The sequence below is a fragment of the Sphingomonas sp. 179-A 2A2 NHS genome, assembly GCF_045371305.1.
Lineage (GTDB): Bacteria > Pseudomonadota > Alphaproteobacteria > Sphingomonadales > Sphingomonadaceae > Sphingomonas.
Genome location: NZ_JBIQDE010000002.1, coordinates 501,070 through 557,798, shown reverse-complemented (window position 1 = coordinate 557,798; position 56,729 = coordinate 501,070). Strand labels below are relative to the sequence as shown.

Annotated in this window: 50 protein-coding genes (2 of these 50 only partly in view); 27 read left to right on the top strand and 23 right to left on the bottom strand. The window is 67.6% G+C overall.

Annotation, left to right across the window (positions count from 1 at the left end; translation table 11 throughout):
- Window positions 1-369, top strand: the 3' portion of a protein-coding gene (locus ACH0AE_RS05945) for a VWA domain-containing protein (RefSeq protein WP_294442419.1). 810 nt of this gene lie to the left of the window's left edge; only the last 369 of its 1,179 coding nucleotides appear in the window; its start codon lies off the left edge, out of view; its stop codon occupies window positions 367-369.
- Window positions 370-484: 115 nt separating this feature from the next.
- Here ACH0AE_RS05945 and ACH0AE_RS05940 read toward each other — a convergent pair whose 3' ends face one another.
- From ACH0AE_RS05940 to ACH0AE_RS05925, 4 genes are read right to left on the bottom strand one after another with little or no spacing between them, the layout of a single operon-like run.
- Entirely contained in the window at window positions 485-1,195 is a 711-nt protein-coding gene (locus tag ACH0AE_RS05940; RefSeq protein ID WP_294442418.1) for a ribonuclease T2 family protein, read from the bottom strand.
- The gene (locus tag ACH0AE_RS05935; protein ID WP_294442417.1) at window positions 1,192-1,632 is read right to left on the bottom strand and encodes a hypothetical protein; all 441 of its coding nucleotides are present in this window, start codon (window positions 1,630-1,632) and stop codon (window positions 1,192-1,194) included. Before ACH0AE_RS05935 ends, ACH0AE_RS05940 begins: the two co-directional genes overlap by 4 nt.
- Window positions 1,633-1,642: 10 nt before the next feature.
- Complete coding sequence (gene nadC / locus ACH0AE_RS05930) at window positions 1,643-2,461, bottom strand: carboxylating nicotinate-nucleotide diphosphorylase (protein WP_294442429.1); 819 nt, start codon at window positions 2,459-2,461, stop codon at window positions 1,643-1,645.
- Window positions 2,462-2,481: 20 nt separating this feature from the next.
- Window positions 2,482-2,979 (bottom strand): SH3 domain-containing protein, encoded by a 498-nt coding sequence (locus ACH0AE_RS05925; RefSeq protein WP_406875537.1) that lies wholly within the window; start codon window positions 2,977-2,979, stop codon window positions 2,482-2,484.
- A 111-nt stretch (window positions 2,980-3,090) separates the two neighbouring features.
- Between ACH0AE_RS05925 and ACH0AE_RS05920 the strand changes: the two genes are divergently transcribed.
- The gene (locus ACH0AE_RS05920; protein ID WP_294442415.1) at window positions 3,091-4,089 is read left to right on the top strand and encodes a D-glycerate dehydrogenase; all 999 of its coding nucleotides are present in this window, start codon (window positions 3,091-3,093) and stop codon (window positions 4,087-4,089) included.
- A 33-nt stretch (window positions 4,090-4,122) separates the two neighbouring features.
- Here the strand turns inward: ACH0AE_RS05920 and ACH0AE_RS05915 are convergent, their stop codons facing one another.
- Window positions 4,123-5,526, bottom strand: coding sequence for a nitronate monooxygenase family protein (locus tag ACH0AE_RS05915; protein WP_294442428.1), 1,404 nt, complete (start codon window positions 5,524-5,526; stop codon window positions 4,123-4,125).
- Window positions 5,527-5,624: 98 nt separating this feature from the next.
- Window positions 5,625-6,770 carry a glycosyltransferase gene (locus ACH0AE_RS05910; protein WP_294442414.1) on the bottom strand — a complete coding sequence of 382 codons (1,146 nt, stop codon included), beginning with the start codon at window positions 6,768-6,770 and terminating at the stop codon, window positions 5,625-5,627.
- A gap of 243 nt (window positions 6,771-7,013) precedes the next feature.
- Between ACH0AE_RS05910 and ACH0AE_RS05905 the strand changes: the two genes are divergently transcribed.
- Together ACH0AE_RS05905 and map are read left to right on the top strand one after the other, a co-directional pair.
- A complete protein-coding gene (locus ACH0AE_RS05905) occupies window positions 7,014-7,223 on the top strand; it encodes a ParD-like family protein (RefSeq protein ID WP_406875536.1) in 210 nt (69 codons plus the stop codon).
- 1 nt (window position 7,224) lies between these two features.
- Entirely contained in the window at window positions 7,225-8,001 is a 777-nt protein-coding gene (map, locus tag ACH0AE_RS05900) for a type I methionyl aminopeptidase (RefSeq protein WP_294442412.1), read from the top strand.
- A gap of 115 nt (window positions 8,002-8,116) precedes the next feature.
- Here the strand turns inward: map and ACH0AE_RS05895 are convergent, their stop codons facing one another.
- Window positions 8,117-8,614: a MerR family DNA-binding protein gene (locus ACH0AE_RS05895; RefSeq protein WP_294442411.1), complete on the bottom strand. Its 498-nt coding sequence runs from the start codon at window positions 8,612-8,614 to the stop codon at window positions 8,117-8,119.
- 52 nt (window positions 8,615-8,666) lie between these two features.
- Between ACH0AE_RS05895 and ACH0AE_RS05890 the strand changes: the two genes are divergently transcribed.
- On the top strand, window positions 8,667-9,491 hold the full coding sequence (locus tag ACH0AE_RS05890; RefSeq protein ID WP_294442410.1) for a glutaredoxin family protein: 825 nt from the start codon (window positions 8,667-8,669) through the stop codon (window positions 9,489-9,491).
- 44 nt (window positions 9,492-9,535) lie between these two features.
- Here ACH0AE_RS05890 and ACH0AE_RS05885 read toward each other — a convergent pair whose 3' ends face one another.
- From ACH0AE_RS05885 to ACH0AE_RS05875, 3 genes are read right to left on the bottom strand one after another with little or no spacing between them, the layout of a single operon-like run.
- On the bottom strand, window positions 9,536-10,666 hold the full coding sequence (locus ACH0AE_RS05885; protein ID WP_294442409.1) for a glycosidase: 1,131 nt from the start codon (window positions 10,664-10,666) through the stop codon (window positions 9,536-9,538).
- Window positions 10,663-11,442, bottom strand: coding sequence for an SDR family oxidoreductase (locus ACH0AE_RS05880; RefSeq protein ID WP_294442408.1), 780 nt, complete (start codon window positions 11,440-11,442; stop codon window positions 10,663-10,665). The genes ACH0AE_RS05885 and ACH0AE_RS05880 overlap by 4 nt, the downstream gene beginning before the upstream one ends.
- Before the next feature lie 35 nt (window positions 11,443-11,477).
- Window positions 11,478-12,353: an alpha/beta fold hydrolase gene (locus ACH0AE_RS05875; RefSeq protein ID WP_406875535.1), complete on the bottom strand. Its 876-nt coding sequence runs from the start codon at window positions 12,351-12,353 to the stop codon at window positions 11,478-11,480.
- Window positions 12,354-12,390: 37 nt separating this feature from the next.
- On the opposite strand from ACH0AE_RS05875, the gene ACH0AE_RS05870 reads away from it, so the two are divergent.
- From ACH0AE_RS05870 to ACH0AE_RS05835, 8 genes are all read left to right on the top strand, one after another.
- The gene (locus ACH0AE_RS05870) at window positions 12,391-13,761 is read left to right on the top strand and encodes a protein adenylyltransferase SelO (RefSeq protein WP_294442406.1); all 1,371 of its coding nucleotides are present in this window, start codon (window positions 12,391-12,393) and stop codon (window positions 13,759-13,761) included.
- A 103-nt stretch (window positions 13,762-13,864) separates the two neighbouring features.
- Window positions 13,865-15,274, top strand: a complete 1,410-nt coding sequence (gene astD, locus ACH0AE_RS05865) for a succinylglutamate-semialdehyde dehydrogenase (RefSeq protein ID WP_294442405.1) — start codon at window positions 13,865-13,867, stop codon at window positions 15,272-15,274.
- Between the two features lie 38 nt (window positions 15,275-15,312).
- A complete protein-coding gene (locus ACH0AE_RS05860) occupies window positions 15,313-15,945 on the top strand; it encodes a hypothetical protein (RefSeq protein ID WP_294442404.1) in 633 nt (210 codons plus the stop codon).
- A gap of 91 nt (window positions 15,946-16,036) precedes the next feature.
- Entirely contained in the window at window positions 16,037-16,828 is a 792-nt protein-coding gene (gene cobA, locus ACH0AE_RS05855; RefSeq protein ID WP_294442403.1) for a uroporphyrinogen-III C-methyltransferase, read from the top strand.
- Complete coding sequence (locus ACH0AE_RS05850) at window positions 16,825-17,121, top strand: DUF2849 domain-containing protein (protein ID WP_294442402.1); 297 nt, start codon at window positions 16,825-16,827, stop codon at window positions 17,119-17,121. The genes cobA and ACH0AE_RS05850 overlap by 4 nt, the downstream gene beginning before the upstream one ends.
- 69 nt (window positions 17,122-17,190) lie before the next feature.
- A complete protein-coding gene (locus ACH0AE_RS05845; protein WP_294442401.1) occupies window positions 17,191-18,822 on the top strand; it encodes a nitrite/sulfite reductase in 1,632 nt (543 codons plus the stop codon).
- Window positions 18,815-19,246: a DUF934 domain-containing protein gene (locus ACH0AE_RS05840; protein WP_294442400.1), complete on the top strand. Its 432-nt coding sequence runs from the start codon at window positions 18,815-18,817 to the stop codon at window positions 19,244-19,246. Before ACH0AE_RS05845 ends, ACH0AE_RS05840 begins: the two co-directional genes overlap by 8 nt.
- Window positions 19,239-19,997, top strand: coding sequence for a phosphoadenylyl-sulfate reductase (locus tag ACH0AE_RS05835; RefSeq protein WP_294442399.1), 759 nt, complete (start codon window positions 19,239-19,241; stop codon window positions 19,995-19,997). Before ACH0AE_RS05840 ends, ACH0AE_RS05835 begins: the two co-directional genes overlap by 8 nt.
- A gap of 97 nt (window positions 19,998-20,094) precedes the next feature.
- Here ACH0AE_RS05835 and ACH0AE_RS05830 read toward each other — a convergent pair whose 3' ends face one another.
- Window positions 20,095-21,585: a replicative DNA helicase gene (locus ACH0AE_RS05830; RefSeq protein WP_294442398.1), complete on the bottom strand. Its 1,491-nt coding sequence runs from the start codon at window positions 21,583-21,585 to the stop codon at window positions 20,095-20,097.
- A gap of 100 nt (window positions 21,586-21,685) precedes the next feature.
- Here ACH0AE_RS05830 and ACH0AE_RS05825 point away from each other — a divergent pair, with 100 nt between their 5' ends.
- Genes ACH0AE_RS05825 through cdd form a run of 3 tightly spaced genes read left to right on the top strand, consistent with a single transcriptional unit; the run spans window position 21,686 to window position 23,309 of the window.
- Entirely contained in the window at window positions 21,686-22,168 is a 483-nt protein-coding gene (locus ACH0AE_RS05825; protein WP_294442397.1) for a UPF0262 family protein, read from the top strand.
- Between the two features lie 5 nt (window positions 22,169-22,173).
- A complete protein-coding gene (locus tag ACH0AE_RS05820; protein ID WP_294442396.1) occupies window positions 22,174-22,845 on the top strand; it encodes a GH25 family lysozyme in 672 nt (223 codons plus the stop codon).
- Entirely contained in the window at window positions 22,842-23,309 is a 468-nt protein-coding gene (gene cdd, locus ACH0AE_RS05815; RefSeq protein ID WP_406875534.1) for a cytidine deaminase, read from the top strand. The genes ACH0AE_RS05820 and cdd overlap by 4 nt, the downstream gene beginning before the upstream one ends.
- A 52-nt stretch (window positions 23,310-23,361) precedes the next feature.
- On the opposite strand, the gene ACH0AE_RS05810 is transcribed toward cdd, so the two are convergent.
- On the bottom strand, window positions 23,362-24,141 hold the full coding sequence (locus tag ACH0AE_RS05810) for an SDR family oxidoreductase (RefSeq protein ID WP_294442395.1): 780 nt from the start codon (window positions 24,139-24,141) through the stop codon (window positions 23,362-23,364).
- A 125-nt stretch (window positions 24,142-24,266) separates the two neighbouring features.
- Here ACH0AE_RS05810 and ACH0AE_RS05805 point away from each other — a divergent pair, with 125 nt between their 5' ends.
- Complete coding sequence (locus ACH0AE_RS05805) at window positions 24,267-25,013, top strand: LuxR C-terminal-related transcriptional regulator (protein ID WP_294442394.1); 747 nt, start codon at window positions 24,267-24,269, stop codon at window positions 25,011-25,013.
- Between the two features lie 77 nt (window positions 25,014-25,090).
- The gene (locus ACH0AE_RS05800; RefSeq protein ID WP_294442393.1) at window positions 25,091-26,239 is read left to right on the top strand and encodes an acyl-CoA dehydrogenase family protein; all 1,149 of its coding nucleotides are present in this window, start codon (window positions 25,091-25,093) and stop codon (window positions 26,237-26,239) included.
- 101 nt (window positions 26,240-26,340) lie between these two features.
- Here the strand turns inward: ACH0AE_RS05800 and ACH0AE_RS05795 are convergent, their stop codons facing one another.
- From ACH0AE_RS05795 to ACH0AE_RS05785, 3 genes are all read right to left on the bottom strand, one after another.
- Window positions 26,341-27,813, bottom strand: a complete 1,473-nt coding sequence (locus ACH0AE_RS05795; RefSeq protein ID WP_294442392.1) for an NAD(P)/FAD-dependent oxidoreductase — start codon at window positions 27,811-27,813, stop codon at window positions 26,341-26,343.
- 128 nt (window positions 27,814-27,941) lie between these two features.
- A complete protein-coding gene (locus ACH0AE_RS05790; RefSeq protein WP_294442426.1) occupies window positions 27,942-32,156 on the bottom strand; it encodes a translocation/assembly module TamB domain-containing protein in 4,215 nt (1,404 codons plus the stop codon).
- Between the two features lie 5 nt (window positions 32,157-32,161).
- A complete protein-coding gene (locus ACH0AE_RS05785) occupies window positions 32,162-34,351 on the bottom strand; it encodes an autotransporter assembly complex family protein (RefSeq protein WP_294442391.1) in 2,190 nt (729 codons plus the stop codon).
- A 402-nt stretch (window positions 34,352-34,753) separates the two neighbouring features.
- Between ACH0AE_RS05785 and ACH0AE_RS05780 the strand changes: the two genes are divergently transcribed.
- The 6 genes from ACH0AE_RS05780 to ACH0AE_RS05755 all read left to right on the top strand — a co-directional run bounded on the left by ACH0AE_RS05780 (window position 34,754) and on the right by ACH0AE_RS05755 (window position 42,252).
- Window positions 34,754-35,977: an efflux RND transporter periplasmic adaptor subunit gene (locus tag ACH0AE_RS05780; protein WP_294442390.1), complete on the top strand. Its 1,224-nt coding sequence runs from the start codon at window positions 34,754-34,756 to the stop codon at window positions 35,975-35,977.
- A 58-nt stretch (window positions 35,978-36,035) separates the two neighbouring features.
- Window positions 36,036-39,212, top strand: a complete 3,177-nt coding sequence (locus tag ACH0AE_RS05775) for a multidrug efflux RND transporter permease subunit (RefSeq protein ID WP_406875549.1) — start codon at window positions 36,036-36,038, stop codon at window positions 39,210-39,212.
- On the top strand, window positions 39,212-40,681 hold the full coding sequence (locus ACH0AE_RS05770) for an efflux transporter outer membrane subunit (RefSeq protein ID WP_294442388.1): 1,470 nt from the start codon (window positions 39,212-39,214) through the stop codon (window positions 40,679-40,681). The genes ACH0AE_RS05775 and ACH0AE_RS05770 overlap by 1 nt, the downstream gene beginning before the upstream one ends.
- Window positions 40,678-40,845 (top strand): hypothetical protein, encoded by a 168-nt coding sequence (locus ACH0AE_RS05765; protein WP_294442387.1) that lies wholly within the window; start codon window positions 40,678-40,680, stop codon window positions 40,843-40,845. The genes ACH0AE_RS05770 and ACH0AE_RS05765 overlap by 4 nt, the downstream gene beginning before the upstream one ends.
- Window positions 40,842-41,381: a GNAT family N-acetyltransferase gene (locus tag ACH0AE_RS05760; protein WP_294442386.1), complete on the top strand. Its 540-nt coding sequence runs from the start codon at window positions 40,842-40,844 to the stop codon at window positions 41,379-41,381. Before ACH0AE_RS05765 ends, ACH0AE_RS05760 begins: the two co-directional genes overlap by 4 nt.
- 70 nt (window positions 41,382-41,451) lie before the next feature.
- Window positions 41,452-42,252: an alpha/beta fold hydrolase gene (locus ACH0AE_RS05755; RefSeq protein WP_294442385.1), complete on the top strand. Its 801-nt coding sequence runs from the start codon at window positions 41,452-41,454 to the stop codon at window positions 42,250-42,252.
- Window positions 42,253-42,270: 18 nt separating this feature from the next.
- Here the strand turns inward: ACH0AE_RS05755 and ACH0AE_RS05750 are convergent, their stop codons facing one another.
- The 7 genes from ACH0AE_RS05750 to ACH0AE_RS05720 all read right to left on the bottom strand — a co-directional run bounded on the left by ACH0AE_RS05750 (window position 42,271) and on the right by ACH0AE_RS05720 (window position 53,991).
- Window positions 42,271-44,487 (bottom strand): TonB-dependent receptor, encoded by a 2,217-nt coding sequence (locus ACH0AE_RS05750; RefSeq protein WP_294442384.1) that lies wholly within the window; start codon window positions 44,485-44,487, stop codon window positions 42,271-42,273.
- Between the two features lie 118 nt (window positions 44,488-44,605).
- Window positions 44,606-46,927, bottom strand: coding sequence for a malto-oligosyltrehalose synthase (gene treY / locus ACH0AE_RS05745; RefSeq protein ID WP_294442383.1), 2,322 nt, complete (start codon window positions 46,925-46,927; stop codon window positions 44,606-44,608).
- Entirely contained in the window at window positions 46,924-48,795 is a 1,872-nt protein-coding gene (gene malQ, locus ACH0AE_RS05740; protein ID WP_406875533.1) for a 4-alpha-glucanotransferase, read from the bottom strand. Before malQ ends, treY begins: the two co-directional genes overlap by 4 nt.
- Window positions 48,792-50,486 (bottom strand): malto-oligosyltrehalose trehalohydrolase, encoded by a 1,695-nt coding sequence (gene treZ / locus ACH0AE_RS05735; protein ID WP_406875532.1) that lies wholly within the window; start codon window positions 50,484-50,486, stop codon window positions 48,792-48,794. The genes malQ and treZ overlap by 4 nt, the downstream gene beginning before the upstream one ends.
- Window positions 50,474-52,552 (bottom strand): glycogen debranching protein GlgX, encoded by a 2,079-nt coding sequence (gene glgX / locus ACH0AE_RS05730; protein WP_406875531.1) that lies wholly within the window; start codon window positions 52,550-52,552, stop codon window positions 50,474-50,476. Before glgX ends, treZ begins: the two co-directional genes overlap by 13 nt.
- 36 nt (window positions 52,553-52,588) lie before the next feature.
- The gene (locus ACH0AE_RS05725; protein WP_294442379.1) at window positions 52,589-52,780 is read right to left on the bottom strand and encodes a DUF2934 domain-containing protein; all 192 of its coding nucleotides are present in this window, start codon (window positions 52,778-52,780) and stop codon (window positions 52,589-52,591) included.
- 29 nt (window positions 52,781-52,809) lie between these two features.
- Entirely contained in the window at window positions 52,810-53,991 is a 1,182-nt protein-coding gene (locus tag ACH0AE_RS05720) for a glycosyltransferase family 1 protein (RefSeq protein ID WP_294442378.1), read from the bottom strand.
- A gap of 247 nt (window positions 53,992-54,238) precedes the next feature.
- Between ACH0AE_RS05720 and ACH0AE_RS05715 the strand changes: the two genes are divergently transcribed.
- Genes ACH0AE_RS05715 through ACH0AE_RS05705 form a run of 3 tightly spaced genes read left to right on the top strand, consistent with a single transcriptional unit; the run spans window position 54,239 to window position 56,630 of the window.
- The gene (locus ACH0AE_RS05715) at window positions 54,239-55,108 is read left to right on the top strand and encodes a glycosyltransferase family 2 protein (RefSeq protein WP_294442377.1); all 870 of its coding nucleotides are present in this window, start codon (window positions 54,239-54,241) and stop codon (window positions 55,106-55,108) included.
- Window positions 55,105-56,196, top strand: a complete 1,092-nt coding sequence (locus tag ACH0AE_RS05710) for a glycosyltransferase family 1 protein (RefSeq protein WP_294442376.1) — start codon at window positions 55,105-55,107, stop codon at window positions 56,194-56,196. Before ACH0AE_RS05715 ends, ACH0AE_RS05710 begins: the two co-directional genes overlap by 4 nt.
- Window positions 56,193-56,630 carry an oligosaccharide flippase family protein gene (locus tag ACH0AE_RS05705; protein WP_294442375.1) on the top strand — a complete coding sequence of 146 codons (438 nt, stop codon included), beginning with the start codon at window positions 56,193-56,195 and terminating at the stop codon, window positions 56,628-56,630. Before ACH0AE_RS05710 ends, ACH0AE_RS05705 begins: the two co-directional genes overlap by 4 nt.
- On the opposite strand, the gene ACH0AE_RS05700 is transcribed toward ACH0AE_RS05705, so the two are convergent.
- On the bottom strand, window positions 56,585-56,729 hold the 3' portion of the coding sequence (locus ACH0AE_RS05700) for a hypothetical protein (RefSeq protein WP_294442374.1). Its footprint extends 1,301 nt past the window's final position; only the last 145 of its 1,446 coding nucleotides appear in the window; its start codon lies off the right edge, out of view — the gene reads right to left on this strand; the stop codon is at window positions 56,585-56,587. The genes ACH0AE_RS05705 and ACH0AE_RS05700 overlap by 46 nt on opposite strands.

Below are 56,729 nucleotides of genomic sequence, written 5' to 3'. Positions count from 1 at the left end.
TGCCCCTACGAAGGCGTGTGGAAGGACAACAAGCGTCGCTTCTCGGAACGCACGCCGATGTGGGACGTGCTGCACAAGTTCCCGCACGATTATAAGCTGGTGTTCGTCGGGGACGCCTCGATGAGCCCCTACGAGATCACCCATCCGGGCGGCTCGGTGGAACATTTCAACGAGGAGTCGGGCGCTGTCTGGATGAACCGCCTGACGACCACCTATCCCGCCGCCGTGTGGCTGAATCCGGTGCCACAAACGCAATGGGGTTATTCGCAGTCGGTGAAGGTGATCCGCGAACTGATGAATGACCGGATGTACCCACTGACGCTCGCTGGCCTCGACGACGCGATGCGCGAGCTGACTCGCAAGCGCTGAACCTGGCTGGCCGCCCCGCCGCTGGCCGTCGGTTCAAGAGTGGTCACCCCGGCCTTGAGCCGGGGTCCCGATCGTCCTCCCCGACCAAAGACGACGGGATCAGTTTCAATCTGCCTCAGCGCGGCCCGCGCCAGATCCGCACGCGCGCGTTCGGCTTCACGCCGCCCTGATGCGCCGGGCAGCGGGCGTATTGGAACCGCTTGTCCATGCAGATCCATACCTCGTCCAGCCAGCCCTGCCGATCGGTGGTGATGCGCATCATGTTCGCCCGCATACCGGGATTGACTCGCGCGATAGCGGTCGCAAGCCTGCCCGCCGATAGCGGCTGACGCGATAGCGCCACCATGTCGGGATAACGCAGCTTGCCGTAAAGCGCGGTGGCGCGGCGGAAATAGCTGTCGGGGGTTTCCCCCGGCATGCACGTCCCGTGCTTTGCCCATTCGTGCTGCAGCAGCTGCGCCGACGGGGTGGCGCAGATGTTCGCGCGGATCGTCTTCTCCGACAGGAGCGTCGTGGCCTTGCAATATTGCGGCCACTCCTTGCCGATCCCATCCGGCCACAGGCCATGAAGAACGAACCCAAAGCGGTTGGAGCCCCCACATTGGAAACGTGACCGCATGGCGGCGTCGGGCTTGCGGCAATATTGCGGGGACCAGCTGATCGCGAGCGTGTAATGGCCGATCGGCAACAGCCGCTGCGGCTCCTTCTCGCTCGGCAGGTCGGGCCGAACCTGAAGCGCGGTCGCATCCGGAATACCGCAGCTATACGCCTGCGCCGCCGCGACACCGGGCGTCAGCAACAGCACGCCGGCAAGGGCACGGATCATTCCACAGGCTCCTGTTCGATGTTGTCGGCCTCGCCGAACCACAAGCGCGCGTCGGGCCGGAAGAGGTACGTTGTCGCGACGATATAAAGGACGGCAGAACCGATACCGGTGATGCCGGCAGCGGCGGACGGCATTGCCCCGCTCGCCAGCGCCATGATGGCGAACAGCAGGACGATGGCAGAAAAGGCCGCCAGGACGACCGCCACCCATTTGACGATCAGGCTCGGTCGGCGCGCCGTGAAGTACCACACCGCAAGCCTCATCAAGAGGCCAGCGGTGGCGGTTGCAGGCAACAGCCACGAAACCTGCGCCAGCGTCGGATTGGCCGCGAACTGCGCCAGCGAACGGTTCCAAGTGAGCGCCGTGTTGAGCAGCCCCAATCCAACCGCCGCGAGGTAGAGTTGCTCGTAGCGGATAATCGATGCGGGACGATCCATGATCCGATCCTCAGGCAAGGGCGAAGTCGAGGCCGATGTCAGCCGCCGGTGCCGACTGCGTGAGACGCCCGACACTGATGAAGTCCACGCCGGTTTCCGCAATGCCGCGGATCGTGTCGAGGGTGACCCCGCCAGAAGCCTCGCAGGGCACCCGCCCGGCGATCAGCGCCACCGCTGCGCGGAGTTCCTCCAGTGACATGTTGTCGAGCAGCAGGCGCGTCGCCCCTGCCGCAAGCGCAGGCTCGATCTGGTCGACCCGATCAACCTCCACGATGATCTCCGGCACGCCAGCCGCGACCGCGCGTCGAACAGCCTCGCCGACGCTGCCGGCAACCGCGACGTGATTGTCCTTGATCATCGCCGCGTCCCACAGCCCCATGCGATGATTGCGCGCCCCGCCCATGCGGGTCGCATATTTCTCGAGCACGCGAAGCCCCGGGATCGTCTTGCGCGTATCCAGCAGGATCGCGCCGGTACCGGTGAGGCGATCGACATAGGTCGAGGTAAGCGTTGCTATGCCCGAGAGGTGCTGGACGGTGTTCAACGCGGATCGTTCTGCGGTCAACAACGCCCGTGCGCGACCTTCGATGTGCATCAACTGCACGTTGCGCTCCGCTCGCGCGCCGTCTTCGAGCAGCATTTCGATGGTGGCTTCCGGATCGAGCCGGCGGAAAAATGCAGCGGCGATCTCTAGCCCGGCGACCGTGATAGCATCGCGTGTGTTCATCACCGCCGTGAAGCGAGCGTCGGCCGGGATCACCGCATCGGAAGTAACATCGATGCCTGGGCCCAGATCCTCCGCCAATGTCGCGGCGACGAAGGCGTCCATGTCGAAACTCTCGATCGCGCTCACGGCAGCGTCTCCTCTGCGCCCACACCCCACAGGCGGCTAGCCTCGGCATAGCCGGCCTGCCCCTTCACGTCGAAGCGGCACCAGCCACGCGCGCATTGGCTGATCCGGCCGATCACGCCCGGCTCCGCACGCCAGAGGACACGAGCGCCATAGGCAGGCCGGTCACGCAATTCGGTGACCGAGCCCTGAACCATCGCCGTGCGGGTGCTGCTGATAAGCGCGCCGAGCATCCAGCCCTGCGTGCCGCCGGGATCCTCCACCTTGCGCCATTCCTTGAACACGTCGACCACGCGCACCGGCAAATCCGCGCGCACATACAGCCATGTGGCCGGGAAGGTGCGGCCGGGGCCGGAGCGCATGCGCGCCTTCCCTGCCCCGATGGAGGCAAAATAGGGCGGCTTCGGCTTTTCCTTCGCCGCCTGCGCCGCGACATCGCCAGCGGACAGCGCCGTGATCGCGATCAGCGCCGCCCATAAGCCCGTCATCCGCCGCATCTTTCGCCCCTGCCGCATTGCCCCACCTGTAGTCGCGGGTATCGACCCGCTTCAACCGCCAGCCTCAACCGATCGTTGACGGACGACGAGCGCTTCGCCAAGCCCGCTCCCATGGCCGACACTCGCCGCGTTGCCAATCCGAAGGTGGTCGTCACCCGCGAACTCCCCGATGCCGTCATGGATCGGCTGGAGACGTTGTTCGATACGCGCAACAACCGCAGCGACCAGCCGCTGCCGCGCGACCAGCTGGTTGCTGCGCTTAAGGACTGCGACGTGCTGGTGCCGACGGTGGTGGACACCATCGACGCGGAGCTGATCGCCGAGGCTGGCGAGCGGCTGAAACTGATCGCCAATTTCGGCGCCGGGGTGAACCACATCGACCTGAAAGCGGCGCGGGCGCGCGGCATCATCGTCACCAACACCCCCGGCGTGCTGACCGAAGACACCGCGGACATGACGATGGCGCTGATCGTTTCCGTGCCGCGGCGGCTGGCGGAGGGCGAGAAGCTCGTTCGCTCGGGCGAATGGAAGGGCTGGACACCGGGCGGGATGCTTGGCCACCGGATCGGCGGCAAGGCGCTGGGCATCGTCGGCATGGGGCGGATCGGGCAGGCGGTGGCGCGGCGGGCGCGGGCGTTCGGGCTGTCGATCCACTACCACAACCGGCACCGGCTGCCGAAGGTGGTGGAGGCGGAACTGCAAGCGCAGTGGCATCCGAACCTGGACGAGATGTTGTCCGCCATCGACATCCTGACGATCCATACACCCCGCAATCCGGACAGCGAGAACCTGATCAATGCGGAGCGGATCGGGCTGCTGCGGCCGCATGTCTTCCTGATCAATGCCAGCCGGGGCGGGATCGTCGACGAGGATGCGATGATCGACGCGCTGGAGGCGGGACGGCTGGCCGGTGCGGGCCTCGACGTGTGGAAGCACGAGCCGGCGATCGACCCGCGGCTGCTGGCGCTGCCCAACGTCGTCATGACCCCGCACATGGGATCGGCGACCTACGAGGGGCGGCTGGCGACCGGCGAGAAGGTGATCACCAACATCCGCATGTGGGCCGACGGACACCGCCCACCGGATCAGGTGCTGGAGGGTTGGGCCTAGCCCCTTCCCTCCCCGACCAGCCGGCCGGGCGGATCAATCGCCGGTCAGGATCCGATCGACCAGCTGCTTCACCGTCGGCACGAAGCCGTTCGAGTAGAAGGGATCGCGCTTGAAATTATAGGCGGAATGGCCGGCGAACATGAGGTTCGCTTCGGTATCGCCGCCATGCGCGATATCCTGCAGCGTCTTCTGGATGCAGAAACTGCGCGGATCGGCGAGACGACCGGTGGAGTTCGTCTCCGTATCCGCCCAGCTGGAGAACAGGCACTGGCTGAGGCAGCCCATGCAATCGGCCTGATCCTTGCGGATTTCCGCCTTCTCCTGCGGCGTCACGAACACCAAGGTGTTGTCCGGCGTCTTCAGCGCATCGGTGAAGCCGTGGCCGAACCATTCGCGGGCGCGCATCAGATCACCCTTGGTGACCCAGAAGTTCTTACCCTTCACGCCGACGTCGAGCTGGAAGACGTGATCGCCAGCTTCCTGCGTGGAGAAGGCGATCTGCCGTTCCGAGCGCGCCTCGAGACTGCGGAGGAACGAATTGCGCACCGCGGAGGAATAGAAGCCGGTGGGCGAGAAACGGTGGAGGAGGACATCGCCCTCCTCGATCGTCATCAGGCGTTCCTTCCACGCCTGCGGGATCGGGCTTTCCTGCGTCAGCAGCGGGCGCGTGCCGTACTGGAAGGCGATGGTGCCCAGTTCCGGATTGTCGATCCAGTTGTTCCAATCACGCAGATACCAGACGCCGCCGGCCATCACGATCGGGGTGGTATCGGGAATACCGCCTTCGCGCATCGTATCGCGCAGCGCCTTCACGCGCGGATAGGGATCCTCCGGCTTCAGCGGATCTTCGGCATTGGAGAGGCCGTTGTGCCCGCCGGCGAGCCACGGATCCTCGTACACGACCGCGCCGAGCAGCTCCGACACCTTGGAATAGGCGCGCTTCCACAGCGCACGGAAGGCACGGCCGGACGAGACGATCGGCAGATACTGGACGTTATGTTCGGCCGCGATCTCGCTGAGCTTGTACGGCATGCCGGCGCCGCAGGTGACGCCGGAGACGAGCCCGCGGGTGCGTTCCAGCACGCCCTGCAGCACGCGCTGCGCGCCGCCCATTTCCCACAGCACGTTAATGTTGATCGCACCCTTGCCGCCGGCGATGTCCCAGGCGCGCTGCACCTGCTGGACCGCGCCCTCGATGGCGTAGGCGATCAGTTCCTCATGCCGTTCACGGCGAGTGAGCGCGTGATACACCTGCGGGATGATGCGGCCTTCGGGATCGTAGCTGTCGGCATTGACCGCGCTGACCGTACCGATACCGCCGGCTGCTGCCCAGGCACCCGCGGATGCGTGATTGGTTGCCGCAACACCTTTGCCGCCCTCCACGAGCGGCCAGACTTCGCGGCCGTTGTAGACGATGGGCTTGAGCCCCTTGAACACGGCAGTAGCCACGGCTTTCCGATTACCTCTTGGATGAAGAATAAGGCGCCCTAACGAGAAAGGTTGCGTGGGGCGAGAAAATTGCGCGCGTAGCCATGTCAGGCCCTTGCGCCCAGCGCGCCGGGCCGGCCGACCGCCTCTTCGTAAAGAGCGGCATAGCGCTGGATCATCTGGCGCTCGTCATATTCCGCCACTGCCTTGCGCCGGTTCGCCTCCCCCACCCGCTTGCGCAGTTCGGGATCGGCGATCAGCGCCTGCATCGCATCGCGCAGCCGCACTTCGCCCGGATATTCGGTGATGAAGGGCGCGTTTTCCGCCGACACCATCATCGGCACGTCGCCTACCGGCGGCGAGACGATCGGCAGGCCAGCGGCCATCGCCTCCACCACCGAGATCGGGAATTGTTCGGACAGGGAGGACAGCGCCAGCAGATCGAAATGGCCCATGAAGCGATAGGGCCGATCGAGGAAGCCCGGCATCACCAGCTGATCCTCGATCCCCATCGCGAGTGCCGCGCTCTCGATTGCGGCGCGCTCCGGCCCCTCGCCCACGATGACGAGGCGAAAGCGCGTGGAGAGGCCGCCGACCGCGCGCACCAGCGCGGGCAGATCCTTCACCGCGCGCAGGCCAGCGACGGTGCCGATCACGGTTTCCTTCGGCTTGCGCACGAAGCCGGGGATCGCCTTTGGTTCAGGCCGCTTGGCGTAGAGCGCGGTATCGATGCCGTTGATGATGCGATGGACCCTGGCGCGCGGCTGCTTCCAGGTTTCGAGCGCGATCCGTTCCAGCGACGTCGAGGGCACCACCAGGCCATGCGCGGCGCTGAGCGCGAGGCGACGGTAGAGATTGCGCTCGCGCTTCAGGCCGCCGGCCTCATCCTCGTTGAAGCCATCTTCATGATGAACGATCGGCGGCACCCCGCGCCCGAACACGCGCCGCGCCATGACGCCGTCGATCGCGCCCCAATTATAGGTGAGCACCAGATCGAAGCGCCGCATGTAGCGCGCGATGGCATCGTAGCGGCCGACCGAGGGCTTGCCCTGCAGCGGCGGCGGGTTCTGCGCGATCTCGTACTTCACGCCCTTGGCGATCCGCTCGCGTGCGCCGTAGCGGCCCTCCATCCCCGAGACGATGGTGTGCCGCGCGCGATCGCCGAAGGCGTTCATCAGGCGAACGGCACGCGCCTCCTTCCCCCCGAGATCGAAGGTCGAATGGAGGTGAAGGATGTTCAGCGGGGCTGCCATCAGCGGCCTTCCGGGCAGCGCGAATGTTGAGGAAGTTGAGGCGCTGGCGCGTTTTTCGCGGCGGCCTCAACATTCGCGGCGGACAGGGCAAGGCGGGTCGGCGATGTCATGGGTGCCCCCATGACACAGGACGGGCCGTGTAGGACAGAGGGGGGTGCCGCGAGGCCATTTCGAGGACCGAACTTGCCGGCCGCGGTTATACGCCGCATATACGTTTCGTATATTCGAGCGGGAGCTACCTTCATGGGCATCGTCAAGATCAACGACGGGCTGCACGAACAGGTGCGGCGGGCGAGCGACGTGATGTGTCGATCGATCAACGCGCAGGCGGAATTCTGGATGACGATCGGGATGCTGGCGGAGGCCAATCCGACCGCATCGTTCAACGAGATCGTGCGCCTGCGCCTGGCGCGCGCGATCGCGCCGGTGCGCCATCCCAAGGCGGTGGCGTGACATGGTGAAGACGCCTGACGAACTGGATCTGATGCGCACTTCGGGCAAGCTGCTGGCCCGGGTGTTCGAAATGCTGGACGGGATCGACCTTGCAGGCATGTCGACGCTGGCGGTGAACGATCTTGTCGAGCGCTACATCACCCATGACCTGGCGGCACGCCCGGCGAGCAAGGGACAATATGGCTTCGCCTATGTGCTGAACTGTTCGATCAACGAAGTGGTGTGCCACGGCGTGCCGAGCGCGGACGAGACCATCAAGCCGGGTGATATCGTGAACCTCGACATCACGCTGGAGAAGAACGGCTTCATCGCGGATTCGAGCAAGACCTATATCGTGGGCGATGCATCCCCGGCTGCAAAGCGGCTGGTGCGGGTGACGCAGGAAGCGATGTGGAAAGGGATCGGCGCGGTGCGGCCCGGCGCGCACCTTGGCGACATCGGCTTCGCGATCGAGCGGCATGCCAAGAAGAACGGTTATTCTGTGGTGCGCGATTATTGCGGCCACGGCATCGGCCGCGAAATGCACGAGGAGCCGCAAGTAATGCATTTCGGCAAGCCGGGCACGGGCGTGCGGCTTCGCGAAGGCATGACCTTCACGATCGAGCCGATGATCAATCAGGGGACGCGGCGCACCGAGACGCAGGACGACGGCTGGACCGTGGTGACCGGGGACCGGAAGCTGTCGGCGCAGTTCGAGCATACGGTGGCGGTGACGGCAACCGGGGTCGAGGTGCTGACGCTGCGGCGGGATGAGACCGCGGTGGGGCTGCGCGGCTGATGTGTGGGCGGGGTGCGGGTTGCCCCTGACTTGACGCGGGACCCCGGCTCGGGGGCCGGGGTGACGTGCATTGGGTTGTTTGGTTGGGTTGAGCCTCGGCCGGCGCTTGTGCGGCTTACCCCTTCGCCAGCTTTGCTGGTCCCTCTGCCCTCGCGTGGCCGGACTGTTCCGGCGGGTGATCGAAGGACGCGAGGATCGGGCATGGGCCGGCGGCGGTGGCGCTGCATTCCTCGGCGAGCCGGCGAAGTGACGAGCGCGCGCGGTCGAGTTCGGCGATCCTGGCGTCGAGCGCGGTGATCCTCTCCTGCGCCAGTGCGCGGACGCGGGCGCGATCACTGGTGGCGTCCAGCGCGAGGAGCTCGGCGATCTGATCCAGCGTGAAGCCGGCCGCCTGGGCCGAGCGGATGAAGCGCAGGCGGCGAACGTCCGCCTCGCCATAGCGGCGGATCCCGCCGCCCGCGCCGCCGCCGCTCCTGTCCGGCGTCTCGAGCAGGCCGCGGCGCTGATAATAGCGCACCGTCTCGACGCCGACGTCCGCGGCCTGGGCGAGGCCGGCGATCGTGAGACCGGGAGCAGCTCCACGCGGTGCGACCACCTCTTGACTCCGTACCATGGTACAGACCCTATATCGCGGGCAGCCTGATTACCAGTCGAGAGCCGCTGCCATGACCGCCACCACCCAGATCGATCGCTCGAGCGCGCCGGCGCCAGCCGCCGGGGCACGCCGCGCCGTGCTGTACCGCATGGTGATGGACAAGCATGTGTGCCCCTATGGCCTGAAGGCGAAGGACCTGCTGCGGCGGCAGGGTTACACGGTGGAGGATCACTGGCTGCGCACGCGCGAGGAAACCGACGCGTTCAAGGCCGAGCATGGCGTGAAGACGACGCCGCAGACGTTCATCGATGGCGCACGGATCGGCGGCTATGACGATCTGCGCCGGCATTTCGGCAAGACCGTCGTCGATCCCAAGGCGACCACCTACAAGCCCGTCGCCGCGTTGTTCACGATCACCGCGCTGATGGCGCTGTCGGCGAGCCAGGCGGCGTTCGGATCGCCCTTCACCTTGCGCGCAGCGGAATGGTTCATCGGGTTCAGCATGGCGGTGCTGGCGCTGCTGAAGCTGCAGAACGTCGAGAGCTTTGCGACGATGTTCCTCAATTACGACCTGCTGGCGAAGCGCTGGGTGCCCTATTCGTACATCTATCCCTTTGCCGAGGCGCTGGCGGGCGTGCTGATGATCGCTGGCGTACTGCCGTGGCTGTCAGTGCCGATCGCCTTGTTCATCGGGACGATCGGCGCGGTGTCCGTCTTCAAGGCGGTGTATGTCGACCGGCGCGAGCTGAAATGCGCGTGCGTCGGCGGATCGAGCAACGTGCCGCTGGGCTTCGTCTCGCTGACCGAGAATGTGATGATGGTGGCGATGGCGATCTGGATGGGCGTGGCGGCGCTTGGCCTGGTGGGCGCGGGGGCGGGCGCGGTGCACGGCTGACCGGCCACGCGCCCTCCTCGCCCGGCGGCGGCGATGGGCGGGCGTCAGCGGCCGAGATGCGCCTTGGGGATATGGGTGATGCGGCAGGCGAGATCGGCCTCGCCGCTCGCCACGATCCAGCGATCCCCGCCGTCGGCAAGACCGGTCGTGAAGACGACGTTGTCGAGGTACATCTGGTCCTTCAGCGGCTCGGTGAGCAAGGGATTGGGCTCGAGCAGCGGATGGTGATCGGTGGCCAGCGTGCGCCACGGCTCGTCCTTGTCGAGCAGCGTCCAGTAGGTGCGGTAGATGCCGACGATGCCGGACGGCTCGACGCCGTGCCACAGGGTGAGCCAGCCCTGCTGGCCGTTCACGTCCGCCAGCACCGGCTGCGCGCCGCCGCCCATGCGCGCGGTGGCGACGGTGGCGGCATGCGGGCGGATGCCGGGATGCTCGCTCGGCTTCCAGTGCAGCGCGTCCGGCGAGGAGGCGAGGTTGATCGATGGGCCGGCGCGCCAGTCGCTGCCCGGCGGATAGGCGAAATAGAGGTCTCCCAGCGGGCGGGTCTGCGCCCAGTATTTGCCGCCGATCAGCCCTTCGAAGATCAGCATGTCCTTGTTCTGGTGATCGAGGACGATGCCTTCGAGCTGCCAGTCCATGGCGTCGTTGCTGGTGTAGAGCGTGGTCGAGTGGCGTTCCGGGCTGACCGAGCAGCTCGTCATCAGGTACCGGTCGCCGATGCGGGTGATGCGGGCGTCCTCGACGCCGTAGCATTGGTAGCTGGCGCGCGGGGCGATGGCGCGATCGTAGTGGACGGCCTCGACGCGGCGGCCGTCGGGATCGAGCTCGACCGGGAGCAGCCAGGAGAGCGAGGTGAGCGCCATCACCTTCCATCCGCCGCCGCGCATCATGAACTTGCGCGGATCGGCGGTGTCGACGAGCTGCAGCGGCCAGGGATCGAGGACGTAGCGGCCCTCCTCCCAGCGGATCGCCCGGACGTGGCCGTCGCGGATCGGGGTGCGCAGCGCCTCTGCCACGCGGACCATGAGGAGGAGGTTGCCGTTGGGCAGCCGGGTCATGCCCGGGTTGAAGGCGCCCAGCGCGTAGGTTTCCTCGTCGATGTGCCCGGCGAGCGGGGAGCGGGACAGGTCGACGTCGTGAGGCGTGAAGACGAGGTGGTCGAGCGGGAAGGTCATTCCTGATCCTGCATGCGCGGCGAGATGGTGACTTGCTGCACGACGGTGCGGCTTGGCTGGGTGAGGAGGTAATGGACGCCGACGGCGATGTCCTCGGCGCGCAGCATCTCCTCCTTGTTGATCCGCTCTGCCTGTTCCTCGCTGGTGCCCTCCACCATGTCGCTGCCGGTGAGGCCGGGTTCGACCAGCGAGACGCGCACGCCCTTGGGGCCAAGCTCCCGCCGGAGCGCGATGGCGAAGCCCTGGATGCCGTATTTGATGCCGGCATAGACGGTGGAGCCGGGGCCAAGGACGTACGCACTCATCGAGCCGATGAGGACGATGTCGCCCTTGGCCTTCGCCTTCGCTTCCTCGCCATCCGCGCCCATCGCCTTCGCGGCGTGCTGGGCGGAGAGGAGATAGGCGGTGAAGTTGCTGCCGATCGTGTAGCGAAGATCCGCCTCGGTCATGTCGAGCAGCCCCTCGGCGCCGCGCGCGGCGTTGATCACCGCGACGTCCAGCCCGCCGAGATAACCGGTCGCAGCCTCGAACAGCCGGGCGACATTCTCCTCCTCGGCAAGGTCGATCGCGATGCCATCGCCCTCGCCCACCTCGCGGATGCGGGTGAGCGCGTCCTCAAGATGCTGCTCGTTGCGGCCGCAGACGAAGACACGCGCACCTTCGCTGGCGAGCAGAACGGCGATCGCGCGGCCGATCCCGGTGGTGCCGCCCGTCACCAGCACGCGGCGACCGGCAAGCGGCGTGATGGCGGTGTGCGCGTCGGATCGATCGGTCATGAAGGCTCCAAGAACTGAGTGCCTTCCTTGACGTTTCAGTCGCTTGCCGGTTCCTTCTCGGCACGCGCCAGCAGCCGGTCGATCGCGCCCTGCACGCCGGGCTCGCTCAGCGTCGGCGCGTGGCCGATGCCGGGCAAGGTGACGAGCTGCGCATCGGGAAGCGAGGCGGCCATCCGCTCGGCGACCGCCGCGGAGAGGATGTCGGACTTGCCGCCGCGCACGATCAGCACCGGCGCATCGCCGAGCGCCGCGAGCGCGCGCCACATGTCCGACCCGGCCTCGTTACCCGGTACGCGGAAGGGCTCGGCGATCTTCAGATCGTAATCGAGCACGATGCGACCGGCACTGTTCAGCCGGTAAAGCCGCTTGGCCATCGCCAGCCAATCCTCGATCCCGTAATCGGGATAGGCATGGGCATTGGCCTCCTGCACCGCGCGGGCGGCGTGCATCCAGGTTGGCCAGACGCTGTTGCGCCCGACATAGCCGCGGATGCGCGCGAGGCCGGCGGGCTCGATCTCCGGGCCGACATCGTTGAGCAGCGCGCCGGCGATACGGCCGGGCACCATCCCGGCCAGCAGCATGGTGACGATCCCGCCAAGCGAGGTGCCGATGGCGACGAAGCGATCGATGTTCTGATCCGCGAGCAGCGCCGCCACGTCCTGCGCATAGGTGAGCGGGACGTAGCTCATCGGATCCTTGGCATAGGCGCTTTCGCCGCGGCCGCGCAGATCGAGCGCGAGCACGCGGCGCTTGCCGGCAAGACGGCGCGCCAGCACCTCATAGTCGCGCGCGTTGCGGGTGAGGCCGGGCAGGCACAGCACCGGCAGCGCATCCGCCTCCCCCGGATAATCCCGCGCATGGAGGCGCAGGCCATCGTTCGACCACCAAAATAGATCCTGCCAGGCGGCCATGGTTGCACCTTTCGTTGCGCGCGCCCCATATCCACGCATGGCCCCAGAACCTCAAGCTGCCCCGCACGCCTATCGGCCCGAGACGACGATCCTGACGCTGGGCGACAGCTTCTACGATCCTGTCGAGGCAGCGAACTTCCCGCAGACGATCCTTCGCTTCCGCAACGATCGCGCCGCCGCCGAGGTGGGGCTGGACCAGCTGGACGATGCGCAGTGGATCCGCCACTTCGGCCGCTTCGAGCCGCTGCCCGGATCGCTGCCCCAGCCGCTGGCACTGCGCTATCACGGCCACCAGTTCCGCGTGTACAACCCCGATATCGGCGATGGGCGCGGCTTCACCTTTGCGCAGCTGCGCGACCGCGACGACCGGCTGATGGACCTTGGCACCAAGGGATCGGGGCAGACGCCGTGGAGCCGCTTCGGCGACGGGCGGCTGACGCTGAAGGGCGGCGTGCGCGAGGTGCTGGCGACCGAGATGCTGGAGGCGCTGGGCGTGCGCACCTCGCGCAGCTTCTCGCTGATCGAGACGGGCGAGGCGCTGGAACGCAACGACGAGCCCTCCCCCACCCGGTCAGCGGTGCTCGTGCGGCTGAGCCATAGCCACATCCGCATCGGCACGTTCCAGCGGGTGGCCTATGCCCGCGACGAGGAGGCGATGCGCCGCCTGGTGCGCTACGTGCTGGCGAACCTTTATGGCGAGGATGGCGAGGATCCGGTGCGGCTGCTGGAGCTCGTCGTGGCGCGCACTGCCGAGCTCGCCGCGAGCTACATGGCGGCGGGCTTCGTCCATGGCGTGCTGAATTCCGACAACATCAACGTCACCGGCGAAAGCTTCGACTATGGCCCGTGGCGGTTCGCGCCGACGTGGGACCCGGAGTTCGTCGCGGCCTATTTTGATGCCGCGGGGCTTTATTCCTTCGGGCGGCAGCCGCAGGCGATCCATTGGGACGTGATGCAGCTTGCCGCGTCGCTTCGCCTGCTGGCCGAGGCGGAGCCGCTGATCGCAGCGCTGGACGGGTTCGGCCCCGCCTATCAGCCGGCGGTGACCCGTGCCTTGCTGTGGCGGATGGGACGCGAGCCGCGCGAGCCCGAGGCTGACGTGGCCTTCATCCAGACGACCGAGCGCGCGTTGCGCGAGACCGGCGTCGGGATCAACGATTTCTTCTTCGACGTGTTCGGCCAGCCGCTGCCGCCGAGCTATGGCGCGGAATGGGACGAGGTGCGCGCCGGGCTCGACGCGCGGCAGCTGCGCGCCGGGCGGGACCATCCCTATTGGTCCGGCGAGCCGTGCGGGATGCAGATCAACGAGGTGGAGGCGATCTGGGATGCGATCGCGCAAGGCGACGACTGGAGCGCCTTCAACGCCAAGGTCGCGGCGATCCGCACGATGGGCGAAGCGCTGCGATGAACCGTCCGCGGCGGGCGCGCCTTGTCTGGCCGTAAAGAACCAACGTAAGGACAAAAGGAAGGATTGCCCGCTATACGCCGGGCGAACGCTAGAGGTCTGATCCGTGAGCGAGTTGGTTTCCCTCGAGCCCGCCACCGGCGCCGAATTGTGGCGCGGGGCGATCGGCGACGTGGACGCGGAAGTCGCCGCCGCGCGTTCCGGCTGGTCGACCTGGGCGGCGCGGCCGCTGACCTTCCGGATCGAGACGATGCGCCGCTTCGCCAACGTGGTGCGGCAGCGGCACGAGGCCTTCGCCGACATCATCGCGCGCGAGACCGGCAAGCCGCTGTGGGAAGCGCGCACCGAAGTCGACAGCGTGATCGCCAAGGTCGACATTTCGGTCTCGGCCTATTCCGAGCGCTCCGCGCAGCGGCGGCTGGACGCGCCGATGGGATCGCGCATGGCGCTGCGCCACAAGCCGCACGGCGTGCTGGCGGTGCTGGGCCCGTATAATTTCCCGGCGCATCTGCCGAACGGCCACATGGTGCCGGCGCTGATCGCGGGCAACGCGGTGGTCTTCAAGCCATCGGAAAAGACGCCGGCGACGGGCGCCTTCCTGATCGACTGCTATCGCGCGGCCGGCGTGCCGGAGGAATGCGCGCGGCTCGTCATCGGCGGGCCGGACGAGGGGCGCGCGCTTTCCGGCCATGACGGGATCGACGGGCTGCTCTTCACCGGATCGGCGCGCACCGGGATCGCGCTCAACCGCGCCTTCGCCGAAAAGCCCGAGAAGATCCTGGCGCTGGAGATGGGCGGCAACAACCCGATCGTGGTGTGGGACACGCCCGATCTTTATGCCGCGGCGGTCATCATCATCCAGTCCGCCTTCACAACGGCGGGCCAGCGCTGCACCGCCGCACGGCGGCTGATCGTCGACGAGAAACTGTGCGAGCCGCTGATCGAGCAGGTCAACGCGTTGCTCTCGCGCCTGATCGTCGGCGCGCCGCATGACGACCCTGCCCCCTTCATGGGCCCGGTGATCGACAATGAGACCGCAGACCAGCTGACCGAAAGCTTCCTCGCGCTGCTGATGCGTGGCGGGCGGCCGGTGCGCCATCTGCAGCGCCCGGTGGAGGGGCGGCCGTTCCTGCTGCCCGGCATCATCGACATGACCGACGTGAGCGAGCGGCCCGATATCGAGCTGTTCGGCCCGATCCTGCAACTGGTGCGGGTGGATGATTTCGACGCCGCGATCGCGGAGGCGAACAACACCCGCTACGGGCTGTCCGCCTCGCTGATCAGCCAGACGCCGGCACTGTACGACCGCTTCTGGGCCGGCGCGCGGGCGGGCATCGTCAACTGGAACCGCCCCACCAACGGCGCCTCCTCCTCTGCCCCGTTCGGCGGCGTCGGCTGGTCCGGGAACCACCGGCCGAGCGCCTATTACGCGGCCGATTATTGCGCTTATCCCGTAGTATCGAACGAAGCCGAGGCCGCGCGCGCCTCGATCGGCATCGGCCTGCGCGACGCCTGAGACGGGAAACCGGGGCGGCGGTTCTCCGTTTAGGACGGATGCGAAACCTTTCCTGCGCGATTGCGCTTGCCGTGGCGCTGGCCGCCTGTTCGTCCGAACCCGACCGATCGAATGAGACGCTGCCGGCCAACGGGCCTGCCGCGGACGTGACGGCGGCGCCGGTCCCCTCGCCGGCGCCGACGCCGGTCGTGAGCGCGAGCCCCACCGCAGCGCCTTCGCCGGATGTGACGCGAGTGGCGGGCAAGACGCTGGCGCTGGAGGGGCTCGGCGCGTTGCGGATCGGGGAAGCGGTGCCGCGCGGCAGCGGCTGGGCGGAGCGCGGGGCGCAGATCGACGAGGGGTGCCGCACGGTCAGCTCGCCCGACTATCCTGGCGTCTATGCGATCGTGACCGAGGGCAAGGTGCGGCGGATCACCGTGGGACAGCGATCCGACGTGAAGCTGATCGAGGGCATCGGCATCGGGACGCCCGAACGCGAGGTGCGCCAGGCGTTCGGCGGCTTCCGCGCCGAGCCGCACAAATATGAGGACCGGCCGGCGAAGTATCTGACCGCGCCCAATGCGGCGAGCGGCGATCCGGCGCTGCGTTTCGAGATCGGGCAGGACGGCAAGGTCAGCCTGATGCACGTCGGGACGATGCCGGTTCTCGGCTATGTCGAAGGGTGCGCCTGATCCGACCTTCGCCATAGGGAATAGCTGACCTACGCCTGCGCGAAGGATCGCTCGGTTGCCGGCCGTCGCGGCAGGCTTCATCTCCCTGAGGATGGCAAGCCTTCTCGATCCCGATGCGCGTGGACGCGTCATCCTCGTCGGTGCGGGTCCGGGCGACCCGGGCCTCCTTACGGTGCGCGCGGTGGAAGCGCTGAAGGCGGCGGATGTCGTCGTGCATGACGGGCTGATCGACCCGCGGGTGCTGGAGATCGCGCCGGCCGATGCGCATCGCATCTCCGTCGCCAAGCGGCGCGCACGGCACACGCTGCCCCAGGAAGCGATCAATGCGTTGATCGTCGCGCATGTTCGCGCCGGCAGCGTCGTCGTCAGGCTTAAGGGCGGCGACCCGTTCATCTTCGGGCGCGGCGGCGAGGAAGTGGAGGCGGTGCGCGCCGCGGGCCTGCCGGTGGAAGTGATCCCCGGCGTCTCGGCGGCGCTTGGCTGCGCGGCGGAAGCGATGCTGCCGCTCACGCATCGCGATCATTCGAGCGCGGTCAGCTTCGTTGCTGGCCAGTGCAAGGGGCTGAGCGACCAGGACTGGTCCGGCCTTGCCGGCCAGGGGCGCACGCTGGTGATCTACATGGGCGTCGCGACGGCGGAGACGATCGCCGACAAGCTGATGGCCGATGGCGTCGCGCCGGACATGCCGGTGGCGGTGCTGGAGAAAGGCACCCTCCCCGGGCACCGCGCGCTGAAGACGCTGCTGGCGGACCTGGGGCCGATGGTGAACCGCGAGGGCGTCGCGAGCCCGGCGATCATCGTCGTCGGCGAAGTGGTGGAATTGAGCGATGCCGAGGACCGGCTCGCAGGATGGGCGCGTGCAGCGGAGTCGATGAACGCATGAAATTGCTGACCGGAAACGATCTGGCGACGGGGGACGTGACGTGGTGGACCGGCGATGGCTGGTCTCGCCATGTCGAGGATGCGGTGGACGTCGGCGACAAGGGCGAGGCGATCGCCACGGCCGAGGAAGGCGCGCGGCGGGTGAATGGGCCGTATGTGATCGACGCGACCGAGACGCCCGAGGGGCCGCGGCCGGCACATATCAAGGATCGCATCCGCGCGCTGGGGCCGACGGTGCGGCCTGACCTGACATTGAAGCCGGCGGATGCGAACGCCGGCAGCTGGGTGATCTGATCGCCGGGTGATGGGAATAACGCCGCTGCGCCCCAAGGGACCGCAGGCGGCATTTGTGGACCGCTGCTGATGTATCAATACGACCAATATGATCAGTCGATCGTCGACGCCCGGGTGGAGGAATTCCGCGACCAGGTGAAGCGTCGGCTCGCCGGGCAGATCACCGAGGACCAGTTCAAGCCGCTACGGCTGATGAACGGCCTCTATCTGCAGCTGCACGCCTACATGCTGCGCGTCGCGGTGCCGTACGGCACACTCGACAGCCGGCAGATGCGGATGCTGGGGCATATCGCGCGCAAGTACGACCGCGGCTACGGCCATTTCACCACGCGCCAGAACATCCAGTACAATTGGATCAAGCTGGAAGACGCGCCCGACATCCTCGCCGAGCTGGCGACTGTCGAGATGCACGCCATCCAGACCAGCGGCAATTGCATCCGCAACATCAGTTCGGATCAATATGCCGGCGCCGCCGCCGACGAGGTGACGGACCCGCGCCCGTGGGCCGAGCTGCTGCGCCAGTGGAGCACGTTCCACCCGGAATTCAGCTACTTGCCGCGCAAGTTCAAGATTGCCGTGATCGCGGCGCCGGAGGATCGCGCGGCGATGCGGCTGCACGATATCGGCATCGAGCTGGTGGAGCGCGACGGCGTGCTCGGCGGGCGCGTGTTCGTGGGCGGCGGCATGGGCCGCACGCCGATGATCGCGCCGGAGATCAAGGACTTCGTCACGGCGGACGATCTGCTCAGCTACGTCGAGGCGTGCCTGCGCGTCTACAATCGCTACGGCCGACGCGACAATATCTACAAGGCGCGGATCAAGATCCTGATCCACGAGCTGGGCGCGGATGAATATCGCCGCCAGGTGGAGGAGGAATTCGGCCATGTGAAGACGCTGGGGATCGATCCCCCGGCGGCGGAGCTGGAGCGGATCAGCGCCTTCTTCGCGGCGCCCGCGTTCGAGGCGGGCGCTTCCGAGGAGATCGACCGCAGCGATCCTGATTTCGCGGTGTGGCTCGACCAGAACGTCCGCGCGCACAAGGCGCCGGGCTATGCCATCGTCAACATCTCGCTGAAGCCGGTGGGCGGCATTCCGGGCGATGCCTCGGCCGACCAGATCGAAGTTATGGCGGACCTGGCCGAGCGTTATTCGTTCGACGAGCTGCGCGTGACGCATGCGCAGAACATCGTCCTGCCCCACGTGCGCAAGGCCGATCTTTACGCCGTGTGGCAGGCGCTGACCGAGGCTGGCCTCGCCGAGGCGAACCTCGACCTCATCAGCGACATCATCGCCTGCCCGGGCCTCGATTATTGCAGCCTCGCCAATGCACGATCCATCCCGGTGGCGCAGAAGATCGCGACGCGCTTCAGGGATCTCGACCGGCAGCGTGACCTTGGCGAGCTCAAGCTCAAGATCTCCGGCTGCATCAACGCCTGCGGCCACCATCATGCCGGCCACATCGGCATCCTGGGCGTCGATCGTAAGGGCAAGGAGAACTACCAGTTGCTGCTCGGCGGATCGGGCGCGGAGGACGTGAGCCTCGGCAAGATCACTGGCCCCGGCTTCGACGAGGACGGCATCGTCGATGCGATCGAGCGCGTGACCGACAAGTTCGTCGCGGTGCGCGAGCCGGGCGAGCGCTTCCTCGACACCTATCGCCGCGTCGGCTTCGACGCGTTCAAGGAGGCGATCTATGGATAACAATCTCCTGCGCTTCCGCGACGACGAGGCGCATGACGAGCCGGCGATCACGCTGGACGCCTTCCTCGAAGGACAGACCAACGCCGGCGCGGTGCGGATCGAGGCGGGCGACGATGCGCGCGCGCTGCTGCCGCACATGGGCCAGCTGGCGCTGGTCGAGGTGAGCTTCCCGACGTTTCGTGACGGGCGCGGCTATTCCGCCGCGCGGGTGCTGCGCGAGGCGGGCTATACGGGCGAGCTGCGCGCGGCCGGGGACGTGCTGGTCGACCAGATCCCGTTCATGCGCCGCTGCGGCTTCGACAGCTTCGCTCCGCAAGCGCCGATCGATCCGGACACGCTGAAGCGCAGCCTGGAGCGCTACGATTATCATTACCAGGCCGCGGCCGACGCCGCGGTGCCGGTGTGGAAGCTGCGCCATGGCTGAGGCCGCGCGGCGCCTCGACATGATCGACGTCGCACCCGCCTTCACCCAGGCGGATGCGGCGGCGATGGAGGCGCGCTTCGCCGGCGTCTCGACGCAGGACATGCTGCGCGAGCTGCTGACGGGCGAGCTGAAGGGCCGCATCGCGGCGGTTTCGTCGTTCGGTTCGGAATCGGCCGTGCTGCTTCACATGGTGGCGCAGGTCGACCGCGACGTGCCGGTGATCTTCACGAACACCCAAAAGATGTTCGGCGAAACGCTTGAATACCGGGACGATCTTGCCGAGCGCCTCGGCTTCACCGAGCTGCGCGTCTATCGCCCCGACCCACGGATCCTGGCGGCGAAGGACGGCAATGGCCTTCGCTGGTCCTATGATCCCGACGGCTGCTGCGAAATCCGCAAGGTGGAGCCGCTGCGCCGCGCGCTGCTGCCGTTCGGCGCCTGGATCTCGGGCCGCAAGGGCTTCCAGTCGGCGACCCGTGCCGCGCTGCCACGGTTCGAGATCGACGACGGCCGTCTGAAGCTCAACCCGCTGGCGGATTGGGACAAGGCGCGGCTGGAGGCCTATTTCGCCGAGCACGAACTGCCGCGCCACCCGCTGGAGGCGGACGGCTACCCCTCGATCGGGTGCAAGCCCTGCACGTCCAAGGTGCTGCCGGGCGAAGACCCACGCGCCGGCCGCTGGCGCGGCTGGGAGAAGGTGGAATGCGGCATCCACGTGCCCGAGAAGCCGGGCGAGGAGCCGGTGTTCTGATGGCGCCGCCGGTCGGGGAGATTGCCCCCGCCGGGCGCCGCGACGCGCGAAGCAGAAGAAGCGGGATCCCGGACCAAGCCCGGGATGAGGGTGGCGCCTAGTAGCCGGCGTAGTCGCTGAAGCGGGTGACGCTGGGATCGAACTTCATCGTCACCTTGCCGGTCGCGCCGTGCCGCTGCTTGGCGATGATCAGTTCGGCGAGACCGTACACGCGCTCCATGTCGCTGGCCCATTGCGCGTGATCCTCGAAGATCTTGGCCGCGTCTCCCTCGGTCGGGCGCTTGGGCTCCTTCGCCGCGACGTAATAATCCTCGCGGAACACGAACCAGACCATGTCGGCGTCCTGCTCGATCGAGCCGGATTCACGAAGATCGGACAGCTGCGGGCGCTTGTCCTCGCGCTGCTCCACCGCACGGCTGAGCTGCGACAGCGCGAGCACGGGGACGTGGAGATCCTTTGCCAGCGTCTTCAGACCACGGCTGATTTCGGAGATTTCCTGCACGCGATTGCCGTCGCTCGCCTTGCCACTGCCTGAGAGGAGCTGGAGGTAATCGACGATAACCAGGCCGATTTCGTTGTTGTGACGACGCTGGAGGCGGCGGACGCGGGTGTGGAGTGCGCTGATCGAGAGACCGCCGGTGTCGTCGATGAACAGCGGCAGGTTCTCGAGGTCCGCGGCTGCGGCGGCGAGCTGGTGGAACTCGGCGCGGCTGATGTCACCGCGGCGCAGCTTTTCCGAGGTGATGCGCGATTGCTCCGCCAGGATACGCGTCGCCAGCTGATCGGCGGACATTTCGAGGCTGAAGAAGGCGACCTTCGCGCCGATCGATTCGCTCGGCGCAATGCCGGCCTTCATGTCCATCATCCAGCGCTGCGCCGCGTTGAAGGCGATGTTGGTGGCAAGCGACGTCTTGCCCATGCCGGGGCGGCCGGCGAGGATCATCAAGTCCGACCGGTGCATGCCGCCGATGCGAGCGTTCACCGTGTCGAAGCCGGTGGTGATGCCCGAGACCTTGCCGCCGGAATTGAGCGCGGTCTCGGCCATCTTCAGCGCGACCTTGGTGGCCTGCGCGAAGCTCTTGATCGCATTCTCGGTCGTGCCGTCGGCGGCGACCTTGAAAAGTTCTTCCTCGGCGAGTTCGATCTGGGCGCGCGGGTTCACCTCCTCCGAGGTATCCATCGCGCGCTCCACCAGCGTGCGCCCGACCGTCACCAGCGAGCGGAGCATGGCGAGATCGTAGATCTGCTGCGCGAACTGGCGCGCGCCGATCAGGCCCGCGCCTGAGCCGGTGAGCTGCGCGAGATAGGCCGGGCCGCCAAGCTCGCGCATCCCCTCGTCCGCCTCGAACATCGGGCGCAGCGTGACTGGGGTGGCGAGCATGTCGCTGGCCCGCAGCGTCTTGATCGCGGCGAAGATGCGGCCGTGGACCGGCTCGTAGAAATGCGCCGGCTCCAGCCGGTCGACGATGTCGTCGGCAAGGCGGTTGTCGATCATCATCGCACCCAGCATCGCGGCCTCGGCCTCGACATTGCGGGGCAGGTGGATCGGTTCGGCCGGGGCCGGTTGCGGGAATGCCAGTGTCGCCATCAGGCGGCTGCTTCTACCCGCGCAACCGGCAAACGGAAACCGGGGCAGCCTGTGGATTACGAGAATTGTCGCCGCGGCGATTGGTCTCTATCGCAACAAGATGGCCGATCCGCGGATCATCGATGTCGAACTGGACGAGCGCACCATCCTGTGGCGATCGGCCGATATCGAGCAGGAACGGCGGATCGCGATCTTCGATCTGATCGAGGGCAACCACTTCGCGCCGCAGAAGCAGCATCCCGATGGCTATGCCGGGCCGTACCGGCTGGCGCTGTCGGTCGAGGAAGGCCGGCTGGTGATGCAGATCAAGCGCGAGGACGGCACGCCGCTCGAGGCGCATATTCTCGGCATGGGACGGTTCCGCCGGCCGATCCGCGATTATTTCGCTATCTGCGACAGCTACTTCCAGGCGATACGTCAGGCGACGCCGCAACAGATCGAGACGATCGATATGGCACGGCGGGGGATCCACAATGACGCGGCGGCGCTGCTGAAAGAGCGGCTGGAGGGGAAGATCGACGTCGATTTCGACACGGCACGGCGGCTGTTCACGCTGATCTGCGTGCTCCACATCAAGGGCTGAGACACATGTACGGGCTGGGCCGATGGGCGCTGATCGTGGTCGCCCTGTGCACGGCGACGTTCGCCGCGTGGCAGGCGGCGGCGCAATGGCGGCCGTCGGTGGACAAGTTCCCGGTGCAGGGGATCGACGTCGGCGAAGCGAATGGCGCGATCGAATGGCCGGTGGTCGGCGGGCGGGCGGACTTTGCCTATGCCACCGCCACTTATGGCGCAAAGCGGCGGGACGCGCGGTTCGAGGAGAATTGGGAAGGCATTGGTGCGGCCGGGCTGCGGCGCGGCGCGGTGCACGTATGGTCGCTGTGCCAGCCGGGCGAGGCGCAGGCCAACGCCTTCAACACGATCGTGCCGCGCGACGATGCCGACCTGCCGGCGGCGATCGACTTCGATTATCGCGAGGATTGCGCCGCGCGCCCGGCACGCAGCGCGCTGGTGGAGGAGATCGCCAAGGCCGCGGCGATCATCGAGGCGCATACCGGAAAGCCGGTGCTGCTGCGCGTATCGCGTCGGTTCGAGCGGGATTATGACCTTTCCACTGCCCTGCCCCGCACGATCTGGGCGGCGGGGAATTTCTTTCCGCCCGATTATGCCGCCCGGCCGTGGCGGATGTGGCGGGCGAGTGACATGCGGCGGATCGACGGCATCGACGGGCCGGTGAACTGGAATGTGGCAGCACCATGAGTGACAAAATGACGGACGAAGCGACGCGGCTGATCGCGCTGGCGCGGGAGGCGGCGCGCCATGCGCATGCGCCTTATTCCAACTTCGGCGTGGGAGCGGCGGTGCTGCTGGCGGATGGCACGGTGGTGACTGGTGCCAACTTCGAGAATGCGAGCTACGGCCTGTCGCTGTGTGCCGAGACGGTGGCGATCGCCAGCGCCAGCGCGCAGGGGCGACTGAGCGACGTGGTCGCGATCGGGGTGATCGGCGGCGTGATCCGCGACGGTGCGGTGACGGGCAGCGACGTGGTGCGCCCGTGCGGCAGGTGCCGCCAGGTGATCAACGAAGCCGCGCAGATCGGCGGCCGCGACGTGCGCGTGCATTGCGCGGGCGCACAAGGCGATGCGGTGAACAGCTACACGCTGTCGCAGCTGCTGCCGGATGCGTTCGGGCCGGCGGACCTGGGAATCGGGGTGAAGGGCTGAACTCAGCACTGCAACCGGCCGAGGCGGGGGTGCCCCCCCGCCCCGCCCCGGATCAGCCGAGTGCGTCGGCGCTCGCGTCGCCGAGGTCACTGCCGCCGTCGACGTTGATGATCGCGCCGGTGACGTATTTCGCCTCCGGGCTCGACAGCCACAATGCGGCTTCGGCGATGTCGGCCTTGGTGCCGTAATCACGCAGCGCGAGGCGCTTCTTGATCTGGGCCTCGCGCGCCGGATCGCCGCCGAGACGCTTCATCCCTTCGGTATCGCCGATCGGGCCGGGCGAGATGCCGTTCACGCGGATGCCGGCCGGACCCCATTCGAGCGCGAGGCACTTGGTGACCATGTTGACGCCGGCCTTGGCGGCGCAGGCGTGGATCTGGAACGCCGACGGATGGACCGCCTGGCCGGCAGTGATCGCGATCAGCGAGGCGCCCGGCTTCACCAGGTGATCGTAGCTGGCGCGGAAGACGTTGAACGTGCCGAGCAGATCGATGTCGACCACCGTCTTGAAGGCGTTGGCCGAGAGCTTCACCGCCGGCGCGAGGAAGTTGCCGGCCGCGCCCGAGATCAGCACGTCGATCGGGCCGAACTTGCCCGTCGCCTCGGCATAAGCGGCCTCGAGACCGGGATAATCGCGCACGTCGCAGGCGATGCCGATCGCTTCGGCGCCGGTTTCGCGGATGCCGGCGGCGGCAGCTTCGATCTTGTCAGCGCTGCGGCTGAGCACCGTTACCTTCGCGCCTTCCGCGGCGAAACCGTGGGCGATGGCGAGGTTGATCCCGCTCGATGCCCCCGCGACGAAGACGTGCTTGCCCGCATACCGACCAGCCATGATCCTCTCCCTTTTCTTACCATAACATCAGTTACGGCAGCGATGCCGTGAACCGCGCGCAAGCGCAAGAGGCAAGCCTTGCCGCGGGGGGAGGCACAAGCTAGCGATGCTGCGGGAGCGAAGAGATGCAGTCGGAAGCGCGCGAGACCCTGACCTGGGAGGAGGTGGACGCACTCGCCGATCAGGTGGTTGCGGCCGGCGTGCGCGCGAACCTGCCCTTTGTTGCAGCGCAAAGCGACATTGGCGACCCGGCCCCGATGGCCGACCGCAACGGCAAAGCCTACGCCGAGCGCATGCCCTGGGTGAAGAGCGTGCCCAATTACTGGCGCAACCGCAGCCTCGCGCTGCGTGCCAGCTTCCTCCATGCCGCGCGCGTCTTCGCCGAGCCGATCTGGTATGCCGACGGACAGCTGGGATCGTGGCGGCCAACCAGAATGCTGGAGGCGATCGATTGCGCCCGGGTGACGCAGGAATTCGGCTTCACCGGCGCGCTGATCGCCCCGGTCCATCTGGCCGGTGGGAAGGTTGGCACGGTGCTGTGGGTGGCGAACGAGCCGATCGACATGAAGGCGACGTTCGACGCGCATGCCGCGGAGCTTTTCGCGCTCGCCTTCCGCTTCCTCGGCACCCACGCGGAACTCACCTCGAACGGCAAGCGGACGCCGCCGGGGCAGCTTTCCGCGCGCGAGGCGCAGTGCGTGCGCTGGGCGGCGGCGGGGAAGACCAACGCCGAGATCGGGACGATTCTGTCGCTGTCGGTTTCCACCGTGCGATTTCACCTGCGCAATGCGGCGGAGAAGCTGGGCGCGACGACGCGCGCGCGGATGATCCAGATCGCGACTGGCCACGGGTTCCTGGGACCGCACGCCTGACGCCCCTGCCCTGCGCGACCTTGGCCTGACGCAATGGTCAGCTTGGAGGCGGTGCGGCGTGCGGGCATGATGCCGGCATGGAGAGCCTGAACAGCGCAGACGCGCGCGCCTTTCGTGATGAGGTGCGCACCTTCCTGTCCGAGAAGCTGACGCCGGAGCTTCGCCGCGGCGCCCGGCGCGGGACCAGCGTGTTCCTGCATCCCGACATTGCCGATGCGTGGCAGCGGATCCTGCACGCGCAGGGCTGGGCCGCACCGGACTGGCCGGTCGAATATGGCGGCACCGGCTGGAACGAGATCCAGCGTTACATCTGGGCGGAGGAATATGCCCGCGCCCACGCCCCCGGCCTGTCGCCGATGGGGCTGAAGATGGTGGCGCCGGTGATCATGCATTATGGATCGCCCGAGCAGAAGGCGACGCTGCTGCCGCGCATCCTGTCCGGCGAGGATCGCTGGTGCCAGGGCTATTCGGAGCCCGGCTCCGGTTCGGACCTCGCGTCGCTGAAGCTGCGCGCGGTGCGCGACGGCGACGATTATGTGCTGAACGGCTCCAAGATCTGGACGACGCACGCGCATTTCGCGAACCGCATGTTCTGCCTGGTGCGCACCAGCACCGAAGGACGCCCACAGACCGGCATCACCTTCCTGCTGCTGGAGATGAAGACACCGGGCATCACCGTGTCGCCGATCCACACGCTGGCCGGCGAGCATGAGTTCAACCAGGTGTTCTTCGACGACGTGCGCGTGCCGGTGAGCGGCCGCCTTGGCGCGGAGAACGACGGCTGGACCGTGGCGAAGCACCTGCTGACCTTCGAGCGATCCGGCCGCTATGCGCCGGGACTTGCGGCATCGCTCGACATGATCCGCGAGGCCGCGGAAGCGACCGGATGGCTCGAGCACGAGGGCAACCGCGAGCGGCTGGCGCGCGAGGCGATCGCGGTGGACGCGCTGCGTGCAATCGAGCTTGCCGGCCTCGAAGGCGGCGGCCCGGCGGATGCGGTACGCCCGTCGATGCTGAAGGTACTGGGCACCGAAGCCTCGCAGCGCATCGACCTGCTGGCGCTGGAGATCGCCGCCGGTTGGGAAGGCGACATCGACGATGCGCCGGACGCGATCGCGATCGCGATGCCGAAGTATCTGAACAACCGTGCGTCCACCATCTATGCCGGATCGAACGAGATCCAGCGGGATCTGATCGCGCGGGTGGTGGTGGATCAGGCAGCCTGAGAGCCCGCCGGCGGGAGGAGCGGATAGACCCCCTGCCCCCGCCGGCGGGTGGGGGTGTGAATAACAAGCGTCCCGGCCGGAGCCTGTGACGCTTTAGCCGCCTATGCTGCCGCCTTCGCGCGGGCGGGCGCGGGGTTCGAGAACTCCATGCTGTCGTCGACCGAGCCGAAACGCAGCGCCATCACGTCCAGCGCATAATTCTGGTTGAGCTTCCACGGCTTGCGGTTGCCCTGCTTGGGCAACTGATCGGCCACGCGCTGGATGTAGCCGGAGCTGAAATCGACGAACGGCTCGGGCGTGATCGTCTCGTCGCCAACGCGCGGCGTTGCCTGACGCAAGCCACGCTTCTTCATCGTGTTGAGGACGCGGCACATATACATGGCGACGAGATCTGCCTTCAGCGTCCACGAGGCATTGGTGTAGCCGAACGTGAAGGCGAGGTTCGGCACGTCCGAGAACATCATGCCCTTGTACTGGAGCGCCTTGCCGAGGTTCACCGGCACGCCGTCCACCACCGGGCTGATGCCGCTGAGGAGCTTCACCTCGAGCCCGGTAGCCGTGACGATGATATCCGCCGGCAGTTCGCGACCCGACGTCAGCAGGATGCCATTGGGCGTGAACCGCTCGATCGTGTCGGTGACGACATCGGCGCGGCCAGCCTTGATCGTATCGAACAGATCGGCGTCCGGCACGAGGCACAGCCGCTGATCCCAGGGATTGTAGCGCGGGGTGAAATGGGTCGCGACGTCATAGTCGGGGCCGAGATGCTCGCGGACCTGATCGAGCAGCTTCTGCTTCACCTTTTCAGGCTTGGTGCGTGTCATCCGGTAGAAGATCATCCCCATGATGACGTTCTTCCACCGCGTCATGCCGTACGCCGCCTTGCTCGGCAGCTTGGCGCGCAGCCAGTTGGCGAGCGCATCCTGGCCGGGGCGCGAGACGACATAGGTGGGCGAGCGCTGCAGCATGGTGACGCTGGCGGCCTGCTTCGCCATTTCCGGCACCAGCGTGACTGCGGTGGCGCCGCTGCCGATCACCACCACGCGCTTGCCGCTGTAATCGAGATCTTCGGGCCAATGCTGCGGATGGACGATGCGGCCGCCAAAATCCTCCTGCCCCTCGAAATGCGGCGTGTGGCCGCGATCGTAATCGTAATAGCCCGAGCACATGTGGACGAAGTTGCAGGTGAACTGGACGGGACCGTCTGGGCCATCGGCGCTGATCGTCCAGCACGCGTCAGGCGTCGACCATTCAAGGCCGGTGACGCGGTGGCCGAAGCGGATGTTCCGGTCGATCCCGCCATCGCGCGCCGTTTCCTCGATATATTCGCGGATCGATGGCCCATCGGCGATCGACTTGGCCTTCGTCCAGGGACGGAAATTGTACCCCAGGGTGTGCATATCGCTGTCTGACCGGATGCCGGGATAGCGGAAGAGGTCCCAGGTGCCGCCCATCGCCTGGCGCGCTTCGAGGATGAGGTAGCTGCGGTCCGGGCAGCGTTCCTGCAGGTGATGCGCCGCGCCGATGCCGGACAGGCCGGCGCCAACAATGATGACGTCTACGTGCTGCTTCATGCGCGATCCTCTTCCTTGACGCGCATCGTATCGCATCAATCGGTTGCGGAAAAGGACCGATCGCCACCGGGGCGTCGGCGTAGTGCCCCGCCCATCATCACGGGCGGCGCACGATGCCTGACCTACCCTCAATAATCCTTCGAGTAGCGAAGCTCCGCGTTCGATCCGCCGAACGAGCCCGCCTGGGTGAGCAGGCTCAGCGACTTGGTGAGCGCGATGGTGAGCTGCGTCGCGGTGAAGCCGCGAGCGTCGGTCACGATCTCGATATAGATGTTGTCGGTGAGGTACTTGCCCGCCGCCAGCGCGCTGCCACGGCCGGTCGCTTCGTCCGCGCCGAGGATGCGCAGGCGATCGAAGCCGGTGGCGGAGCGCAGCTTGCCGAGCGGGTTCAAGCCGCCGCCCGAGCCGCGCAGCGAGTTGAGCGCTGCGGCTAGCTGGATCGCCTCGGTCGCCGACAGATTCTCCGGGTTGGTGCCGAAGAGCAGGCGGCTCAGCACCTCGTCCTGCGGCAGGCTGGGCGTGGAGGTGAAGCTGATCTGCGGGCGCTGGCCGGTGCCGGTAATGCTGATGACGAAAGTGGTACCCGCGTTGACCGTCGTCGCGCGGATATCGATCTCCGGATCCGTCAGCGGGCCGCCGACGAAGCGGATGCGGCCGCGATCCACCTCGAAGCGCTTGCCGGCGAAGGAATAGGTGCCGCGCACGATATCGAGCCCGCCACTGATCGTCGGGGCAGCGGAAGTGCCGCCGACGCGGATGTCGGCCTCCCATTCGCTTTCCAGCCCCATGCCGGAGACGAACAGGCGGTTGTCCGCACGGATCCGCATGTCGAGGCGGAACAGGCCCGGCGGAGATGCGGGCGGCGGGCGATCGGTGATGCGCGCGGGGCGAATGTCGCTCTTGCGACGCACGCCGGTGAGCTCGGGCACCTCGGCCGCGCCCTGACGGATGATCTCGTAGCGTGCCTCGGGGATGGTGAGATCGGCCTTGATCAGGCCGCCACCGCGCCCGTTGGTGATCGACACCGTGCCGGTGGCGGTGGCGCCGATCGAATCCGATCGGGCGAGCTGCGCATCGTTAAGGCGCGCGTCGATCTGAAGCGGATAGCCCTGCTCCGCGGCGAGGCTGACATAGCCCTGTGCCTGGACGGTGCCGCTGCCGGCCCGCGCGGTGAGGCTGTCGAGCTGCAGCCGATCGTTATTGAAGCGCGCACGGATCGCCATCTGCGACAGGCGCGTGCCGTACGTTTCATTGTCGTAGGTGAGCGCATCGGCGCGGATCACGCCGTTCAGCCGCGGCGCGGACAGGCGGCCGCCGAAATCAGCGGCGATCGCGATCGGGCCGCTGAGCTGCTGTTCCGGGAGCGCCGCCAGGCTGAACAGCACGCCCGACGGGCCATTGTAGCGGATGCCGCCGCTGAGCGGCGCGGCCATCAGGCGCGACACCCACGAACCGCCGGCGCCGAGCGGGCGAAGGAAAGCCTGCATCCGTCCGACGGTGGTCGGCCCGCGCTTGAACAGCGCGCGTGCTTCCGCGCCGTCGCTGACGAGGCGACCGGCGAAGACCACGTCGACCGGATCCGACACGGTGGCGAGGCTGGAGCGGGTGAAGCCGTTGATCGCCAGGCGCACATCGGCCTGCGGGAACGCACTGGCATTCGCCTGCGCGAAATCGAGGCTGCCGGTTGCCTTGCCGCCGATGCCGAGATTCGGAACCAGCGCATTCGCGACCGAGAGATCGAGCGCATCGAGCCGCAGCTGCGCGGTGACGCCGCTGCCATAGGTGCCGGCGATCCGCGCACGGCCCTGATCGAACAGGATCTGCGTCGGCGCGAGGCGATAGGTGCCGTTGCTGGCGGTGATCCGCGCAGGGTTTCCGGTGCGGAAGTTGATCGCATTTGCCTGGCCCTGCAGCGCGACGAGATAGTCGTTGGGCGCAAGCCGGGCGTTGGCGGCGAGGCGGAACGGCACGCCGTTCGAACCGGTGAACAGCGCCTGCGCCGTGCCGCGCCCGCCGGCATAGTTCACCTTAACCCGGCCAGTCTGGATCACCGTCGGGCCGTAGCGGAGGTCGGCGACCTGCGCGTCGGCGACCACCTGCGGCGTATCGTACAGCACGATGCTTGCCGTCACGAGGGCGCGGCCGATTACGAAATCGACGTCGCCCGGGATGGTGGCGGCATAGGCGCGGGCGTTGACGTCGGCGCGCTGGTATTTGCCCTGCGCGCCGAGCTGGACTGCACCCGTGAGGCCAGAGCCGGCGAATTGTACCCGGCCTGAGAAGGGCCCCGCCGCGGTCTGCACGACACGGCCGGAGAAGTTGACGCCGGCAAAGACGATACGCCGGATGTCGATCGCAAGTTGCGCGCCCGGCCGCACCAGAACGTCTGCGGTGAATGGGCCGTAGGTGGTGCCACCGGTCGCCGTCACCGCGTAGGCGCCGCCGCGGCCGACGATGCGCGCATTGAGATCGACGAGACCGACGCCGACCCCGGGCCGCGGGGCACGCAGCGTCACCACCGGCGCAGCAGCGCTGCCGGTGACGCGCGCGGACAAGGGACCGTATTGGTTCGAATAAGCGTCTGCCGAGACGAGCACCGCGCCGGTATTGAGGTCGTACCGGCCCTGCCCGTTCGTCACGCGGAATTGCGGCGCGTTCACCTTCAGACTGCGGAAGGTGACGATGCCGTCGGTATCATAGCCGAAGTTGCTGAAGATCGTGGCATTGCCGCCGAGGAAGCTGCGCACGCCATCGTTGAAGATCTGACGCGTCTGGATGCCGACCCGGCCGACGATGCCGAAGCCGCCGTTGGGCTTCGTCACCAGTTCGGCATCGGTGTTGAGATTGATGATGCCGACGCTTTCGACGCGGAAATTGTTGACCCGGCCCTTCAGCGCGCCGGTGTAGCGCCCCGTTTCCATGTTGGCGGCGACGATCGCGGTGGCATCGATCGTATCCGACCGGATGCGCAGATTGTCCGACAGGATGGTCGGCATGTCGATCGCGAGATCGCCGTCGATCCGCACATTGGTGGTCAGCCCGCCGAGCGCCGGGTTGAGGCCGCTGATCCGCCGCGCGCGGGCGTGCACCGGCACCATGATGCGATCGGCGTCGACCCGCGCGAGCCCCTCGGCATAAAGGTTCTCGACCGTGGTTTCGGCGAAGCCCAGCGCGGTGGCGCGGACCTTGTAATCGACGGTGGGCGTGGCGAATGCGCCGTTCAGGACGACGCGCGCGAGCACGTCGCGACCGCGCAGGTTAGGCGCTATCGCACCGGGGGTGAGCAGCTTCGCATCGACCGCGAAATTGCCGAACTGGCTGTTGGCGAAATCGAGGATGCCGCCAGCGTCTACAGCGAGCGCCGAGGAGGTGAGCTTGACGCGGGTATCGGCCCGGCGTTCTGCCAACGTAGTGTCAATCGCGACATCGAGCTGCGGCGCGGTGAGACGTTCGACCGGCCCCTCGAGATAGAGTCCGGGGCGCGTGGCGCCGCGAATCTCGATATGCCCGTTGCGCGCCGAGAGGTTCAGATCGGCGAGCCGGCCGGCGCCCAGCGTCGCGACGGCCTTGCCCTGCCACGACTTCCAGTCGCCGCGCCCGTCGATCGTGGCGGTGAGCGGCGCCTTGGTGCCGGCGAGGCCAGAGACGAGGCCGCCCGCCGGCGCGAAGAGGCGCGCATCGATATCAAGCTTGTTCTCGTCCGGCACGGCATCGAGCCGGAGCTTCAGCGTGTCGCCGCCTGCGATGCCGGGCGCACGCAATGCGCCAGCGTCGACCGTCAGCTGCGCGCGGCGATCGGCGATATGTGCCGCGCCGTTGATCTGCGCGATGTGGCGCTGCCCCGCGACCGCGGGCTCCATGACGAAGCGGGCGACGCGAAGCCGATCGATATCGATATCGAGATCGGGCAGCAGCGGCGCGTTGGGGTCACTCGGCTGCGGGATGAATTCGGGATTGCGCGTCATGGTGATGAGCTGGCTTTCCAAGCTCTTCACGTTGACGTGGTTGTTGATGAACGAGAACGGCCGCCAGTCCACATCGAGCCGCGGCGAGGAAATGAACACGCCCTTCGGATCGCTGACGCGCACGTCGCTGAGCACCATGCGGCCGTAGAGCGAGCCGTCGATCCGCCCGACCTTGATGTTGAGCCCGCCGGCGGTGCGGTACCCACCGATCTGGTCCGCCACGAGGCGGCGGCCCGGATCGGTGTTGATGCCGAAGATGATCGCGACGAGCAGGAACAGGAGCACGAGCAGCGCGATCCCGATCCACTTCAGGATGCGCTGCCAGAGCGGCCGGTGAACGGTGACTTCCTCGGCCGGGACGGTCTGGGCGTTGTCCATGGCCATCAGAATGCCTGACCGACGGAGACGTAGAGCGCGATCTTCGGATCACCCGGCCGCGGGTTCAGCGGTGTCGCGACGTCGACGCGCATCGGCCCAAAATTGGTGTAGAACCGCCCGCCGATGCCAGCGCCGAAGCGCAAGTCCGACGCCTTGGGGAAGGTACTTTCATAGGCATTGCCGGCATCGATGAAGGGGACGATGCCGAAATTGCCGAAGCGGTAGCGCGCCTCCAGCGAGAATTCGTTGATGCTGCGGCCGCCGATCGGGCGCAGATCGGCGTAATCGATGTTGCCGTCTTCGTCGGGGATCAGTGTGGAGACCGGCTCGAGCGGGCCGAGCCGCTGATAGCCATAGCCACGGACCGAGCCGCCGCCGCCGCCGTAATAGCGCCGCGACGGCGCGATATCGTCGCGCGCGATGCCGAAGATCGAGCCGGCACGTGCGCGCCCCGCGATAACGAGGCTGTCGCTGACCGGCACATAGGCGGTCGCCTCCACCATCGTGCGGGCATAGGGGCGCACCTCGCCCTGAACGGAGGTTTCCGGGCTGAGATTGAGCTTCAGGCGATACCCCTTCGTCGGGTTGAGCAGATCGTTCGACGTATCCCACACGGCCTGCGTGGGGATCGCGGCGATGCCATAGGTGCGGCGGACGCGCTCGTTGCGCTCGAAGTCGAACACGCTTTCGTTGGTGAGGACGAGTTCGCCGCCGAACACATAGGTGAAACGCTTCTGCCAGATCGGCGTGGAATCGTATGACCAGCGCGCATAGGCCGTGCCGGTGAAGGCGTCGAACGCATCATAGTTGGAGTGATCGGCGGTGATGCCGGCGGCAAAGGTGCGGTCGCGCTTGCCCGCATTCTGCCGCCGGAACGTGGCTGCCGCGCCCTGCTGCTGCGTACCGGCGACTGCGGCGAGGATGACGGCGCCTTCGGGTGGGAAGAGATTGCGGTGCGTCCAGCCGCCGGCGAGCTTCACGCCCTCCCCAGTGCCATAGCCGGCGCTGCCGCCGAGGCTGCGCCACTTGCCCTTTGCCTGCTTGACCAGCAGATCCACCTGCTCGGTGCCGTCGGGCCCCGGCTGCCCCGTGCGCACCGGTTCCACGCCCACGCGATCGAACAGGCCGGTCGCGACCAGCGCCTCGCGCAGATCGTCGGCCAGGCGATTGTCGTAGAGCTGCCCCTGCTTGAAGCGCGGGAAGATCGAGAGGTGATCGAGATCGAAGACCGGATCGCCCTCCATGCGCAGCCGACCGAACGACGAACGCGGGCCGGTTTCCACCGGAAGCGTGTAATCGCCCGTGAACGTCTCATCATCGAGCAGGATGTCGCGCTCACCCACCTTTACGAAGGGATAGCCGCGCTGCGGCAGGACGAGGCTGACGTTGGCCTCCGCACCCTGGATCCGGGCCGCCTCGATCGGATCACCGACCTTGAGCGGCAGCTGGGTGCGCACGAGGTCCGGCGGCACCGTCGGATCGGCGTCGACCGTGACCTTGGCCAGCGTGAAGAGCGGACCGGGCGTGGCGGCGATGACAACGCGAAGGCGGCCGGGCTCACCGGGAACCGCCTCCAGCGTGGAAGTGGCGACGCCATCATAATAGCCCATCGATTTCATCAGGCGGATGGCGAGCTGCGCATCCTCCTGGGCGCGGGCATTCACCTGCGTGGCGTTGGCGGCCTTTCCGTCGCCTTCCCGCAACGCCGACAGCGACTTGAACTCGCCTTCCAGCCCAATATCCGCAAGGCCGCGGACTTCGGTTTCGTAGCGGATCTCGGGTGCATCCGCGTCGGCGACATCGGCGGCGGTCACCAGCGGAACCGTGTCGGTGCTGCTGAGCGGGGTGAGCGGCTGCGCCAGTTCGCCATCGAGCGGTGCCGGCGGCGGCATGGTGCCGGTCGGAACGATCGGGGCCGGCGTGGCGGTGGATGGCGCTGAAGTGGCAGGTGCGGACGTGATCGGTGGCTGTGCCGGCGTGCCGGCGTCCGCCGGCATCGGCTCGAGCGGCGCATTGATGTCGTTCGACAGCGGCGGGAGTGCGGCATCGAAGGTCGCATCGGGGACGATGGGGGCATTGCCCTGCGGATCAACCGCCGGCGTTCCCGGCGCTGGCTGAGCGGACGTCTGGTTGTCGCCCGGACGTGGCTTCGGCGCATCCGGCCCCTGCGCCGGCGCGGTGCCGGGCTTTGCCATCTGTCCGCCGGCTGCCGTCGATGCCGCAAGCAACGCAGCAGCCAACCAGCGATGACACCCGGAATTGAACCCCACGCACTGCCCCTTCTCGTACCGGCGGGGCTGCATCTTTGGCTATACCCCCTCCGCTCCGGCTAACGATGCCACAGGCAAAAGGTTGCGATGACTACGTAATAATCCTCAACGACGAGGGGTGGAACGGCGCTTCGAAAGCGGTTACGGCCGTCACTATCGCCCAGCGTTTCAATAAGTTTCCGCGGTGTCGCGGCGCCGCGCTGGAGCGATCCTCATGCGGAGAAAGCAGCCCTCTTGCGGAGAACGGGATATAATGCATCGTCTGTTTGTTCAGCGCGGCGAGGCGGCTTGTCCGTTGATGAGAGCGACGGGCTGCGAGCGGGATTGATGCATCTGATGAACGGACGAGGGCTCGCCCTGGCGGGGGCGCTGGTGCTGGCCGCATGCAGCGGCGGAGAACAGGCAAGCGAAGGCAAGGGAGCGGGCGGACCCGGCGGGCCCGGGGGCGGGCCGGCGCAGGTCGGCTATGTCGTCGTCCAGCCGACGCGCGTGCCGCTGATCACCGAGCTGCCCGGGCGGACCGTCGCCTATCGCAGTTCCGAGGTGCGGCCGCAGGTGAGCGGCATCATCCAGAAGCGCTTCTTCAAGGAAGGGTCGGTCGTCCGCCAGGGCCAGCCGCTCTACCAGATCGACCCCAGCCTCTATCGCGCCGCCGCCAATGAGGCACAGGCCAATGTCGCCAGCGCGAGCGCCACTGCGGAAGCCGCGCGGATCCGCGCCGAGCGGCTTCGCCCGCTCGCCCAGATCGAGGCGGTGAGCAAGCAGGACTATACCGACGCGGTCGCGACGCAGCGCCAGGCCGAGGCCGCGATCGCGCAGAACCGGGCACAGCTGGAAACGGCGCGCATCAACCTTCGCTTCACCACCGTGCCGGCGCCGATCACCGGGCGGATCGGGCGATCGATCTTCACCGTCGGCGCGCTGGTGACGACGAGCCAGGCCGATCCGCTGGCATCGATCCAGCAGCTCGACCCGATCTATGTCGATATCCAGCAATCGGCAGCATCGATGCTGCAGCTGCGCCGCGCGCTTTCCAGCGGCGGCGTGCTGCCGGCGACCGCCACGGTGCGGCTGAAGCTGCCCGACGGCGCCGATTACGGCGCGACCGGCGTGGTCGAATTCTCCGAAGTGGTGGTCGACGAGCAGACCGGCACGGTGACGATGCGTGCGCGCTTCCCCAATCCAAATGCACTGCTGCTGCCGGGCATGTTCGTGCAGGCGGTGTTCGCCCAGGCGATCGACGCAAGCGCCTTCCTGGTGCCGCAGCAGGCCGTCTCGCGCGATCCGCAGGGCAACGCCACGGTATGGATCGTCGGGCCGAACAACAAGGCGGTTCAGCGCACTGTGAAGGCGGGCCGGGCGATCGGCGAGAACTGGGTCGTCACCGGCGGCCTGCGCCCGGGCGACAAGGTGATCACGCAGAGCACGGGCAATCTGCGTCAGGGCGCGGATCTGCGCCCGGTGCCGGCCTCGTCCCCGGAGATCGTGCGTCCACCGTCGCCCGAACAGCTGAAGCAGCAGCAACAGCAGGCCAAGGGCAAGGCCGCCTAACGTGTCACGCATTTTCATTGACCGGCCGATCTTTGCCTGGGTGCTCGCGATCATCGTGATGATGGCGGGCGTGGGCGCGATCCTGTCGCTGCCGATCGCGCAATATCCCGACGTGGCGCCGCCGCAGGTGTCGATCCGCGCCACGTATCCCGGCGCCAATGCCGAGACGATTGAGAATTCGGTCACCCAGATCCTGGAACAGCAGCTGACCGGCATCGACGGGCTGCTGTATTTCTCCTCCTCCTCCTCCTCGCGCGGCTCCGTCTCGATCACCGCCACCTTCGCGAAGGGCACCGATCCCGACATCGCGCAGGTGCAGGTGCAGAACCAGATCCAGCAGGCGCTGAGCCGCCTGCCGGCGCAGGTGCAGCAGCAGGGCGTGGTGGTGCGCAAGTCGAACCCCGACTTCCTGCTGATCGCGGGCGTCTATGACGCCAGCGACCAGATGACGAACCGTGACGTCTCCGACCTCATGGTTTCGACGCTGCAGGATCCGCTTGGCCGCGTGCCGGGCGTCGGCGACACCAACGTGTTCGGTTCGCAGTACGCGATGCGCATCTGGCTGGATCCGGCGAAGCTCGCCAGTTTCCAGCTGATGCCGGGTGACGTGATCAGCGCGATCCAGACGCAGAACACGGAAGTCGCGGCAGGCGAGATCGGCGGCCAGCCGATGCCGAACACGCAGATGCTGAACGCGACGGTGACGGCGCAATCGCGCCTGCAGACGCCGCAGCAGTTCCGTGACATCATCCTGAAGACGCTGCCCTCCGGCGCGACGGTGCGCGTCGGCGATGTCGCGCGCGTCGAGCTCGGCTCCGAAAGCTATAATGCGAGCAGCCGGATCAACGGCCATCCGGGCGCCGGCATCGCGGTGCTGCTCGCCCCCGGCGCCGATGCGCTAAAGACCGCGGAACTGGTGAAGGCGGAGATCGCGCGCGTCGCCAAGACCTATCCGCCGAACATGCGGGTTGCCTATTCGAACGATTCCACCGCGTTCATCAAGCTGTCGATCGACGAGGTGGTGAAGACGCTGATCGAGGCCATCATCCTCGTCATCATCGTCATGTTCGTGTTCCTGCAGAGCTGGCGCGCGACGCTGATCCCGACGATCGCGGTGCCGGTGGTGCTGCTGGGGACCTTCGCCGTCTTCTATCTCGCCGGCTTCTCGATCAACACGCTGACGCTGTTCGGCCTGGTGCTGGCGATCGGCCTGCTCGTCGACGACGCGATCGTCGTGGTGGAGAACGTCGAGCGGTTGCTCGAGGAAAACCCGGAGATGACGCCGCGCGAAGCGACGATCGAGTCGATGCGCGAGATTACCGTGGCGCTGGTGGCGATCGCGCTGGTGCTGTCGGCGGTTTTCCTGCCGATGGCGTTCTTCGGCGGATCGACCGGCGTCATCTATCGCCAGTTCTCGATCACCATCATCTCCGCGATGGTGCTGTCCGTGGCGGTGGCGATCATCCTCTCCCCGGCCCTTACCGCGACACTGCTGCGCCAGCGGCACGCCAAGAATGGCGACGGCGAGACGCCCAAGCGCAGCCGGTTTGCGTGGGTGAACGAGCGGCTGGAGCGTGCGCGCGACTGGTTCAACACCAGCTTCGAGCGCGGCACCGAGCGCTACGTGACCGCGGTGCGCCGCGTGGTGGATCGCAAGTGGCTGTTCGTGGCGGTGTATCTCGCCACCGTCGGCTTGCTGGCGGTGCTGTTCCTTCGCCTCCCGACCGGCTTCCTGCCGACCGAGGACCAGGGCGGCGTGATCGTGCAATATCGCCTGCCGGCCGGCGCGACGCTCGGCCGGACGATGCAGGTGCAGCGGCAGGTGGAGAAGTATTTCGAGACGTACGAGAAGAACAACGTGAAGACGCTGTTCACCGTCTCCGGCGGCGGTGGCGGCGGCGTCAGCGGGCAGAATACGGGCCAGGGCTTCGTCCAGCTGACCGACTGGGCCGACCGCAAGGGCAAGGAAAACTCCGCCGACGCGATCGTGGCGCGTGCCGCCGCGGCGTTCCGCGCCCTGCGCGACGCACAGGTGTTCGCGCTGGTGCCGCCGGCGATCCGCGGCCTCGGCCAGTCCGAAGGCTTCACGCTCGAGCTCCAGAACACCGGTGGGCTGAGCAAGGCTGAGTTCGCCGCGGCCCGCGACAAGCTGCTGGCGGCGGCCAATGCCGATCCGAAGCTGACCGGGGTGCGCCTCAGCGAACTGCCCGATATCGGCACGTTGCAGGTGAAGACCGATCCGCAGCGCATCGCCGCGCTCGGCATCTCGCAGACCGATGTGAACACAACGCTCTCGACCGCCTGGGGTGGCCGGTACGTCAACGATTTCGTCGATCGCGGACGCGTGAAGCGCGTGTACGTGCAGGGCGACGCGCCTTATCGCGAGGCGCCCGACGACCTCTACCAATGGTTCGTGCGCGGGCAGAACGGGCAGATGGCGCCCTTCTCCAGCTTCGCGACCACCGGCTGGTCGCAGGCGCCGACCACCGTCTCGCGCTTCAACGGCATCGAATCGTTCGAATTCCAGGGGCAAAGCGCGGGCGGCAGCTCGGGCGACGCAATGGCGCGGATCGAGGAACTGGCCAGCCAGATCCCGGGGACGAGCATCGCCTGGGCCGGCATTTCCTATCAGCAACGGCTGTCGTCGGGACAGGCGCCGCTACTCTACGGCCTGTCGATCATCGTCGTCTTCCTGTGCCTTGCGGCGCTGTACGAGAGCTGGTCGATCCCGATCGCGGTGCTGCTCGTCATCCCGCTCGGCCTGATCGGTGCGGTCGCCTTCGTCACGCTGCGGGGGCTGACCAACGACGTATATCTGCAGATCGGCCTGCTGACGACGATGGGCCTCGCGGCGAAGAACGCGATCCTGATGATCGAGTTCGCCGAGCAGGAAGAGAAGAAGGGCGCGCGGGTGATCGATGCCGCACTGACCGCCGCCCGGATCCGCCTGCGCCCGATCCTGATGACCAGCCTTGCCTTCATCTTCGGCGTGCTGCCGCTGGCGATCTCGACCGGCGCTGGCGCGAACAGCCGTATCGCGATCGGCACCGCGGTGATCGGCGGCATGCTGACCGCGACGGTGCTGGCGATCTTCTACATCCCGCTGTTCTTCGTGCTGGTGCGGCGCGGCTTCCGTGACACCATGGCACGAATGCGCGGGAAGGAGCCGGGCTACCACCCGCCGGCCGACGACAATCTGCCGCCCGGCGGCACGCCGCGCCTGGAGCAATCGTGATGCGCCGCCTTGTCCCGCTCCTTCTCGGCACGGCGCTGATCGGCAATGGCCTGGCGGCATGCAGCATGGCGCCAAAGTACGTCCAGCCGGCACTTCCGGTGCCGGCGTCCTGGCCGGTGGGCGACGCCTATCTGCGCCAGACCGAGGCGGCGCTGCCCAGCGTTTCCTATCGCGACATCTTCCGCGATGCGCGGCTGCAGCAACTGATCGACCAGGCGCTGGCGAACAATCGCAACCTGCGCGCGTCGGTGGCGAACATCGAGGCAGCGCGGGCGCAATATCGCATCCAGCGCGCCGAGCTGTTCCCGCAGATCGACGTGGGCGGCGCCATCAACCGCCGCGAAGTAGGCGCCGCGGCGGCCGGCGGCGCCTTCACCGTCGGCGGGACGACCTACACCGCGCGGGCCGGCGTCAATGCGTTCGAGCTGGACCTGTTCGGCCGCGTGCGATCACTGAGCGACGCGGCGCTCAACCGCTATTTCTCGCAGGAGGCCGCGGCGCGCGCCGTCCGCCTGACGCTGACGGGTGATGTGGCGGGGGCGTGGCTGACCTATGCCGCGGATCAGAGCCTGATGAAGCTGGCCGAAGACACGGCCGCGATCGCGCGGCGGTCGGTGCAACTGACGCGCGCACGGGTGGAAGGCGGAATCGCGCCGCGCACGGACCTGCGGCAAGCGGAGCAAATCCTGGCCACGGCAGAGGCGAATATCGCCAGCCAGCGGACCGCGATCGCGCAGGACGTGAACGCGCTTCAGCTGCTGGTCGGCGCGCCCGTCGATCCGGCGCTGCTGCCGCGATCGATCGAAGAAGCCGCGGGCACGATCGCGGAGCTGCCGGCCGGCCTCGACAGCCGCGTGCTGCTGCGCCGGCCGGACGTGGTGCAGGCGGAATATGACCTGCGCGCCGCCAACGCCGAGATCGGCGCCGCGCGCGCCGCGCTGTTCCCGACGATCTCGCTGACGGGGCTGTTCAGCTTTGCGAGCACCGCCCTCTCCTCGCTGTTCACCGGCGGCGCGCTGACCAAGAATGTGAGCGCCGCGGCGGATTACCCGATCTTCCGCGCGGGCGCCGGGCGGGCGGGGATCGCACAGGCGACCGCGCTGCAGCGCGCCGCCCTCGCCACCTATGAAGGGACGATCCAGACAGCGTTCCGGGAAGTGGCGGACGCGCTGGCGCGGCGCGGGACGGTGAGCGAGGAGCTTGCCGCGAACGAGCGCTTCGCGAGCGCCGCGGCCGATACGTTCCGACTGACCGAAGCCCGCTATCGCGGCGGGATCGACACGTTCCTGACCAGCCTCGACGCGCAGCGGTCGCTCTACACCGCACAGCAGATCGTGGTGCAGACCCGGCTGGTGCGGGCGACAAACCTTGTCACCTTGTATCGCACGCTGGGCGGGGATTCGCAGCTGGAGACCACCGCAGGGGCGCCGTCGCTCACCGCGTCGCAGGAGCCGCAGCAACAGCCTTGACGCTCGCGATGGGCCATGAAAGTCTTTGCGGCATGGAATGGATCATGCCCGATCGCACGAAGATCGAGGCGAACGCGATCGTTCCAACGGGCGGCGATGTCCGCTTCGTCGCGGGCCGGACCGGGCCCGCCCCCGCCGGATGGCTTGCCGAAAGGGCCTTATGACGCACCGTATCAGAGGGTTCCGCATTGCCGATCGCGACGCGATGATCACCTTCGCCAACAGCCTGCCGGATCATGACCTGCTGTTCCTTGGCCGCGACCTGAAGCATCCGCGGGTGATCGCGGCCTGGCTCGGCGCGGTCGCGGAGGGGTGGATCGACAGCCTGGTGGCGGAGGATGACGGCGTGATCGTCGGCACCGCCGCGCTGGTGCAGGATCCGCTGGGCTGGTCCGCACACGTCGGCGAGGTGCGGCTGCTCGTCTCGCACGAGCGCCGCGGCGTCGGGGTCGGCCGTGACCTGCTTGAGGCGATGTTGCGGGTCGCGCACGAACGCGGCCTCGCCAAGCTGACCGCCGCGATGACGCCGGACCAGCAAGGCGCGATCGCGCTGTTCGAGAGCCTTGGCTTCCGCAGCGAGGCGCTGTTGCGCAACCAAGTGCGCGATCGCACGGGCAATGCCCACGACCTGGCGATCCTCGCGTACGACGCGACGCGCACTGCCGCGGAACAGCGCGGCTCGAGCTTCGACATTAACTGATCCGGGAGCGGGCGCCGAACTTTGCATCTGGGTGCGCGTTGACCTTGTGATCCTTCAGGAGACGTTGCGCATGGCCAAAGCCGCCAGCGATCCGGCCGCACCGGCAAAGCCCCCCTCCCCGTTCCTGGCGCTGACGGAACTGCCGCGAGCATTGTTCGAGCTGGGTTCGCTGCCCTGGGCGGCGCCGCTGCTGGCGAGCGCGCCGCGCGGCGACGGCCATCCGGTGCTGGTGCTGCCGGGCTTCTCCACCTCCGACCGGGCAACGGCGGTGCTGCGCCATTACCTCGCGCGGCTCGGCTATGATGTGCACAGCTGGGACCTGGGCCTGAACCTCGGCCCGCGTGCGATAGGCCGGGAAGGCGAGAAGCTGGCGGCGCGGGTGAAAGAGATTCACAGCGCGACGGGACGCAAGGTGAGCCTGGTCGGCTGGAGCCTGGGCGGAATGATGGCGCGCGTGATGAGCCGGCGGATGCCCGAAGCGGTGCGACAGGTGATCTCGCTCGGCTCACCCTTTGCGGGCACGCCGCGGGCGACCAACGTGTGGCGCATCTACGAATTGCTGAGCGGGCAGAAGATCGACGATCCGGTCGCGCGCGCGCAACTGCGTGAGGGGACCACGCCGCCGCCGGTGCCCTCCACCGCGATCTGGAGCCGGGAGGACGGCATCGTTTCCTGGCGCAATTGCGTGGAGCCGTTCGCCGCCAACAGCGACAATATCGAGGTGCACGGCAGCCATTGCGGCCTCGCGGTCAACCCGGCCGTGCTTTACGCCATCGCCGACCGGCTGGCGCAGCCGGAGGACGATTGGAGGCCGTTCGACCGCAAAGGCCTGATGCGCGCGATCTGCTATCCTTCGGCCGGGCACAACTGAGCCCGGCCGAAGCAGGGATCAGAAGCTAATCCGCGCCGCCACGCGAATGTCGCGGCCGGCAAGCGGCACGAAATCCTTGGTGAAGGACGCGTGCCGGCGTGCATCGACATCGAAGATGTTGTTCGCCGACAGGATCAGCGTCGTCTCACTTTCGGTGCCGAACGGCTTCCACGACAGCGAGGCGTTGACGAGGGTGAAATCGTCGGTCGGCGTCTCGAAGGCAGCGATGCGGTTCTGCGGGGTGACATGCTCCACCTCGACGCGGCCGCCGATCGGGCCGCTCCTGGCGCTGAGCCCGGCGAGCACGCGCAGCGGCGGAATGCGGGGCACCGGGCCGCCACCGTTGTTGAGCGTCGCGCGGACATAATCGGCGACGACATTGCCATCGAGCTCAAAGCTGCCACGGCGCAGGAGCTTGGCCGTCACCTCGCCCTCCACGCCATAATAGCGCGCGCCGGATTGACGATATTGGAACACCGGCAGGCCGTTCCGTTCAAGATCGGTCTCGCCTTCGTATATGTAATCGTCAAACCAGGTGGCATAGCCGCTCAGCTGGAAGGTCAGCGGTCCGGCGACGCCGCGGGCGTAGACCTCCGCGCCCCAGCTCTTCTCCTTGCGGAAATCGGGATTGCCGACTTCATAGGCCTGGGTCGCGACGTGCGAGCCGTTGGAGAACAGCTCCTCGCCCGACGGCGCACGCACGGCGCGCGAGCCGTTGATGCCGATCTTCACTTCCGGGGCGACCGCGTAGGAGACACCGAGTGCGCCCGAGAAGGCATCGAACTGGCGGCTGATCGTGGCGACGGGTGCGTCATCGTCCAGCCCCAGGCGCACGTTGGTGCCGCGCACATTGGTATGTTCGTAGCGCGCCGCTGCCTCTAGCCCGAGCTTGCCGAAGTTGAACTCCTGCAGGGTGAAGAAGCCGTATTGATCGGTGACGTTCGGTGCGACGAACGCCTCCTCACCCACGGCAGAGAAGTCGCGGGTGAAGCCCTGGAAGCCAGTGACGCCGCGCCAGCCGTTGCGATCCGCCTGGACGAGTTCCAGCCGGCCCTCAAAGGCTTGCGAGTTGAACACGGTGCCGACTTCGCCGCCCTCAAACTCGGTATGGTCGTAGTCGGCAAAGCCCGCGCGGAACCGGATCTTGTCGATGAAGCTGCCGTAGGTGTTCACCTCGCCGCGCATGTCGGCGCGGAACTGCTTCATCCCGATGGTGACGGCGTCGTGATCATGCCCGCCGCCATGGTCGTCGCCGTGATCGTGCCCGTCGTCATGATCGTGGCCGTGGCCGTGCGGATCGGCGATCTCCGGCCGCTCGGCGACGCCGTACTTGGTGTCGTAATAGCCGACCGAGAAACCGAGGCTGCCGCCGTCGTTGATCAGCGCGACGCCGGCACCCAGCGTATAGGTTTCCGTGCCGCTGTTGGGCAGGCGGCCGCGGCGGTTGGCAAGCGCCGTGGATTCGGCGGCTTCATCGGCATGGCCGTCCTCCGCCTGATGCTCCGCGAGGTGAAGCAGATCCGACCGAAGCTCCGGCGACAGCTGATAGCCACCGATGCGCAGATCGTCGGTCTTGCGATAGCTGCCGTCGACATGGACGACGATCTGCGACGAGAGCGCCGCGTCGACGCCGGCGCCGACACTGCGTTCGTCGGCCGCCGAGCCGTAAGTGCCGATCGCATCGACGTGATAGCCATGTTCCGGCACCACGCGCGGTATGCGCCGATCGATGACGTTGACGGCGCCGCCGATCGCCTGGCTGCCGAACAGCAGCACCGCGGGGCCGCGCAGGATCTCGATCCGCTCGGCCGTGAGCGGATCGATCGTCACCGCGTGATCGGCCGAGGTGTTGGACACGTCGAGCGAGCCAAGCCCGTCGGTCAACACGCGAACGCGCTCACCCTGAAAGCCGCGCAGCACCGGGCGCGAGGCGCCGGGGCCGAACGACGTGGCGGAGACGCCGGGCTGGCTGACCAGGGTGTCACCGATCTGCGGGCGAATGTCGCGGGTGAGCTGATCGCCCGAAATGACCGACTTACCGGCGAGAATATCGAGATCGCGCACGAACGGCGCGGTGATCACGATCTCGCGATCATTTTCGACATGGGTTGAGCTGGACGAGGCGACGGGTGCCGGCATAGTCTGAACAGCAGCGTCGTTCGGCGGCGCTTCCTGCGCCATCGCAGGGGAACAGATCGCCGCACTACCGGCAAGCAAGATCGAGATTCGTTTCACCAAGGCCCTCCCAGCACTTGGAAGGACCCCCTAAAGTGCATGAGATAATGTATCAAGGGGGTGTTATATCATTTTCTTGATCGCTTGCGGCATGAGGGAGGCTGATGACGATCTGGCTTCAGCCGATCTCGAACCACACGTCGCTGTTGGCGAACAGCTCAGCGGCATCGCGCTGAGCGCCCGAGGGGAAGGTTATTGCAACGCCAGTGGTCGATCCGCGGAGAAGGACGGCGAGCCGTAGCGCCCTACCATCAACGCGGCGTTCGAAGGCGATGACCGTAGCGTCGCCCGTCACGTCGGCCGGTTCGTAGCTGCCGCGCAGGAACAGGTCGGGATGCGCGCGGCGGTGCGCCAGCAGGTCCCGGATGAGCTTCAGTTTGGGCGGGGGATCGGCGAGGGCGTCGATTCGGGCCGCGAAGTCGACCGGTCGGCGGTTGTCGGGATCGACCAGGCTGAGGTCGTCCAGCTCAGCGCCCTGGTAGAGATCCGGAACGCCGGGGACAGTATGGCGCAGCGCGACGGTGGCCAGCGTGTTGCGTAGGGCGGCAGGCGCGATCTCGCGGACGAAATCGTCCATTGCGTCGCGAAAGTCCGAGCTGCCGATCAGTTCACGGGCGAGCGTGTTGCAACGATCCTCATAGGCCTCGTCGGGCGCTTCCCAGGAGGAGCGGAGCTTGGCCTCGCGCAGCGCCTTGGTCTGCCAGGCGATGATGCGGTCAGCGAAATCGGCCTCGGGCGTCGCCGGCCAGGCACCAAGCAGCGACTGGAAGAGCATGTAACGATCGCCGCGGTCGACGCCGGCGGAGAGCGGATCGGCAAGCGCTTCCCAGCGGGCGACTTCCGCGCGCCAGCGATCGGGGATGGTGCTGAGCACGGCGAGCCGCGCGCGGCTGTCCTCGCCGCGCTTGTGATCGTGCGTCGCGGTGGTGAGCATCGCCGCCGGCCAGCGCGCTGCGCGATCCTTCATCGCGGCATGGAATTTGGCCGGCGACAGGCTGAGCCACGCGGCATCGAAGCCGACATCGTTGCGCGAAAGCAGGCGCCCGTAGCGGTAGAAGGCGGTGTCCTCGAGCGCCTTGGCCGCAATCGGGGCGGAGAGTTGCTGGAAACGGCGCACCGCTTCGGCCGCGAGCGCGGTGTCACCCGGCGATGTGCCGGCGAGCCAATCGAGGATCAGCGCGACGACCGGCTCCTCCCCCGGCGGCACGTGGGGCGCAACGCGCCGGCGGACCTCTGCGCGCACGGCCTCGTCGTTCGCCGGTGCGCTGCTGCCGGTGCCGTAGGTGCGATAGACCGGGAAGACCCACAGCAGCCGCTCGATCGCGCGGCGCAGCATGGCGACCGTGAAACCTTCGGCGCCGCGCGCGCTGGCGGCAAGCGCAGCGAAGGCGGCGGCGCAGCCTTCCAATTGGCCGGTGAATTGCCAGGCGAGGAGCTGCTGCCGGGCAAGCAGTTCCTCCGGCGCCAGATCGGCGGGCCGGCTGCTCACATCGTGCCACAGCGCGCCGAGCGGCAGCGCCCCGGCGGGATCGTGGAGCACGGCTGAGGCCTGCTCCATGAAATCATAACCGCTGGTGCCGTGAATGCCCCAATCCGACGCCATCTCCTCGCCCGGACCCAGGATCTTCTCGACCACGATCCACGCTTGCTCCCCGAGATGGGTGCGCAGCCGGCGGCAATATCCTGCGGGATCGGCGAGGCCGTCGACATGGTCGACGCGCACGCCCCGGATCAGCCCTTCGTCATACAGGCGGAAGTAGAGCGCGTGGGTAAGATCGAACACTGCGGGGTCTTCGGCCCGCACGCCCGCCAGTTCGTTGATCGCGAAGAAGCGGCGCCAGTTGAGTTCGTCATTCGCGCTTCGCCACCAGCCGAGCCGGTAATGCTGCCGCGCGAGCAGCACCTCGAGCGGCACGTCGGCCGCTGTCGCCTGATCCTCGTCACGGATCGGGAAGCGGTGCTCTCCGTAAGCAACGATCGTCCAGCGATCCTCGTCCCGTTCCAGGGTGATGGCGCCGTCGCCCAGCGCCTGGCGGAGCGGGGTGCCGAGCACGGGGAGCAGGACCGGGCGACGCCAGTCGATGTCGAACACGCGGGCGTATTCGCTGTCTGGGCCTCGACGCAGCACGTCGTTCCACCAGGGGTTGGCCCCGTCGGCGACGCCCATATGGTTGGGCACGATATCGATGATGACACCCATGCCGCGCGCCTGAAGCGCCGCGACGAGGCTGCGGAAGCCCTCCTCACCGCCAAGCTCGGGATTGATGCGGGTGGGATCGACGACGTCATAGCCGTGGGTGGAGCCCGGCACCGCGCTGGTGATCGGGGAGGCATAGACATGGCTGATGCCGAGATCGTCGAGATAGGGCACGATCGCCTCTGCATCGGCGAAGGTGAAGCCGACGTGGAACTGCAGGCGGTAGGTCGCGCGCGGGATCATCCGGGCCTCACGTCGGAGAGCCGCCGGGTGCGCGCGGCGACTTCCGGCCGGGTGAGCAGGGCCGCGGTGTCATCGGGCATGCGGCGGCGCCAGTTGGGGTGTTCGTCGATCGTGCCCGGCAGGTTCGGCTGTTCCTCCAGCCCGAGGAGATCCTCCATCGGAAAGATGGCGAGCGGCTGGGGCGCGGCCGCCACGGCATCGAGGATCGGATCGAGCGGCGGATCGGCTGGTACGTCGCCGCTGCCGCCGATCGCGTGCCACAGCGATGCCTTCTCGGCGGTGCGCTGCTGGTCCGCAGCGTCCATGCCGCCGCGGCCGAGCTGGCGGCCCCAGTGGATGTCGCGACCGGTCCACCAGCCGGCGAGCGTGGGCGTATCGTGCGTGCCGGTCATCGCCACCGCCGCCCCGGGCCAGCGTTCGGGCGGGACGAAGGCGCCTGCCGCATCACGCTCGAACAAGAGGACGCGCATGCCGAGCATGCCGCGCGCCGCGAGATCGTCGCGGAAGCCGGGCGGCACGGTGCCGAGGTCCTCGGCGATAACCAGGGCATCGGCGCGGTGCGCCTCGATCGCGACGATGCGCTTCAGATGTGCGCCGGGCATCGTGAGGTACGCGCCCTCACTCGCGGCCGCGCCCTGCGGGATGACCCACAGCCGGTCGAGGCCGAGCGCATGGTCGATCCGGATGCCGCCGGCATGGGCAAGCGCCGCGCGGATCGTCTTGATGAAGGGCGCGAAGCCTGCGCGGGCGAGCGCGAAAGGATCGAAGGTGGTGATGCCCCAGCTCTGTCCGTCCGGCCCTAGCGGATCGGGCGGCGCGCCGATGGTTAGGCCGGTGAGAAGATCCGCCGGATGGCTCCACGCAGCGCTGCCGCACGGGCTGACGCCCACCGCCAGATCGGCGATGAGGCCGGTTGCCATACGCTCGCGCGCGGCGGCCTGCGCCGTCTTCAGGCTTTCGTTGGCGAGCCATTGGAGGAAGGCGTAGAAGCCGATCTCCTGCGGGTTTTCCCCGGCAAAGCGGCTGACCGCGGGGCCATCGGCGTCGTGGTACGCTGCCGGCCAGTCACGCCAATCGCTGGAGGCGAAGGCGGCGCACAGTGCGTCGAAGCGGGCGTGGCATTCGAGATCCGGACCGCGCACGCGGCGGAAGGCGGTGACCGCCCCGCGCACCGCATCCGACCGCGCGTCATACGCGGCGCGAAGGTGCGCGAGCCGCGCCGGGATGGCCGAATGCCAGTCGATCAGGTCCCCGGCGGGCTCTGGCGGGAGGGGGGCGCCGATCAGCCCCGGATCGGCGAGAAGCACATTGTGGAAGAGGCGGCTGGACGGCGAATAGGGGCTGAAACGACGCGGATCGCTGGGAAATAGTGCGTGCGTCGGGCTGATCGCGAGGGCGCTACACCCGGCTTGCCCAAGCGCCGCGGCGCTTTGTGCGAGCGTGCCGAAATCGCCGAACGAGGTGTCGCGGGCGCCGCGCAGCGCGGGGATCTGCACAGCCACGCCCCAGCCAAGGCCGGTCGGCTGCGGACAGCGGCGGGGGGCGATGGCGAGGGTGATCGCGTCGCCATCGATGAGAAGCTGATGGTAGCCGATCGCGTCGGGCGCCTGGAGGTCGCCGTCGAGCGTCATGGGGGCGAGCATCTCGGTGCCGTCCTCCAGCACCAGCAGCGCCTGATCGTAGGCGCGATCGAGCGGGAGGGTGGCGCCGGCCTCGGCGGAGAGGAAACGGTGCGTGGGAGGCGTGGTACCGAGGTTCGCGAGGATCGCCTCCAGCACCGCATCCGGCACCTGCTGCGGGCGGCCGTCGGCGTCGACCCACTGGCGTTGAAGACCGGCAGCGGTGGCGGCGGAATCGAGCGCGTTCACCGTGCAATCCCGGCGATGAAACGGCCATCAATGGTGAAGATCTGGCCGGCAATGGTGGGCAATGGTGCCGGATGGTCGGCGAGATCGATCGCCATGGTCAAGATTGTACCGTCCGCCAGCTGCCAGCGCGCAGTAACCGCCGCATCGCCGGTCGCTTCCGCGCCGAGCGAACGGACGTCGTGGAGCTGCGGCACGATCCGTTCGCGGCGGACCGTCAGCAGTTGGTGGTATAGTGCCGTCCAGCTGGGTGCCGCGGGGCCCGGCTGGGGCCGTGAGCTTTCGAACGTCTCCGGCGCGTTGGGATCAGGAATACGCTCGCGCGCCGCAGGATCGGCAAAGGCGGGGAATTTGGCGAACTCCCGCCGTCGCCCCTCGCGAACCGCGTCGGCGAGATCGTCGTGGAAATCGGTGAAGAAGAAGAACGGGCTTTCGCTCCCCTCCTCCTCGCCCATGAAGAGCAAGGGGATGTTCGGGGCGAGCAGCATGAGGGCAGTGGCCGCGCGCAGCTTTGCCGGATCGGTGAGCAGGGTCAGCCGCTCTCCCATGGCGCGGTTGCCGACCTGGTCGTGGTTCTGGAGGAAGTTGACGAAGCGGGTCGGCGGAAGGTGCCCGCTGGGCGTGCCGCGGGGGCGGCCGTCCTGGTTGGGGGAGGGATCGCCCTGGTAGATGAAGCCTTGCGATAGCGCGCGGGCGAGGCGTTCTGCGGGACGATCGGCGAAGTCGGCATAATAAGCGCTGGTCTCGCCGGTCAGCAGCACATGCATGACGTTGTGGAAATCGTCGTTCCACTGCGCATCATAGGCGGCGGCGTGGAGGCGGTCCGCGTCATTATGTTCGTTTTCCAGCACGAGATGGACGTGGCGGTTGGGAAGCGCGGCGCGGATCTCGGCAGCCATGGCGTCGAGGAAGCTGGGGTTGTCGATCGCATGGACCGCGTCGAAGCGAAGGCCGTCGAAGCGATAGTCGCGCAGCCACATCAGCGCATTGTCGATGAAGAAGCGCGCCACGGGTTCCTCGTCGACCGCCACCGCGCCGCCCCAGGGTGTGGCGACGTCGCGGTGGAAGAAGCGATCGGCATAGAGGCCGAGGTAATTACCGTCGGGACCGAAGTGATTGTAGACCACGTCGAGAAAGACGCTGAGGCCGAGTTCGTGCGCCGCGTCGATCAGCGCGCGCAGCTCGGCGGGGGAGCCATAGGCCTCATGCACGGCATAGGGCAGGACACCGTCATAGCCCCAGCCGCGGTCGCCGGCGAAGGCGTTGATCGGCATGAGCTGGATTGCGGTGACGCCTAGCGCGGCCATGACAGGGAGGCGCTGGGTGACGCCGCTGAAACCGCCGAGCGTGCCGGCGTGAAGCTCCATGATCACCACCTCGTGCCACGGGCGGCCGCGCCATTCGGGCACGCGCCAGTCATGGCTGTGATCGGGAACGATGCTCCAGCCGTGAACGCCGCCATGCTGGCGACGCGAGGCGGGATCGGGGACAGGTGTGTCGCCGATGTGGAAGCGGTAGCGGGTGCCGGGCGGCGCCGAGTGATCAGCGATATGCCAGCCGTCGTCCTGCGGCGTCATCGGCAGATGCGTGTCGTCGCAGTCGAGGACGACCTGCGGCGTGCCCGGTGCCCAGAGGCGGAAGCGGGTGGTGCCGTCGGGCAGCGGCTCCGGCCCCCAGGCGTTCATTCCTCCCATGCGCTGGTCCAGCTGAGGAGGACGGCGCCCTGCGGCGCGACCTCATATTCACTGCCGATGTCGATTTCGCCCTGATCGGGCTTGGCACTGTCGATCAGGATGGTGCGCTTCGTGTCGGGCTTTGGCAGGCGGAAGGTGACGGGATCGCTGCTGGCGTTGAGTAGCAGCGACACCGCCTCCACCTCGCCAGCGTCGTTCATTGCCGCGCGGCGCATCATCAGCGCGCGGCCCTCGGGATTCTGCCAATCCTCGTCGCTGAGCCGCTCGCCCCGCTCGTCCCACCATTCGACATCGTTGACGCCGTGGCCGGGCGAATCCTGTCCGTAGAGGAAGGTCGGCGCGCGCAGCACGGGGTAGCGGCGGCGAAGCTCGGTCAGGCGAGCGGTGAAATCGATCTGCTGCTGCCCCTCCGGCGTCGCGGCGGCATTCCAGTCGAGCCAGCTGATTTCGTTATCCTGGCAATAAGCGTTGTTGTTGCCTTGCTGCGTACGGCCGAATTCGTCGCCAGCGACCAGCATCGGCGTGCCGAGCGAGGCGAGCAACGTGGTCATCATCGAGCGCATGACGCGCCCACGGGCGTCGTTGATCGCTGGATCGTCGGTCGGCCCCTCCGCGCCCCAGTTGCGCGAATGGTTGTTGTCGTGGCCGTCGCGATTATCCTCGCCATTCGCCTCATTGTGCCGCTCCTCGTACATCACCGTGTCGGCGAGGGTGAAGCCGTCATGCGCGACGAGGAAGTTGACGCTGGCCCAGGGGCGGCGGGAGCGGCGGTCGAAGAGGTCGCCCGAGCCGGAGAGACGCGCGGCGAGATCGCCGCGGGTGCCGGGATCACCCTTCCAATAGCTGCGCACCGTGTCGCGGTACTTGTCGTTCCATTCGGCGAAACCGGGCGGGAAATGGCCGAGCTGATAGCCGCCGGGGCCGACATCCCACGGCTCGGCGATCAGCTTCAGCCGGCTGAGCACCGGATCCTGCCGGACCACATCGAAGAAGGCGGCGCCGGGATCGAAGCCGGTTGCCTCGCGCCCCAGGGTGAGGCCGAGATCGAAGCGGAAGCCGTCGATGCCGAAGCTGGTCGCCCAATAGCGCAAGCTGTCCGCGACCATCTGGATCACGCGCGCCTTGCTCATGTTGAGCGTGTTGCCGGTGCCGGTGTCGTTGATCGTGTAGCGCGGGTTGTCCGCGACGAGGCGATAGTAACTGGCATTGTCGAGCCCGCGCCAGGAGAGCGTCGGGCCGCGTTCCGAGCCCTCGCAGGTGTGGTTGTACACCACGTCCATGATCACTTCGATTCCGGCCTGGTGGAGGCGGAAGACGGCGCGGCGAAGCTCGTCCTGCTGCTCGCGCGCCATATAGGCCTGCTCGGGGGCGAAGAAGCCGAGCGTGTTGTAGCCCCAATAGTTGCGCAGGCCCTTTTCCTGCAGGAAGCGATCCTGCGTGAAGGCCTGGATCGGGAGAAGCTCGATCGCGGTGACGCCGAGCCGCTGGAGGTGACGGATGACGGCGGGGTGGCCGAGCGCCGCATAGGTGCCGCGATCACGCGCGGGCACTTCCTCCATCAGCTTCGTCAGGCTCTTGACGTGCGCCTCGTAGATGACCGTCTCCGACCAAGGCGTGTTGGGGCGGCGATCGCGTGACCAGTCCCAATGATCGTCGACCACCATCGCCTTTGGCATGGCGGCGGCGCTGTCGCGCTTGTCGAAGCTCAGATCCTCGCGGCGGGAGCCGATGCGATAGCCGTGGAGCGCGTCGGTCCAGCGGATCTGGCCGTGGAGCTTTCGCGCATAGGGATCGAGCAGCAGCTTGTTGGGATTGAAGCGGTGGCCAGCCTCAGGCTCATACCGCCCGTGCGCGCGATAGCCATAGAGGAGGCCGGGCTCCACGTCGGGCAGATAGCCGTGGAACACCTCATCAGTGCATTCGGGCAGCCAGAAGCGCTTGATCTCGCGCTTGCCGGCGGGATCGAAGATGCATAGCTCGATCGCATCGGCATTGGCGGAAAAGATAGCGAAATTGACGCCGAGGCCATCGAACGTCGCGCCCAACGGATAGGGCGACCCCGGCAACAGCCGGTCAATTGGGGGTAGCAATGCCGCGGCCGCTCAGACGGCCGCTGCCGGCTTCGTCGCCGCACCCGGATCCTGTGCGGTTTCGCCGCTATCCACATCAGGCGCCGCGTCTATCTCACGCTCGGCCTGCGCCCAGTGCTCTGCACCGCGGCCCTCGGGCTGTCCTTCTTCTTCCCAGATCTGGTACGCCCGGTCACGGATCCTGGCTTCGCGATCATCGCCCATGGAAGCTTCCCCTATCGATGTGCGACGCATCAACTCCCGGTTCCGACTTTCGCCGCATCGTTCGCAAAATTCTCAGTGCCTTGGCCGGCACCGATCGCGTCGAGCACCATCTCCGCCTGACGGCGCCAGGAAAAGCGCTGGACATGGGCCAGACCGCGTTCGGCGAGGCGGGCGGCGTGGTGATCATCGCGGGTGACGCGGCGGACCGCGGCGACGACATCGTCGAGCCGTGCGGGATCGCAATATTCGACCGCATCGGCGCAGCGCTCGCGCATTGCCGGAATGTCCGACGCGACGACCGGGCAGCCGAAGCGCATCGCCTCCACCGGGGGGAGCGGCGATGCCTCATAGAAGGACGGAAGCAGGAGGCAGCGCGCACCGGCGTAAAGCGCCGCGAGTTCGTCGATATCCTCTACCTGGCCGGCGAAGCGGATGTGATCGCGCACGTCGGCCGGCACATCCGTCTCCATGGGCGTAAGGATCGGACCACCGGCGCCGGCGAAGACGCTTTTCAGCCCATCCTCGCGCGCCAGCCGGATCGCCGCCGCGAGCACGCCATCAAAGTTCTTCCGGCGCGAGAAGGAGCCGACGTAAAGGAGATAGCCCTGCCGCGGGTGATCCGGTTGCGGGGGCGGTGGCCGCGTCTGGGGCAGCATGTGGGGCGTGGCCTCCCCGTCGCGCCAGCCGCCGTTCTGCGCCACCACGATCGGCCGCCGCGCGCGGGAGGCGAGCCGCAACAGCGCCTGGCGCTCGGTCTCCGACACGGTGATCACCGGATCCGCATGGCGCAGCATCAGCGGCAGCATCAGCGAATGGGCCAGGCGATAGCGGCGGCTGTAGGCCTCCGGATAGAGGCGGTAGGAGAGATCGTGGATGATCACCGCCACCGGCCGCGGCCCGATGAGGCTGGCGATCGGCGCGGTGTTGCCGAAGCATAAAAGCCGCGCCTGGCGCACGGCGCGCGGCAGGGCGACCTGCTCCCACCAATGGCCGCGGCCGCCGCGCACGGTTTCGATTTCCGTGACGGCGAGACCGAGATCCGCCGCCCGCGCCCCGGGCTCACACAACAGGCGCAGCCGCACGTCGCTCCTGCCGTTCGCCACCAGTCGGTCGATCGCCCGGGTCAGTTCACGCGCGACGCGCTGTACCCCCGTCGTCGGCTGCGTGAGGAAACGCCCGTTGATCGCCAGTTCATGCCCCTCGCCTGCCATCCCCGGACCGACATCCCCGTTGTTCAGCCGACATCATCCTGACGGGAAAGGACGGCTATCACCTTGATCGGACTAGCATGGGACTTCGGAAAGTCGAGCGTGGCAACCGATCAATAGCTTAGCTTGCCAAGGAAATATCCAATGCGGATGTTACTACTCTCTACCTTCCTGTTCTTTGGCGCGATCGTTCGTAAAGCGAATGAACGACAATCCTGCAGCGGATGATCGTTGCGCCAACGGGGGAAGCATGAGCCGGCTGTTCGTCATTGTCGCCACTGTCGGGCGTGCCGCACTCGCGGCGCGCACGGTTGCCTTGCTGGAGCAGCAGACGCGGCCGCCGGACGGGGTGATCGTGGTGGGGGTGACGACGAGCGACGTCGCGGGCGTTGGCAAGAGGAACGCGCGGGTCCGCGTGGCGCTTGGCTCGCGCGGCTCAGCGCACCAGCGTAATCACGGGCTCGGCCTGCTCGGCGAGGGCGCGGACATCGTGACGTTCCTCGACGACGATTTCGTGCCGGCCCCGGACTATCTGGAGCAGGTGGAGCTGATCTTCCACCAGCAGCCCGATATCGTCGGCATTACCGGCGAGCTGGTGGCGGACGGGATCAACGGGGCGGGATATTCCGTCGAAGAGGCGATTGCACTGAACCGGCGGCAGGCGGCAGCGATCCCGCCCGAGTTCCGCCGGCGCCAGGCGCTTTATGGCTGCAACATGTCGATCCGCATGAGCGCCGCTGCGGGGCTGCGGTTCGACGAGCAACTGCCGCTATACGGCTGGCTGGAGGATATCGACTTTTCGATGCAGCTGGCGCGGCGCGGGCACCTTGTCTCCACCGGGCGCGTGACCGGCGTTCACATGGGGGTGAAGGGCGGGCGCACGTCAGGACGCAAGCTCGGCTATTCTCAGGTGGCGAACGTTGTCTATCTCGCGCGCAAGGGCACGATGCAGCCGGGCCTGGGCCGGCGGCTGCTGACGCAGAACCTGTTCTCCAACCTGCTGCGCAGCATCCGGCCGGAAGCACATATCGACCGGCGCGGACGATTGTGGGGCAATACGCTGGCGATCGCCGATCTCGTGCGCGGGCGGATCGATCCGCGCCGCGCCGAGACGCTTTGACCGCACCGATGCGGCCGATCGTCTTCAACGGCAAATTCTACGCGGGTGGGCTGAACGGTGTGCACCGGGTGGCCGACCGGCTGATCCGCGAGTGCGATGCGCTGCTTGGCGCCCTGCCCCGGCAGCAGCGGCCGCGCGCCCGGCTGATGCTGCCGGAGCGGCGGCGGTGGCAGCCGGCGCTGGACTGGATCGAGCTCGTCACCGTGCCGAGCGGTGACAGCCAGCGCTGGGAACAGGGCGGCCTGCCGCGCGCCGCCAGCGACGCGGTGATCGTCAACCTCGCCAATCTGGCGCCGGTCGCGGCAAAGCGGCAGATCCTGCTGCTGCACGATGCGCAATTCCTGTTTCCCGACAGCGGCTATCCGCTGCGCCAGCGGCTCGGTTATCGCTGGCTGACCCCGCTGATGGCGCGGCGCAGCGCGACGGTGCTGACGGTGTCGCATTATTCGCGGCAGATGCTCGACGTGCTGGGCGTGGTGCCGCGGGTCCGCAGCGCAGTGCTGTACAATGGCGCCGATCATATCCGCGAGGCACCGGCCGATGCGGCGGGGCTGACGCGACTGGGGCTGCGGCCGCGCGGTTATGCGCTGCTGTTCGGCAGCGCGAAGGGGTACAAGAACAACCAGGTGGTGTTCGACGCGTTTGCGGCTGGCGACATGGGCGTTCGGCTGGTGGTGATCGGGCCGGATCGGGGGACGCTTGCCGCGGGCGGGCTGTCGGTGCCGGCGGACGCGGTGTTTGTCGGCGCCTGCGACGATCGCACGCTGCGCGCGCTGTACGAAGGCGCGCACAGCCTGCTGGTGCCGTCGCGCACCGAGGGCTTCGGCCTGCCGCCGATGGAAGCGATGCTGTGCGGCTGCCCGGCGATCGTCGCGCCGGCGGGCGCGCTGCCCGAGATGTGCCGCGACGCCGCGCTCTATGCCGATGTCGACGATCCGGCGAGCTGGCGCGCGGCGATCCACGCGCTGGACGATGACACGCTGCGCGCGGCCAAGGTGGCGGCCGGGGCCGAGCGGGCGCGGCAGTTCAGCTGGGGCGGCGCGGGCGGCGAATTGCTGCGCCATATAATGCGCCTCGCCAGCGGATGAACCGACCATTGGGCAGCGCGGCCGACGCGCTGCTCGCCATGGCAGCGCGCGGCGGCACACAATTGTTCGCGCTGACGGTGACATTGGTTGCCACGCGATATTTGTCGCCGGGGGACTTTGGTGTCTTCGCGTTGGCCACCGTGTTCATCACCGTCGTGCGCAACCTGCTTTATGCCGGGCCGGCAGAATTCCTGCTCAAGACTCGGGACGCGGATCGCGACGCGGCGGATTGCCTGGCGGCGATGATGGTGACAACGCTGCTGGCAAGCGCGGCGGTGGGCGGGCTGGCGGCGGGGCTGTGCGGCGCGGTGGCATGGGCGATCGGAATCGTGCCGGTCCGCGCACGGGCGCGCGAGGCGCTGATCCGGCTGACCCAAGGGCCACCGGCTCACGCGAAGACCGGCGTACCGGCGGGTGACATGGCCGCGGGGTGAAGCATCGCCACGCGTATCCGCCGCAACGCGAGCGCGGCGCCGGCGAGGATGGCGAAATCGGCGCCGGGATCGGAGGTCGCGGCGCTGATCGATTGCGTG

Excerpts from the sequence above, each read along its gene's own strand:
- ACH0AE_RS05940 (WP_294442418.1), bottom strand. The coding sequence starts at position 1,195 with ATGATCCGTGCCCTTGCCGGCGTGCTGTTGCTGACGCCCGGTGTCGCG.
- ACH0AE_RS05935 (WP_294442417.1), bottom strand. The coding sequence starts at position 1,632 with ATGGATCGTCCCGCATCGATTATCCGCTACGAGCAACTCTACCTCGCG.
- nadC (WP_294442429.1), bottom strand. The coding sequence starts at position 2,461 with ATGGACGCCTTCGTCGCCGCGACATTGGCGGAGGATCTGGGCCCAGGC.
- ACH0AE_RS05925 (WP_406875537.1), bottom strand. The coding sequence starts at position 2,979 with ATGCGGCGGATGACGGGCTTATGGGCGGCGCTGATCGCGATCACGGCG.
- ACH0AE_RS05920 (WP_294442415.1), top strand. The coding sequence starts at position 3,091 with ATGGCCGACACTCGCCGCGTTGCCAATCCGAAGGTGGTCGTCACCCGC.
- ACH0AE_RS05910 (WP_294442414.1), bottom strand. The coding sequence starts at position 6,770 with ATGGCAGCCCCGCTGAACATCCTTCACCTCCATTCGACCTTCGATCTC.
- ACH0AE_RS05905 (WP_406875536.1), top strand. The coding sequence starts at position 7,014 with ATGGGCATCGTCAAGATCAACGACGGGCTGCACGAACAGGTGCGGCGG.
- map (WP_294442412.1), top strand. The coding sequence starts at position 7,225 with ATGGTGAAGACGCCTGACGAACTGGATCTGATGCGCACTTCGGGCAAG.
- ACH0AE_RS05895 (WP_294442411.1), bottom strand. The coding sequence starts at position 8,614 with ATGGTACGGAGTCAAGAGGTGGTCGCACCGCGTGGAGCTGCTCCCGGT.
- ACH0AE_RS05890 (WP_294442410.1), top strand. The coding sequence starts at position 8,667 with ATGACCGCCACCACCCAGATCGATCGCTCGAGCGCGCCGGCGCCAGCC.
- ACH0AE_RS05885 (WP_294442409.1), bottom strand. The coding sequence starts at position 10,666 with ATGACCTTCCCGCTCGACCACCTCGTCTTCACGCCTCACGACGTCGAC.
- ACH0AE_RS05880 (WP_294442408.1), bottom strand. The coding sequence starts at position 11,442 with ATGACCGATCGATCCGACGCGCACACCGCCATCACGCCGCTTGCCGGT.
- ACH0AE_RS05875 (WP_406875535.1), bottom strand. The coding sequence starts at position 12,353 with ATGGCCGCCTGGCAGGATCTATTTTGGTGGTCGAACGATGGCCTGCGC.
- ACH0AE_RS05870 (WP_294442406.1), top strand. The coding sequence starts at position 12,391 with ATGGCCCCAGAACCTCAAGCTGCCCCGCACGCCTATCGGCCCGAGACG.
- ACH0AE_RS05860 (WP_294442404.1), top strand. The coding sequence starts at position 15,313 with ATGCGAAACCTTTCCTGCGCGATTGCGCTTGCCGTGGCGCTGGCCGCC.
- cobA (WP_294442403.1), top strand. The coding sequence starts at position 16,037 with ATGGCAAGCCTTCTCGATCCCGATGCGCGTGGACGCGTCATCCTCGTC.
- ACH0AE_RS05850 (WP_294442402.1), top strand. The coding sequence starts at position 16,825 with ATGAAATTGCTGACCGGAAACGATCTGGCGACGGGGGACGTGACGTGG.
- ACH0AE_RS05845 (WP_294442401.1), top strand. The coding sequence starts at position 17,191 with ATGTATCAATACGACCAATATGATCAGTCGATCGTCGACGCCCGGGTG.
- ACH0AE_RS05840 (WP_294442400.1), top strand. The coding sequence starts at position 18,815 with ATGGATAACAATCTCCTGCGCTTCCGCGACGACGAGGCGCATGACGAG.
- ACH0AE_RS05835 (WP_294442399.1), top strand. The coding sequence starts at position 19,239 with ATGGCTGAGGCCGCGCGGCGCCTCGACATGATCGACGTCGCACCCGCC.
- ACH0AE_RS05830 (WP_294442398.1), bottom strand. The coding sequence starts at position 21,585 with ATGGCGACACTGGCATTCCCGCAACCGGCCCCGGCCGAACCGATCCAC.
- ACH0AE_RS05825 (WP_294442397.1), top strand. The coding sequence starts at position 21,686 with ATGGCCGATCCGCGGATCATCGATGTCGAACTGGACGAGCGCACCATC.
- ACH0AE_RS05820 (WP_294442396.1), top strand. The coding sequence starts at position 22,174 with ATGTACGGGCTGGGCCGATGGGCGCTGATCGTGGTCGCCCTGTGCACG.
- cdd (WP_406875534.1), top strand. The coding sequence starts at position 22,842 with ATGAGTGACAAAATGACGGACGAAGCGACGCGGCTGATCGCGCTGGCG.
- ACH0AE_RS05810 (WP_294442395.1), bottom strand. The coding sequence starts at position 24,141 with ATGGCTGGTCGGTATGCGGGCAAGCACGTCTTCGTCGCGGGGGCATCG.
- ACH0AE_RS05805 (WP_294442394.1), top strand. The coding sequence starts at position 24,267 with ATGCAGTCGGAAGCGCGCGAGACCCTGACCTGGGAGGAGGTGGACGCA.
- ACH0AE_RS05800 (WP_294442393.1), top strand. The coding sequence starts at position 25,091 with ATGGAGAGCCTGAACAGCGCAGACGCGCGCGCCTTTCGTGATGAGGTG.
- ACH0AE_RS05795 (WP_294442392.1), bottom strand. The coding sequence starts at position 27,813 with ATGAAGCAGCACGTAGACGTCATCATTGTTGGCGCCGGCCTGTCCGGC.
- ACH0AE_RS05790 (WP_294442426.1), bottom strand. The coding sequence starts at position 32,156 with ATGGACAACGCCCAGACCGTCCCGGCCGAGGAAGTCACCGTTCACCGG.
- ACH0AE_RS05785 (WP_294442391.1), bottom strand. The coding sequence starts at position 34,351 with ATGGCAAAGCCCGGCACCGCGCCGGCGCAGGGGCCGGATGCGCCGAAG.
- ACH0AE_RS05780 (WP_294442390.1), top strand. The coding sequence starts at position 34,754 with ATGCATCTGATGAACGGACGAGGGCTCGCCCTGGCGGGGGCGCTGGTG.
- ACH0AE_RS05775 (WP_406875549.1), top strand. The coding sequence starts at position 36,036 with ATGATGGCGGGCGTGGGCGCGATCCTGTCGCTGCCGATCGCGCAATAT.
- ACH0AE_RS05770 (WP_294442388.1), top strand. The coding sequence starts at position 39,212 with ATGCGCCGCCTTGTCCCGCTCCTTCTCGGCACGGCGCTGATCGGCAAT.
- ACH0AE_RS05760 (WP_294442386.1), top strand. The coding sequence starts at position 40,842 with ATGACGCACCGTATCAGAGGGTTCCGCATTGCCGATCGCGACGCGATG.
- ACH0AE_RS05755 (WP_294442385.1), top strand. The coding sequence starts at position 41,452 with ATGGCCAAAGCCGCCAGCGATCCGGCCGCACCGGCAAAGCCCCCCTCC.
- treY (WP_294442383.1), bottom strand. The coding sequence starts at position 46,927 with ATGATCCCGCGCGCGACCTACCGCCTGCAGTTCCACGTCGGCTTCACC.
- treZ (WP_406875532.1), bottom strand. The coding sequence starts at position 50,486 with ATGGGAGGAATGAACGCCTGGGGGCCGGAGCCGCTGCCCGACGGCACC.
- ACH0AE_RS05725 (WP_294442379.1), bottom strand. The coding sequence starts at position 52,780 with ATGGGCGATGATCGCGAAGCCAGGATCCGTGACCGGGCGTACCAGATC.
- ACH0AE_RS05720 (WP_294442378.1), bottom strand. The coding sequence starts at position 53,991 with ATGGCAGGCGAGGGGCATGAACTGGCGATCAACGGGCGTTTCCTCACG.
- ACH0AE_RS05715 (WP_294442377.1), top strand. The coding sequence starts at position 54,239 with ATGAGCCGGCTGTTCGTCATTGTCGCCACTGTCGGGCGTGCCGCACTC.
- ACH0AE_RS05705 (WP_294442375.1), top strand. The coding sequence starts at position 56,193 with ATGAACCGACCATTGGGCAGCGCGGCCGACGCGCTGCTCGCCATGGCA.